The organism is Bradyrhizobium sp. LVM 105 (assembly GCF_003957705.1).
Classification (GTDB): domain Bacteria; phylum Pseudomonadota; class Alphaproteobacteria; order Rhizobiales; family Xanthobacteraceae; genus Bradyrhizobium; species Bradyrhizobium frederickii.
The window spans coordinates 1-57,193 of record NZ_QZMV01000001.1 but is presented as its reverse complement, the minus strand read 5'-3'; the positions used below and the strand labels follow the sequence as shown (position 1 = coordinate 57,193).

Genomic DNA, 57,193 nt, shown 5'->3' with positions numbered 1-57,193 from the left:
GCCATCCAAATGAGGTCCCGGAATCCTTAGCTTGTCCGAATATAGTCAATATTACCGGAATTGAAACTGCACCGAGGTGCCGTGAGCCCCCGCTTCGCACGATTAGGTCCGCAGGGCCTAAGTTCCTTTTAAGTATTTACTTTCTATTGAAACTGAAGTGACATCTTTCTGTTCGGTTTGGAACGCCAAGCTGGGGCTCGCGAGAGATCCCGCTCGGCTAACCGCGCAGGTTCATCGACGGAAGGTAACGACCGGGGCTGACAAACGTCAGGAGAACACGGATGACGATCGCAGAGTTCATAAGCAACGAAGTCAATGCAAACGAAGTCGTGCTATTCATGAAGGGATCGCCGAGTTCGCCGGCCTGCGGATTCTCGGCGCAGGTTGTTCGTATCCTCGATCATCTGGGCGTGACGTTCAAATCGCATGACATCTACCAGTCCGAGGAATTGCGGCGAGGGATCAAGGCGTATTCGGACTGGCCGACGATTCCGCAGCTCTACGTGCGCGGCGAGTTCGTTGGCGGCTGCGACATCGTCACGGAAATGTTTCAGTCGGGCGAACTCCAACAATTGCTCTCGGCAGAGCACCCAGTTGCTCACTCGTCCTGAGCGGCCCCGTCATGGATCCGAATGGCGGCTATGGCGTTTCGCTCTACCAGATTGCCGACCACGAGAGCATCGAAGCGATCGAGACGCCTCTCTTTTCAATGAAAGGCGTGGCCGACGAACATACAAGGTGTAAGGGGACAGGACGCTCAAAATATCGAGCGTCCTGTCCGTTGACCCATTGCGTCAGGCGATAGCGCGGACCGGGGCAGAACCCGTGCTCACACCGTCGAGGAAGCCGGTCAGCCGCTGCCGGATGATGCGTTCGGCACCCTCCATGATGCGATCGATCAACTCCTTGACGGTCGGAATGTCGTTGATCAGACCGACCACCATGCCGCAGCTCCAGGCCCCGGCATCCATGTCGCCCTCCAACATCACCTTCGGGTAGACGCCGGCAACCTGGTCGAGAATATCTTCGATCTTCAGGCTGACGCCCTTCTCGCGCTCGATCTCGATCAGCTCCTTGACGCCCTTGTTCTTCAGCACGCGCTCGGTGTTGCGCAGCGCGCGCATGACGAGAACGGTGTCGAGCTCGGTCGCCTTGACCAGTGCCTGCTTCACGTTGTCGTGGACCGGCGCCTCCTTGGTGGCGACGAAGCGGGTGCCCATGTTCATGCCCGCCGCGCCCATGGAAAGAGCCGCAACGAGGCTGCGCGCATCCGCCATGCCGCCCGAGGCGACGAACGGAATCTTGAGCTCATCGGCCGCACGAGGCAGCAGAATCATGTTGGGAATGTCGTCCTCGCCAGGATGACCGCCGCACTCGAAGCCATCGACACTGACCGCGTCGCAGCCGATCTTCTCGGCCTTCAGCGAATGCCGCACCGAGGTGCATTTATGGATCACCTTGATGCCGGCGGCCTTCAGCGCCGGCATGTACTCTTCCGGGCTACGGCCGGCAGTCTCGACCGCCTTGACGCCGCCTTCCTTGATCGCGGCGATATACTCGGGATAGGGCGGCGCGGTGAAGCTCGGCAGGAAGGTGAGATTGACGCCGAACGGCTTGTCCGTCATGTCGCGACAGCGCGCGATTTCCTTGGCCAGCAGCTCGGGCGTCTTCTGGGTGAGGCCGGTAATGAGGCCGAGGCCGCCGGCGTTCGACACCGCTGCTGCAAGTTCTGCGAACCCGACATAGTGCATCCCGCCCTGAATAATCGGATGTTCGATGCCGAACAGTTCCGTAATCGCTGTCTTCACGACGATCTCCCGCAGTTCCGTTCAATGGATGATTTCGAAAAGGCCCGCCGCGCCCATGCCGCCGCCGATGCACATGGTCACGACACCGTACTTTGCCTTCCGTCGCCGCCCCTCGATCAGAAGGTGGCCGGTGAGGCGGGCGCCGGTCATGCCATAGGGATGACCGATCGCAATCGAGCCCCCATTGACGTTGAGCTTGTTCGGGTCGATGCCGAGCTTGTCGCGGCAATAGATCACCTGAACCGCATAAGCCTCGTTGAGCTCCCAAAGATCGATGTCATCGATCTTCAGGTTGTGACGCTTCAGCAGGCGGGGGATCGCGACGACCGGGCCGATACCCATCTCATCCGGCTCGACGCCTGCGGCAACGAAGCCACGGAAGATCCCGAGCGGTTTGAGCCCCTTCTTGGCGGCGATCTTGTCGCTCATGATCACGCATGCTGATGCACCGTCCGAAAGCTGGCTCGCATTGCCTGCGCTGATGGTTTTGCCCTCGAACACCGGCTTGATCTTGGCGAGGCCTTCTGCGGTCGTATCAGGACGCGGGCCTTCGTCCTTGGTGAGGGTCACCTGTTCATAGGAAACCTGCTTGGTGTCTTTGTTGACGAGCGCCATTTTCGTCGTGATCGGAACGATCTCCTCGTCGAACCGGCCGCTCTGCAGGGCGGCCCCGACCCGGCGCTGGCTCTCCAGGCTGTATTCGTCCTGCTTGTCGCGGCCGATCTTGTAGCGCTCGGCAACGACCTCGGCCGTATCGAGCATCGACATGTACATTTCGGGCTTCATCGCCATCAATTCATCGTCGACCATATGAAACTTGTTCATGTGCTCGTTCTGAACCAGGCTGATCGACTCGATGCCGCCGCCGATCGCGATGTCCACGCCGTCAAGCATCACGGAACGTGCCGCCACGGCGATCGCCTGCAGGCCTGAGGCGCATTGCCTGTCGATGGTGGTGCCGGCGACGGTCACCGGCATGCCGGCGCGGATCGCCCCCTTGCGGGCTACGTTCATCACCATGGTGCCTTGCTGCATGGCGCAGCCCATCACCACGTCTTCGACTTCACCCGGGGCAATGCCGGCGCGCTTCACCGCCTCGGCCATGACGTGACCGGCCATGGTCGGCCCCTCCGTATTGTTGAGGGATCCGCGGTAGGCTTTGCCGACCGCCGTACGAGCGGTGGAAACGATTACTGCTTCTGTCGTCATACTCGCCTCTTTCCTTATGCGGCCGCGCCCAGTCGTGCATAGCGCAGGACATGGAACGCGGGGTCGCCGAACTGGATGTTGATGGAAGAGATGCGCTTGAAATAGTGGCCGACATTGAGCTCGTCGGTCATGCCCATGCCGCCATGCAGCTGCACAGCCTGGTCGGCGACGAATTTGGCAGCATAACCGATCTTCGTCTTGGCGCCGGAGGCGAGCCGCGAGAGGCCGGCTTCACCTCCGCTGATGCTGAGATTGAGGTGCTGCATCAGGGAGAGCGCCTCCTGATGCGCGATGAACATGTCGACCATCCGATGCTGCAGCACCTGGAATGAACCGATGGTGGTGCCGAACTGCTTGCGCGTCTTCGAGTATTCCAGCGTGGCGGAATTCAGCTCGCCAATGGCACCGACCGCTTCCGCGCAGAGCGCTCCGATGGCGCGATCGCGGCAGGCCTCCAGCGCTGCCACGCCCTCGCCTTCCTTGCCGAGCAGCTGTCCGCGGACATTGCGCAGACTGATCTCGGCGGCGCGACGGCCGTCGATGGTCTTGAAGCTCTGCAGATCGACGCCAGCCGCGCGGCGGTCGACCACGAACAGACTGACCCCGCCGCGATCCCGTCGATTGCCCGAGGTACGCGCGGAAACGACAAGGTAATCCGCCCAGGGCGCCGCGATCACTGCCGTCTTGCCACCGCTCAGGACGTAGTCATCGCTCTCACGTCGCGCGGTGGTCGTCACGTCTGCGAGATCGAACCGGCCCCCCTTCTCCGTCCAGGCCAGCGTCCAGATCTTCTTGCCCTCGACGATGTCGGGGATGAAGCCCTGTTTCTGCGCGGCATCGCCTAGCCGTTCGATCAGGCCGCCGGCCAGCACCACCGTCTCGACGAACGGCTCGACGACGAGATGGCGCCCGAACTCATGCGCGATGATCATGGTCGACAGCGGGCCGCCGCCGAGACCACCCGCATCCTCGGCGAACGGTGCAGCCAGCAGGCCGAGTTCGGCAAACGCCGCCCATTGCCTGCGACTAAAACCTTGTTCGTCGGCGACGATCTTGCGGCGCGCCTCGAAATCATACTGATCGCGCAACAGGCGCTGGATGCTGGATCGCAGCAGTTCCTGCTCTTCCGTAAACTGAATGTCCATCCGACCCTCTCGATACTCTGGCTAGAGACCAAGCACAGCTTTTGCGATGATGTTGCGCTGAATCTCGTTCGACCCGCCATAGATGCTGAGCTTGCGAGAATTCAGATACTTCTCCGACGCGGTGTGCCCGTATTCAGGGCCGGGCATGAAGCGATTGGCGCTGGCCGGTTGCTCTCGCAGCGCGAGCCCGTGACTGCCGATCGCGCGGTGGGTCAGTTCGGTGATCCTTTGGAAGATCTCCGTGCCGCGGATCTTGAACAGCGATGCGGCCGGTCCGGGATCGATGCCGCGCGCCATCTGAGCCACGACACGCAGCTCGGTCGCCTCGAGCGCCAGGACGTCAAGCTCGACGAGGGCGATCTCGCGCTGGAAGTCGAGATGCATCGGATCGTCGGACGGGATCTCGGCTTCAACGATTTGCTTCAGCTTGTTGATGTAGCGTGTTGACCGGCCGATGCCGGCCATGCTGGTGCGTTCGTTGCCGAGCAGAAACTTGGCGTAGGTCCAGCCCTTGTTTTCCTCGCCGATCAGGTTCTCGACGGGGACACGAACGTTCTCCAGAAAAACGTCGTTGACCTCATGGCTTCCGTCGATGGTGATGATCGGTCGCACGGTGACGCCCGGCGACTTCATGTCGATCAGCAGGAAGGAAATGCCGGACTGTGGTTTGGCATTCGGATCGGTCCGCACCAGGCAGAAGATCCAATCCGCGTGCTGAGCGAGCGTCGTCCAGGTTTTGTGGCCATTAACGATATAGTGATCGCCCTCGCGCACGGCCTTGGTGCGGACGGTTGCCAGGTCAGAGCCGGAGCCCGGCTCGGAATAGCCCTGGCACCACCAGTCCTCGCCCGACAGAATACGCGGAAGAAACTTCTTCTTCTGGGCCTCGTTACCGAACGTGTAGATGACGGGCCCCACCATGGTGACGCTGAATGCCAAAGGCGGCAGCGTGCCGGCCCGGCTGGTCTCCTGTTCGAAGATAAAGCGGCGCGTAATCGACCAGCCGGGCCCGCCGTACTCCTTGGGCCAGAGAGGCGCGATCCAGCCCTTCTTGTGCAGGATGCGATGCCAAAGCAGCGATTGCTCCTTGGTCAGGTCGGTCTCCGGATTCGGGACGCGCATTTCCGCGGGGTAGTTTTCCGCGATGAAGGAGCGCACCTCGTCCCGAAATGCGGCATCCTCTGGGGAAAGCGCCAGCTCCATCCTGTCTGCTCCTCACCACTTCTCGCCGAAGGGACGAATCTCCATCTCGAACGTCCAAGCGCTTTTCGGCTGCTGGTAGAGCTGCCAATAGGATGCAGCGACGGAGGACGGCGGCATCAACGCATCCGGATCATCCAGCGCGTTTGGCCCGAGAGCCTCCAGCCGCCGCTGCCGAACCCATTCGGTATCCACGCCGGAATCGATGATCAGATGCGCGACGTGGATGTTCTTCGGGCCAAGCTCGCGGGCCATTGCTTGCGCGACCGCACGAAGTCCAAACTTGGCGCTCGCGAAAGCTGCATAACCGCTGCCGCCTCGGAGCGAGGCGGTCGCCCCGGTAAAGAAGATGTTGCCACCTCCGTGCGGCAGCATCAGGCGGGCCGCCTCGCGACCTGCCAGAAAGCCGGAATAGCAGGCCATTTCCCAGACCTTGCGGAAAACGCGTTCTGTGGTCTCCAGAATCGGGAAATTGACGTTCGCTCCGATGTTGAAGATGCAGACTTCCAGCGGCGCGTGCTTGTCCGCATCGTTGAGGAAGGAGATGATCTCGTCTTCCTTGCGAGCGTCGAGCGAACGGGCGTGAATCTCTCCGCCGGCCGCCTCGATGTCTTTGACGAGCGGAGCCAGCTTTTCGCCGTTACGACGGCCGGCGAAGACCGTGAAGCCTTCTGCGGCAAACTTCTTGGCGATCTCGCCGCCGATGAAATCGCCGGCGCCGATGACAGCCGCGGTTGCATTTCTTTTCTGCACGGGCGTGCTCCCTGTGAGGTTATACGTCGCTTGCGAACGATCTAGCCGTGAACCCGCCGGACCTCGTCCGTCGACGCACTCGCGGCCTTATGGAAGGTACATAGCGTTCTTTTTTAGAACTCGTCAATTGATATTTGACGTTGGTGCTTCGAACTCGCAAGGCGCACCACGTTCCGACTTCAAGCTAAACCGGATTTCGAGGCTGGCAGCCGAGCACGGCAGAAGATGCGCCCTCCCGATCCGAGGACAGTTCGTTCAAAGTGAACTCGCTCACGGCACAAAGTCGAAGGACATCAGCGCTGTCCTTTATCGGGGCCGCGATTGCATCTAAAGATGTTGCCGCCGAGCGCACCACTTCACCGCAGATGGCGCAGCTATTTCAGTGGTCACGCCCGAGGGCGAGCGTCGTCGAAAAGCCTGGCCTGCTAGATCCGAAACGATCACCGCGGGCGAGTTGTGGCCGGCAGCGACTCCCATTTCATGATCGCCGAACTTCGATGCGGATATCACTTCGCCTTGGAAGTCGCCCCACTGGATTGTTCGACGATGGATTCCTCAACGTCCCGCAACTGATCTTTGCCGAAGAACATTTCCTTGCCGACGAAGAAAGTCGGCGAGCCGAACGCGCCACGGCTCACAGCATCGTTAGTCAGCTCGATGAGCCTCTTCTTCACGTCGTCGTCCTGCGCACGCTTCGCAATGCGATCGATATCGATGCCTGAAGAGATGAACGCGCTGCGGAAAACCTCGGGATCGTCCATCTTCTTCGGTTCTTCCCACATATGGTGATAGGCGGCCCTGAAATAGGGCTCGAACACGCCCTCGGACTGCGCCGCAACCGCGCAGCGCATCAGCATGAGGGTGTTGACCGGGAAGAAGGGGTTGATGCGGAACTTCGTCACGTTATGGCGACGAATAAACCGCTGCGTCTCGAGCGTCTGGTATTCCGGCTTGTTCTTGATTCCACGCAGGGAATCGAACGGCGACATGTTTCCGGTGGCCTTGTAGATGCCGCCAAGGAGGATCGGGACGTAGTCGAATTTGGCGCCGGTGCGCTGCTCGATGCCCGGGATCGCGACCTCGGCCAAATAGGCGTTCGGGCTACCGAAATCGAACAGGAACTCTACTTTCGGTGTCATATCGGCGCTCTCCGGACAGTTCGATGACGATGACGTTCGCAAGATCATCTTGTCTTTTTTACAGTTCTATTTTCGAACTGTCAAACCGATCCCGAGCAATTTGGGCGATTTTTCCGGGAGCTATTGTTTGGGGATCAGTACCTAACTAGAATGATATGACTTTATTTCCCCCTCTGGAGATTCGTGGAAGAATGGTTGGTATTGGAGACCGCGGATGAAATGGAAAGAACTCGAGGAAGAGCCATGTTCGATGGCCAGGACTATCGCGGTAATCGGCGACCGATGGACGCTGCTTATACTGCGCGAATGCTTTCTGCGGACTCGCCGCTTCGAGGGATTCCAAACCGCGCTGGGTATCACTCGCCATCTGCTTGCCGAGCGATTGAAGAAGCTTGTTCGGCAAGGCATTCTTCGGCGAGTCCCCTATCAGGAATCACCCAAGCGCCACGAATATATCCTGACGCAGAAGGGCCTCGACCTCTATCCGATCATGATGGCAATCGTCCATTGGGGCGACACTCACATGGTCGACGAACGCGGTCGGCCACTCCTGCATCAGCATCGCAACTGCGGTAAGAACTTCGACCCCGTCATGGTCTGCTCCGAGTGTGGCGAGCCAATTTTGGCCAAAGAAGTCCATACGCATCCGGGCCCTGGCGCCAGGGGCCCCCTCGCGCAAAAGGAAATGGAAGCGCCGGCCCGAAAACCCAAAGCGCGGCGTAAGGTTGCCTGATCACTCCTGCCCTGCGAAACCGGCCAAGTCACTACGCGTGCAGTGACTGAATAGCCGACCGCTTCGCCGCGATCAGCTTCCATGTCGGGCACCACCTGGGCGTTCGACGTACAAGAGTTCAAACTCGGATCACGCCGGGGGTCGGGGCGGAGCAGTAGAGAGATTCGACCTGGTCCGACCGGCACTTCAAGACGGCGCGTTGATTGACGTATGCCTTGTCGGTGATTTCTCCAGCGGCGATTGACGGCGGCTCCTTGAGCAGCACGAACGAATGAGCACTTTCGCTGCTGCCAACGGTCCGGTTGTATTCTTGCAGCCGGTCCTTAAGGAACTGCACGACGACGGGATCACTGCTCAGGTCGGACGACGGCTGCGGGGAGATCCGCGCAGCCTCCGTCGGGTTCAGCCAGCAAAGCAGACCGCAGTGCTCTCGGTTTTCACCTGCAATCACCACATCCGACAGCACGCCGCGGGTAGCCGCCAGGATTGCGGCACGCATGTTCCCGATCGACACCCAGGTCCCGTTGGCGAGCTTGAAGTTCTCGGAAATCCTGCCCGTAAAGCGAAGTCCGGATTCGGGTTTCTCGGGGTCCATGAACGAGACTGTGTCGCCGATGCGATAGAAGCCTTCCTCATCGAAGGCTTGCTCCGTCAAGTCCGGCCGGCCGAGATAGCCAGGCGTGACGTTGGGACCTTTGACCCGCACCTCGTATGTATCGGAAACGGGAAGCAGCTTGAGCTGCAAACCCGGCGCAGGAAGGCCGATTTCTCCCGGTCGATCGGTGGCCCAATGCGTCGTACTGATCGTTGGCGCCGTTTCCGTCGTACCGTAGCCGGACATGACAGGAATACGCCGGCCGGTGATCGATGACGTCAACCGGTAAAGACGCTCGAGCGTGTTCTGCGAGATGGCTGCGCCGGCGTAACTTATGCGATCCAGCCGCTTCAGGATACGCGCGCCAATCTCGGAATCCTTCTCGATGGCGTCGCAAAGAGAATTGTAACCGGCTGGCACGTTGAACATGGCGGTCGGTGAAACCTCTTGGAGATTGAGGAGCGTCTTGTGGAAGAGCTGCGGCAATGGCCGGCCGTCGTCGATGTAGAGCGTCCCTCCATTCTTGAGTATGCCGTGCAGGATGACGTTGCTTCCCATTGTGTGGTGCCATGGCATCCACTCGACCTGAACAGGCGCTTCGGAGGGAGCGACCAGCAAGCTTCCCATTTGCAGAGAGCTCGCCATCATGCGGTGAGTATTCAGGACGCCCTTGGGAAGGCCCGTCGAGCCCGACGTGAACAGGACTTTCGCAACGGAATCGCAGGATACAGCGCGGGACGCGCCTTCAAAGCCTTGGTAGCTGCTCCTCTTCTCCGTCAGGTCGGAATAGCGCACCGTTTCGGGAGCGCCGTCTACGCTGATCCAGGTTGCCGCTTTCAGTTCCGGAATGGAGCGGGCGGCTGAGAACTCGCGTCCGCTTTGCACGAACACGAACTTCGGGCGAAGCACCCCTGCGACATCTTTCAGCCGTGCCAGACCGCCGGGCATCAACGTGTAGTTCGGCGAGACTGGCGCGAAAACGACGCCGATCGACATCGCGCCGAAAGACATCACCGCGTTCTCTATGGAATTCCCGGAGAGGATGGCGAGGTTATCTGAAGGCTTCGCATCCATCTCGATCAGGCTTTGGCCAACAGCCTGAACCAAGGACCAGGCCTGGCTATATGTGATCTCGTCCCATCCGCCGCTTGAATTGCGTTGAGCCAGGAAAATGCGGTCGGGAGCGGCTTTCGCCCATTTCGGCAGGAAGTCCGTGATGCGCCAATCGCACTCCCCCAGTTCGATCGGCGAGCTCAAGATGAGCGTACCGTCGCTCCGACGCTGCAGGGAGACCTCTTTGGGCGCGAATACAGGTGCGTTCGTTGACATTGAAGATGATCCCATGACTTCGGACTCGCGCGGACGGCTTACCTCAGGAGGTCAACGGCGCATGCGATGACGCGCCGTTTTCTATTTTCTACGCGATCAACTACTCGGATTTCGCGTCAAGCACGTCGCCGAACAACTGAAAGGTCGTTCCGGTCCAGCGCTGCAGCCGCATTTGGGTCGACATCATGTTCGAGCTTTCGCTGGTGTTGACCTCGATGCCCGGTAGCGCGACGGGGACCACGACGTTCTTGAGATTCTTTGCTTGCGCCAGGATATTCTTGCGGGAGAGATCGTTGCCGCATTGCTTCAAAATCTGCTCGAGCAGAACTCCCTGTTGATATCCGAGCGTATAACTTCCGTTCGTGATGTCGGCGCCGGACAGATACTTCTCGAAGAAGCTCTTATAGGCTTGCATGCCAGGATCGTTCTTCCATGTCTCGTCTGCGACGTCCTTGCTGATCGTGCCTGCGATCACGCCGATCGATTTGTCGAGCCCGGCCGGCGCGAGCGTGCCACCAACGGATGCGGAGGGATAATTGATAATGACGGTCGCCTTCCATCCAATCACCGAGGCCTGCCTGATCGCCTGCGCTGCAAACTTCGGTGTTCCGGCGATCACGAGAGCCTCGGCGCCCGAGCTCTTGAGATTCGTGATCTGTGAATCGATCGTCGGCTCGGTAACCTCGTAAGAGGCGGTCACGACCTTTCGGTCGAAGTCGCGCCCCAGATACGCCTTGAAGGCATTGACGTAGTCCTTACCGAGGTCGTCGTTCTGGTAGAGAATTGCGTATTTCGCATTGGGAAGCGTCTTGGTCAGATACTTGGCGTAGATCTTCCCTTCGGTATCGTAGCTGACGAGACCGGTCGTCATCAGGGGATAATTCGCGACATCCGTGAACTTGGATGAGCCGCTGACGATTGCGAGGCTAGGCACCCCTTTCGCCCTGAGATACTTGGCCGTAGCCGAGAGGCCGGGCGTACCCAGTTGGCCGAACATGAAGGACACTTCGTCGCTCTCGACCAGCTTGCGCACGTGCTCCACCGCCTTGGGCGGACTGTAGGAGTCATCGTAGGCGATGTAGTTGATCTTCCGACCGTTCACGCCGCCTCGGTCGTTCAGGGACTGGATGTAGGCGATAAGCCCCTTGCCCACGAGCCCGATCGATGATGCCGGTCCGCTGAAGGGGAAAACCCCTCCAACCTTGATCTCAGTTTCGGAGATGCCGGGCTCTTCCGCCGCGGACGCGGGGCCGCTCAAGAGCACAGCTAGAGCTATCGCGATTTTCCATTTCGCTGTCATCGATCGTCCTCCCCACGCGCGCCTGTCGGGGCACGCCAGTATGTTGGTTGACCTTCTGCTTTTCGCGCTCGCCCGCCGGTCTCCGACCGGAGTGAGGGCTTGAGGTCTGGGTCGAACCTTATCGTTCTTTTTTAGAACTCGTCAAGCGTCTCCGTGATCTGATGCCTGCGGCACATTCAGCCGATATCATTCTGAGCGGTGACTTTGCTTGCGAGAGCTCCACACATCAATCCGACCAATTACTTCCGAAATAGAACTTATATGCCAGAAGACGGACTGGGCCCCCGCCACTGGGACGCACGTCGTCAAGTACTGCCAACGCCCTGTACCCGCCGTCACGACCGGCTTGCGGCATCGTCCCTTGAGCGCAAATGCATCAATGTTGCTCGGAGAAATATCGATTTCTCGGCGTCATGGCGGGTGTGAACGAGTTCTTCTTCGCCGGATTGTCGATCATGATCTTGAGCATTCGACAGTGGACTGCCAGCGGCTGGCGCCCTGACAACGTGCAAGCCCCGGACGTTTGAGGCTGACCTGTCTGGCGGCGAGTGGGCTCCCGAACCGGCGAGGAGACCTTTCCGAGGAGAGGCGCAGACCGACATCGCGCAGCTTGGGAGAAGTCCGAACGAGATCGGCGAAAGCTCTCCGGGAGAGCTTCCTTTCCCGGCACTGAAAACAAACCCTATTGACCATTATTCATCAATAGTTACTTGATATTTCGAAGCTACCCTGGCAATTTGTACAGGCGTAGCTATTTGCAGGGGTAGAGCACGGCTCCCTATCACGGGTGAAGACGTCCCCCTCATCGCTGGAGAAGAAGTTCAGAAGGACCGATACTGCAGACGCATGATCGGGATTTCTCTCCCTAGCTCTGGCAATAGACCATCGTATCTCCACAAAACCGGATCCTTACATGCGCCGAATAGTCGTCACAGGAATAGGGCTGGTCTCTCCGCTCGGCTGCGGCGCGGAGGTGGCGTGGTCCCGGCTGCTTGCCGGCAAGTCCGGGCTGACCATGCTGCCTGAGTGGGCTTCCTCGCTGCCGGGGAGAGTTGCCGGGCTCGTGCCGGCTAAAGCCGATGACGTCGATGGTGGCTTCGATCCGGATCTGACCATCCCGCCCAAAGAGCAGCGGAAAATGGATCGGTTCATTCAGTTCGCGTTGGTGGCAGCTGCGGAGGCCGTCAAGCAGGCTGGCTGGACCCCTACCGACGAAGGCTCCCAGGAGCGGACAGCGACGATCATCGCTTCTGGAATCGGCGGATTTCCAGCCATCGTCGAAGCGGTACGGACGACCGACCAACGTGGCGTCCGCCGCCTGTCACCCTTTACCGTGCCGTCCTTCCTGGCAAATCTCGCCGCCGGACACGTTTCGATACAGTACGGCTTCAAAGGGCCGATCGGCGCTCCCGTCACGGCGTGCGCCGCCAGTGTACAGGCAATCGGCGATGCGGCTCGATTGATCCGCGCGGGTGAGGCCGACGTGGCGGTCTGCGGAGGTGCAGAAGCTTGCATCGACCTGGTCAGTCTTGGAGGGTTCGCTGCGGCTCGCGCAATCTCCACGCACTTCAACGACAGGCCCTCGCAGGCGTCTCGCCCGTTCGATCGGGACCGCGATGGATTCGTCATGGGCGAAGGCGCCGGAATTCTGGTGATCGAGGAGCTCGAGCACGCTCGCGCGCGCGGGGCTCTGCCGATCGCCGAACTCGTCGGCTATGGCACTTCCGCCGACGCGTATCATATCACGTCAGGCCCTGAAGACGGCTCAGGCGCACGGCGAGCGATGGAAGCGGCCTTGCGGCAGGCTAACCTCGATCCGCGCAACGTACAGCATCTCAATGCTCACTCGACCTCGACGCCGGTCGGCGACAACTCCGAGCTGGCCGCCATCAAATCCGTTTTCGGAACCCACGGCGGCATCGCCGTGAGTGCGACAAAGTCGGCGACCGGTCATTTGCTGGGCGCGGCAGGGGGCGCCGAGGCCATCTTCGCGATCCTCGCCGTCCGAGACCAGATAGCCCCTCCCACGCTCAATCTGGAAAATCCGGACGAGGCAGCGGAAGGCGTCGATCTCGTCGGACCAAAGGCCCGAAATATGGCGATGGACCATGTGATCTCGAATGGTTTTGGATTTGGCGGCGTGAACGCCAGCGTCATCTTCAAGCGCTGGTAGGGGGTCGCATCGTCGACGTGCACTTCCCCGGCATCAAGAAGCGCCTGGTAGAGGAAGCCCTGCGCATCTTCTTCGAGGTGCGCGAGGTGCCCGGCCTGAAGAAGAAGCCGTCGACCTCGGAGCTGCTGGACTGGCTCAAGCTGCTGCTCAACGAGAACATGAGCGTCGAGCAGCTGCGCGAGCGCGATCCGCGCAAGCTGATCCCGCCGCTGCACGGCGCGCTGCAAACGCAATCGACCTGGAGTGAAACTTTGAAACCTCTCGACAACCCGATCGGCACGAGGTGGTCACCCATGTCTCAGGTAGGTTTCGTTACCTATGTGTCCGGGCTGGACACGCGGGAATGTGGTAGCGGGGGAGGGACTCGAACCCCCGACCCCAGGATTATGATTCCCGTGCTCTAACCAGCTGAGCTACCCCGCCACAGGGATCGCGGCGGCGAACAAGGCCGATCTCGCGAACGCGCGGCATATAAAGAAGGGGGCGGCGGGAAGTCAAGCAAAGCGGCCGGCTTTTTCGGCCCTCGGCAAGGCTTGTCGACAAGCCGCCTTTCGCAGATACGGCCTCTTTTCCAATGAGTTCTTCCCCGCCCTGAGAACGCGGATGCCCGGGCCTTCGCCTCGCCGAAGCGGCTTCGGCCGCGCAGGCGGGACGAGCCCGGGCATGACGGCATTTGGGGATGCGGAGCGAGCCCTATTTCGGCCGCACGTTCGGGTCGCCGCCCGGGCTGCCCGGAGGCGGGATGACCGGGGTGTTGCCGCCGGTGTCGGGAGCCGGGGCGTGCATCTCGGGGTCGACGCCGGCGGGCGGGCAGAGCACGCCGTCGGACTTGGCCAATCTGTCGCCGAGCGGTTCCCGGGACTGGCCGGTGGTGGTGCCGTCCGAGGAGCGGCCGAGCCGGTCCTGCGGGGTGCAGTTGGCGGCATGTTGCGGGGAAGGCGGCGCGGTCGCTTGCGGCGGCGTCGCCGGGGCGGGCGGGGCCTGCGCGATCGCACTGCCGGCGGCGGCGATCAGGAGGCTGGCCAGAATGATGTTTGATGTCGTGCGCATGGGAGGGAAACGCCCGCGCGATGCACCCTGTTCCCTGCCCGCCCGATCACGATTTGACGTAGCGGATCAGCGAAAAGTGCCCCATCGGCGGCATCGGGCGCCGCTCGGCCAGTGTGATGCCGCCGTGCCTGGCCGCCCAGCCCTCGAGGCGGGCCCACGGGAATTCCGGGCGCCAGCCGAGGCGGCGTGCGATCGGCGCGAAGGCGAGCTCGAACAGCTTGCGCGGACCGCTCTCGGCGCCGATGTGATTGACCAGGATCAGCTCGCCGCCAGACTTGAGCACGCGCACGAACTCGTCGAGCGTGCCTTCGGGATCGGGCACGGCGGTGATGACGTATTGCGCCACCACCGCGTCGAAGAAGTTTTCGGGGAAGGCGAGGTTCTTCGCATCCATCACCGAGAGCACTTCGACGTTGGAGAGCCGAAGCGCGCGCACGCGCGCCTGCGCCTTGCGCAGCATCGGCTCGGAAATGTCGACGCCGCAGATCTTCGTGGTGCGTGAATAATCGGACAGCGAGAGCCCGGTGCCGACACCGACGTCGAGGATGCGGCCGCCGATGCGGTCGGCCTCGGCGATGGTCGACTGCCGGCCGGCGTCGAACACCTTGCCGAACACGAGATCATAGACCGGCGCCCAGCGGCCATAGGCCTTCTCGACCCCGGCCCGCGAGATGTCTGCTGCCATGCCCCTGCCCTGCCTGTTGCTCTTACTTACACCGGACGATCATTAGTGAGATCGAAGTCAGCCCCGAACTCGGTCTAGCGCCTCTCCCGCTCTTGTCCGCCGAAGCCTTGGCGAAGGCGGATGCGGGAGAGGTCGGCGCGTAGCGCCGGGTGAGGGCTTTAGCCGCTCGCGAGATATCGGTAGTGGAGAGAGCCCTCTCCCCAACCCTCTCCCACAGGCGGGAGAGGGGGCGCACCTCCGGTGTCGCGAGAGCGCGATTCGATCTCATGATGCTCAGCCGCGAATCGCCTCTGCGAGCGGCCTTGCCGTGTCGCTTGCGACCTTCGCGGCGGCGCTCTGGATGAAGCCGCCGCCGAGCACGCGCGCCTGCCCGCTGGCTGCGTCGTAGAACACGCAAGCCTGGCCGGGCGAAACGCCCTCCTCGCCGGCGACGAGCTCGACCTCGTAATGGCCGTTGCCGCCGCGCAGCCAGGCCGGCTGGGGGCTGCGGGTCGAGCGCACGCGCACGAACAGTTCGAGGCCGCCGCCGATGGCGCGGTCGATGTCGCCGTCGCCGATCCAGTTGACGTCGCGCAAGGCGATGCGGTGCATCTTGAGCGCATCGCGCGGGCCGACGACGACGCGGCGGGTCGCAGCCTCCAGCCGCACCACATACAGCGGCGCGGATGCCGCGATGCCGAGGCCGCGGCGCTGGCCGACAGTGAAATTGGCGATGCCGTTGTGGCGGCCGAGCACGCGTCCGTCGAGATCGACGATCTCGCCGGGGTCCATCGCGTTCGGCCGCAGGCGCGTGATGATGTCGGTGTAGCGCCCGGTCGGCACGAAGCAGATGTCCTGGCTGTCGTGCTTGTCGGCGACGGAAAGGCCAAAGCGGCGCGCGAGCTCGCGCGTCTCCGGCTTGGTCATGTCGCCGAGCGGGAAGCGCAGGAAGTCGAGCTGCTCCTGCGTGGTCGCGAACAGGAAGTAACTCTGGTCGCGGTCGGCGTCGGCCGCGCAGACCAGCGCGCGCGAGCCGTCCTCGCGGCGGCGCGAGGCGACATAATGGCCGGTGGCGAGCGCCTGTGCTCCGAGCTCGCGCGCGGTCTTCAGGAGGTCGCGGAACTTGACGCTGCGGTTGCACTCGATGCACGGCACCGGGGTCTCGCCGAGCGCGTAGCTATCGGCGAAATTGTCGATGACGGATTCGCGGAAGCGGTCCTCGTAATCGAGCACGTAATGGGGAATGCCGAGCTTGGCGGCGACGTCGCGGGCGTCGTGGATGTCCTGGCCGGCGCAGCAGGCGCCCTTGCGATGGGTCGCCGCGCCATGGTCGTAGAGCTGCAGCGTGATGCCGACGACGTCGTAGCCTTCCGCCTTCAGGAGCGCAGCCGTCGTCGAGGAATCGACGCCGCCCGACATGGCGACGACGACCCTGGTGTCCTCAGGACGGCCTTCGAGATCCAGACTGTTGAGCATGGGCCTTTAAGGGTTGTGACGGCGGCGCGCGGCGATCCGCGATTCTTGCTTCTCGCGGGACATCGGCGATCCCCGGGAACTCGAGTTCCCGAAAGGCACGATTGCCCGGTCGAAAGCGGCTGAGAGTAACCTCTTTAATATAGGCGCCATTCCGGTGAAGCAATCACGCGGGCGGCCGGCTTAGGGCAATTCTTGCCGGGGAGGCAGAAATGGCGGGGTTGCGCCGGGCCGGCAGCCGCACCTTCAAATTCCTAAGCTATTGATTTTATTGTATAAAGATGCACGTGGCAACGCTGGCCCGCTCCTTGCTCCCCTTGATGCCGAAGTTTGTTGCCAAGGGGTCGCCTGTGGTCGGTCGTACGTCAGATGTCGCGGCAAGCGTGCAAGTTTCGAGCGCGCAGCAAAAGCCTGCCCGGCCGCAGAGCGCCAAAGAGGCGTCCGCAAGCGACTCCTTCGGGTCGCTGGTCGACAGCAACACCCAGGCGATCAACACCAATGCGGCCGCGCAGGCCCAGGACAGCGCGCCGCGCCGGAGCGAGTCGTCCTCCGTGGACAAGGGCCCGCGCGACGCCTCATCGACGGATCAAACCTCGCAAAGCAAGGCGAGCGACGAGACCGACGCGTCGGCACCCACCAAGGCCGACAAGGCGAGCCATGCCGCCACCGATGCCGGCAAGGACACCGGCGAGGTCAAGGACAAGTCCGAGACATCCGACGCCAAATCGGCCGATACATCCGAGCAAACCAAGGGCGACAAGACCGAGGCCGCCGATGGGCTCGCGGCCGCCGTCGATGCCGCGCCGGCCGACGCGGCGCAGGCGGCCATGCCGGATCCCAACGCGATCGTGGTTGCCGCACCGGTGGTCCCAACCGATCCGAACTCCGCGGCGAACCAGGCCGCCACTTCCTCGCCGCTGACGATCGCCGCCGCCGGCCTTGCCGCCAGCGCTTCAACCGCGGCGCAGATCGCGGGCACCAAGACCGACACCGCCACGCCGGGCGACAAGAGCGCCAAGATCGCCGGCGCCAAGGTTGATGCCGACACCTCGGCGACGCTGGCCGATGCCGCGACCGGCGCAACCGACGAGGTTACGGCCGAGGCCAAGCTGAACGGCGGACTGATCCCCGTCCATCAGGGCACGCCGAAGACCTCGTTCCAGGCCGCCGCCACCGCGCAAGGACAGTCCGACGTCTCCAATATCGGCCAGGACACCGCCAAGGCGAATGCCGCCCCGACGCAAGCACCAGGCCCGACGGCCGCCAACGCCGCCGCGCATGCGCAAGGCTCCAAGCCGCAGGCAGATGGCGCAGCGACCGAGGCGAAGCCCGGCGCCGCGGACCGGACGCCCGACGCGATCCCGGCCGCACCGGCCGCCCAGGCCCATGCCAATGCGCAGGCCGCTTTCAACACCGCCGATGCGAGCGCGCAAGCCGCCTCCGCCGTGCAGGCGCCGCTGACCAACGCGACCTCGACCGCGTCCGCATCGACCGCGACGCTGACCGCGACCGCGGCCAGCGCGACGGCGGTGCCGATCAACGGCGTGCCGGTCGAGATCGCGGCCGCGATCCGCTCCGGCAGGTCCCGATTCGATATCAGCCTCGATCCGGCCGAGCTCGGCCGCATCGACGTGCGCATCAATGTCGACCGCGCCGGCAACGTGACCTCGCATCTCACCGTGGAGAAGCCGGAGACGCTGCAGATGCTGCGCCAGGACGCGCCGCAATTGCAGCGCGCGCTCGACGATGCCGGCCTCAAGACCGGCAGCAACGGGCTGTCCTTCAGCCTGCGCGACCAGAATTCGTCGGGCCAGAACTCCGGCCAGAACAACGACAATGGCGGCAATGCCCGCCGGCTGATCATCAGCGAGGACGAGACCGTCGCCGCCGCACCCGTCGGCCGCAGCTATGGCCGCATGTATGGGCCGAGCAGCGGCGTCGACATCAGAGTGTAAGGAGTATTCGACATGACCACCACGAATGGCGCCACGGCCCCTAGCGTCGTCTCCGGGACGACCGAGCTGCCGAAATCCTCTTCGTCGAACACGCTGAGCTCGACCACGGGATCGACGCTCGCCGGCAACTTCCAGACCTTCCTGACGCTGCTGACCACGCAGCTGCAGAACCAGAACCCGCTGGATCCGCTCGACACCAACCAGTTCACCCAGCAGCTGGTGCAGTTCGCCGGCGTCGAGCAGCAGCTCAAGACCAACGATGCGCTGGCCCAGCTCGTCACCCTGCAGCAGACCACGCAGGCGACCCAGGCGCTGGGCTTCGTCGGCAAGACCGCCCTGGTCGACGGCACGACCGCGACCATGAAGAACTCGTCGGCCACCTGGCATCTCAACGTGCCCTCGGATTCCACCGTCGACATCACCGTCGCCAATGCCAGCGGCCAGACCGTGTTCACCGGCAAATATACCGCCGCCGCCGGCACCGACATCCCCTTCACCTGGAACGGCCAGGGCAATGACGGCACGCAATGGCCCGACGGCAAGTACACGATCTCGGCCACGGGCAAGGACGTGGCGAACAATAATGTCGGCATTTCCGCGCAGGTGCAGGGCACCGTGTCGTCCGTCGACCTGACCCAGTCGCCGCCGCTGCTCACCATCGACGGCGCCAGCTACACGCTCAGCCAGGTCAAGAGCATCATCGCGACAAGCAATTGAGGAACGGCTGCCCACCAAACATTCGGTGTCATCCCGGCGAACGCGGGGATCCATAACCCCCGGACGTGGTTTTCGCGTGAGGTCGTAACCCCGAGTCGTCGTCAAACGATTCCCTGGGTTATGGATCCCGGGCTCGCGCTCCGCGCGCCCCGGGACGACAGTTGAGAGCTTTGCAGCGTCGCGTGCAGGCCTCATTCGTTAGTAAAGTATTTACGAAGACCCCCTCGACCGGCCCGGATGCCACCGTCCCGCCGGCCGACACGGCCTCGTCTCAGCATTTTCAACGAGAATTGTATTGAAGCCTTAGGCTTAGCGGATTTTTAAGCCGCCGGGCGTAGGGTTACGGATGTGAGTTCAGTGGTTGAGAGTTTGTGAGTACGCCATGACAGAACCCCATCGCCCGAGGGTAAAATACGTCATCGGGCCGGACGGCAGTCCGTTGACGATCGCGGATCTGCCTGCACCCGGCACCAAACGCTGGGTCATCCGCCGCAAGGCCGAAGTCGTCGCCGCTGTCCGTGGTGGACTTCTCTCGCTCGAGGAGGCCTGCAGCCGTTATACCCTGACGGTCGACGAATTCCTCTCCTGGCAGTTTTCCATCGACCAGCATGGTCTGGCGGGTCTTCGCACCACCCGCATCCAGCAATATCGCCAGTAGGCGATCCCGGAAATCTGCGGCTTTTGACGAAAATCGGCCTCGCCCTGCGGGGCCGATTTTTTTCATATCGCACTTTGGCGCGACTTTTGTCCGACCTCTTAACCTTCGTTAACCATATCGAAACCATCCCCTAGGCAATAATTGCCCAGTCGGCCTTTCCAGTGAAAGCGGCCGAATCTGTTGGGGCGGTTGCTTGCAAGGTCTTGCGGACTTTCTGAAGAGTATCGGCGCCGCCCGGTTCGGGGCGATGATCGCGGTCACCGCCGCGCTCATCGGCTTTTTCGCGTTCGTCATCATGCGCGTCACCACGCCGCAGATGACGACGCTGTTCACCGACCTCAGCGTCGAGGATTCCTCCGGCATCATCAAGGACCTGGAACGCCAGGGCATCCAGTTCGAGATCCGCAATGAGGGTTCCATCATCATGGTGCCCAAGGACAAGGTCACGCGCCTGCGGATGAAGCTCGCCGAGGGCGGCCTGCCCAAGGGCGGCGGCGTCGGCTACGAGGTGTTCGACAAGTCCGACGCGCTCGGCACCACCTCTTTCGTCCAGAACATCAATCACCTTCGCGCGCTGGAAGGCGAGCTCGCCCGCACCATCCGCGCCATCGACCGCATCCAGGCCGCCCGCGTCCACCTGGTGCTGCCGGAGCGCCCGCTGTTTGCGCGCGAGGCGCCGGAGCCGTCGGCCTCGATCGTGGTGCGCGTCCGCGGCTCGCTGGAAGCCCAGCAGATCCGCGCCATCCGCCACCTCGTCGCCTCCGCCGTCAACGGCCTGAAGCCGCAGCGGGTCTCGATCGTCGACGAGGCCGGCCAGCTGCTCGCCGACGGCGCGGCGGCCGATCCGGAGCAGGCGGTCGGCGACGAGCGCCGCATCTCCTTCGAGAAGCGGATGCGCAAGCAGGTCGAGGACATCGTCTCCTCCGTGGTCGGCTCGGGCCGCGCCCGCGTGCAGCTCTCCGCCGATTTCGACTTCAACAAGGTCACGCAGACCTCGGACAAGTACGATCCCGAAGGCCGGGTGCTGCGCTCCAGCCAGACCCGCGAAGAACAGAGCATGACCGCCGACAACAACGGCCAAGTCACCGTCAACAACGAGCTGCCCGGCAACCAGCAGAACAGCGGCGCCACGGCCAAGGACCAGAGCAAGAAGACCGAAGAGACCAACAATTACGAGATCTCCCGCACCACCAAGACCGAGGTGACGGAAGCCGGCCGGGTCAACCGCATCTCGGTCGCGGTGCTGGTCGACGGCATCTATTCCAAGAACGACAAGGGCGAGCTGGCCTATCAGGACCGCACCAAGGAGCAGCTCGACCGCATCGCCGCGCTGGTGCGCTCGGCCATCGGCTTCGACCAGAAGCGCGGCGACCAGGTCGAGGTCGTCAATCTGCGCTTTGCCGATGCGCCCTCCACCGCTCCGATCGGCGAGCCTGGCGGCCTTCTCGGCATGCTGCAGTTCACCAAGGACGACGTCATGTACTTCGTCGAGCTCGGCGTGATGATGCTGCTCGGCCTGGTCGTGCTGTTCCTGGTGATCCGCCCGCTGGTCAAGCGCATCCTCGCCTCCGACGAGGTTGCCGCCGCCATCTCCGGCGTCCTCAGCGGTCCGGCGGCTTCCGAGGAATCCGCGCCGTCCGCCCAGCCGCTCCTGCCGAGCGGCGCCGCCAGCGCGATCGACGTCGCCACCATCCAGGGCCAGGTCCACGCCCAGTCCGTTCATCGCGTCGGCGAGCTCGCCGAGCGCAACCCCAACGAAACCGTCGCCATCGTCCGCCAATGGCTGAGCGAATCCGCAAAATAGTACGAGAAGTGATCTGACATGGCCGCCGCATTGCAAAACGCCAACAGCAACGACATCACCAGCGTGATCTCCACGCTCGGTCAGCGCGCCAACACCCGGGCAAAGGACGGCAAGCCGGCCGAACAATTGTCCGGGCCGAAGCGCGCCGCGATCCTGATGCTTGCGCTCGGCGAGCAATATGGCGGCAAGATCTGGAGCCTGCTCGACGACGACGAGGTGCGCCAGCTCTCGCTTGAGATGTCGACGCTCGGCACCGTCGAGGTCGACACCGTCGAGGACATGCTGCTCGAATTCGTCTCGCGCATGTCGGCCTCGGGCGCGCTGATGGGCAATTTCGACGCCACCGAGCGCCTGCTGCAGCAATATCTGCCGCCGGAGCGCGTCAACGGCATCATGGACGAGATCCGCGGCCCCGCCGGGCGCAACATGTGGGAGAAGCTCTCCAACGTGCAGGAAGAAGTCCTCGCCAACTACCTCAAGAACGAATATCCGCAGACCATCGCGGTGGTGCTGTCGAAGCTGAAGCCGGAGCATGCCGCGCGTGTGCTCGGCATCTTTCCCGAGGACCTCGCGCTCGACGTCGTCAACCGCATGCTGAAGATGGAGGCGGTTCAGAAGGAGGTGATCGAGAGCGTGGAGAAGACGCTGCGCACCGAATTCATGTCTAACCTGTCCCAGACCCGCCGCCGCGACGCCCACGAGGTGATGGCCGAAATCTTCAACAATTTCGACCGCCAGACCGAAACCCGCTTCATCACCTCGCTGGAGGAGGACAACCGGGAATCGGCCGAGCGCATCAAGGCGCTGATGTTCACCTTCGACGACCTCGTCAAGCTCGATTCCGGATCGGCCCAGACCTTGATGCGCAACGTCGACAAGGACAAGCTCGGCGTCGCGCTCAAGAGCGCCAACGAGGACGTCCGCAACTTCTTCTTCGGCAACATGTCCTCGCGCGCGGCCAAGATGCTCCAGGACGACATGGCGGCGATGGGCCCGGTCCGCCTGCGCGACGTCGACGAGGCCCAGGCGTTGCTGGTCAACCTCGCCAAGGACCTCGCCGCCAAGGGCGAGATCATGCTGACCAAGAACCGCGCCGACGACGAGCTGGTGTATTGATGGCCGCTCCGGCGAAATTCCTGTTCGATACCGACTTCGCGGCGCCCGAGCGGGCGACGCGCGAGAAGGCCGCGACCGCGGCCGAGATCGCCCAGAAGGTCGCGGAAGCCGAAGCGCGCGCCTATCAGGAAGGCTTTGCCGCCGGCCAGCGCGACGCCAAGGCCGAGAGCGACCGCCGCGTCGCGCTCGCCATGGAGGAGATCAACATCGGCATCCGCGGCATCGCGGCCGGCATCGGCAACATCGAATCGAAGATGGAGACCGAGGCGGTCGACGTCGCGGTGGCGGTCGCGCGCAAGCTCTGCGCCGACCTCGTCGCCGCGGAGCCGCTCGGCGAGATCGTGGCGCTGGTCAAGGACTGCTTCTCGCATCTGGTCGCGACGCCGCATCTCGTCGTCCGCATCAACGATGCGCTCTACGACGCCGCCCGCGAAAAGATCGAGCGGCTCGCCAAGCAGAGCGGCTTCGAGGGCCGGCTGGTGATCCTGGCCGAGCCGGAGATTGCCACCGGCGACTGCCGGATCGAATGGGCCGATGGCGGCGTCGTGCTGGAGCGCGGCGCCATCGCGGCCAAGATCGACGAAATGGTCGGACGCTATGTCGCGTCCCGCAGGGGGAGTTAACCCATGAGCGACACCGACGGACAGGTCCCGCTGCCCGATCTCAACGGCCCGATGCCGCCCACCGGCACGGACGTCGGCTACAACGAGGACGAATATGCGGCGCGCGCCGCCGCCGACCTCGAGGCCGTGTTCGACGTGCCGGTACAGGTCTCGGCCGTGCTCGGCCGCTCCAAGATGGACGTCAGCGAGCTCCTGAAGCTCGGGCCCGGCACCGTGCTCGAGCTCGACCGCCGCGTCGGCGAAGCCATCGACATCTACGTCAACAACAAGCTGGTCGCCCGCGGGGAAGTCGTCCTGGTTGAGGACAAGCTCGGCGTGACCATGACCGAAATCATCAAGACCGAACGCAGCTAATAAGGAATGACGCGCGGCAGCGCGACCAGACGGACAGGAGACTGACATGCGGCTTCTCATCGTTGGCACATTGAAGGGCCAGCTCACCACCGCCACCAAGATCGCGATGGAGAACGGCGCCACCGTGACCCACGCCGAGGATCACGAGCAGGCGATGCGGGTGCTGCGCGGCGGCAAGGGCGCCGACCTCCTGCTGGTCGACGTCGCCCTCGACATCCGCGACCTCGTGCTGCGGCTCGAGGCCGAGCACATCCACGCCCCGATCGTCGCCTGCGGCATCACCAACGACGCCCGCGCCGCGGTCGCCGCGATCCATGCCGGCGCCAAGGAATACATCCCGCTGCCGCCCGACCCCGAGCTGATCGCCGCGGTGCTGGCCGCCGTCGCCAACGATTCCCGCGAGCTGGTCTATCGCGACGAGGCGATGGCGAAGGTGATCAAGCTGGCGCAGCAGATCGCGGGCTCCGACGCCTCGGTAATGATCACCGGCGAGTCCGGCACCGGCAAGGAGGTGCTGGCCCGCTACGTCCACACCCGCTCGACGCGCGCCAAGCGTCCCTTCATCTCGATCAACTGCGCCGCTATCCCCGAGCATCTCCTGGAATCCGAGCTGTTCGGCCACGAGAAGGGCGCCTTCACCGGCGCGATTGCCCGCCGCATCGGCAAGTTCGAGGAGGCAACCGGCGGAACGCTGCTGCTCGACGAAATCTCGGAGATGGACGTCCGCCTGCAATCCAAGCTGCTGCGCGCCATCCAGGAACGCGTGATCGACCGCGTCGGCGGCACCAAGCCTGTCCCCGTCGACATCCGCATCATCGCGACCTCGAACCGCAACCTCGCGGAAGCGGTGCGCGAGGGCACGTTCCGCGAAGACCTGCTGTTCCGCCTCAACGTCGTGAACCTGAAGATCCCGCCGCTGCGCGAGCGCCCCGCCGACATCCTGGAGCTCGCCCAGCATTTCGTGAAGAAATACGCCGAGGCCAACGGCGTGCCTCTGCGCCCGATCTCGGCGGAAGCGCGCCGCGTGCTCTCGGCCAACCGCTGGCAGGGCAACGTCCGCGAGCTCGAAAATACCATGCACCGCGCGGTGCTGATGGCGCAGGGCGACGAGATCGGTGCCGACGCCATCATCACGCCGGACGGCGACCGCCTCGACCTCGCCAAGACGCCCCCCGCCGTCGCCCACGCCACGATGGCCGCCGAGCAGGTGACGCGCGCGCTGGTGGGGCGCACCGTGGCGGATGTCGAGCGCGACCTGATCCTGGAGACGCTGAAGCACTGCCTCGGCAACCGGACCCATGCCGCCAACATCCTCGGCATCTCGATCCGCACGCTGCGCAACAAGCTCAACGAATATTCCGACGGCGGCATCCCGATCCCGCCGGCGGGCACCCCCGGCGAATATCCGCGGATGCCGGCGATGGGGGCGTAAGCGGCTTTCTGCGAATATCGAGGATGCGGATGCCCGGGCCTGGTCCCGGGCATTTTGTTTGGAAGAGTGCACATTCGCCTCCGTCATTGCGAGGAGCGTAGCGACGAAGCAATCCAGCCTGCCTCCGCGATCAAAGCCTGGATTGCTTCGCTTCGCTCGCAATGACGGCGTCGAAAGCACTCGCCGCATACCGGGATCGCGCCGCACGACTAGGACGTCCGCGCGCAAAGTCCTATAACCGCTCGCGACAACCACGCGAGGGTAAACATGTCTGAAGCTCAAATCACGGACTGGCTGGCATCGCAGAAGCAGGCGATGATCGATCTGCTCCGCGATGTCGTGAACATCGATTCCGGTTCCTATGACAAGGAGGGCGTCGATGCGGTCGGTGCGCGGTTCGAGCGGCATTTTGCCGAGCACGGCATTCCGAGCCGCCGCGAGGCCAACGCCACCTTCGGCGACGCGATCCATGCCGAGGTGGCAAAGCCCGGCAGCAACGAAAAGCCGGTGCTGTTGATGGGGCATCGCGACACCGTGTTCGGCAAGGGCGAGGCCGGGCGCCGTCCCTTCACCATCACGGATGGCCGCGCCTACGGGCCCGGTGTCGCCGACATGAAGTCCGGTCTCGTCATGAACGTGTTCGTCGCAACCGCCTTTCACAAATTCGGCGGCAACCCGCATCCGATCAAGCTGCTGATCACCTCGGACGAGGAGATCGGCTCGCCCTCGTCCCGGCCCGTGATCGAGCGCGAAGGCCGCTCCGCCCGCGCCGTGTTCAATTCCGAGCCCGGCCGCCCCACCGGCAACGTCGTCACGGGGCGCAAGGGCGGCATCTTCATGCATCTGGGCATCACCGGCAAGGCCGCGCATTCCGGCGCCAACTTCGCCGCGGGCATCAGCGCGATCGGCGAGCTCGCGCACAAGATCGTGCAGATCCACGCGCTGACCGATCTCGACAAGGGCATCACGCTGAATGTCGGCCTGGTCTCGGGCGGGCAGTCCGTCAACACCACGGCGCCCTACGCCGAGGGGCAGATCGACCTGCGCTATGTCGATCCGGCCGATCGTGCACGGATCATGGCCGCGATCGAGAAGATCGTCGCGACCTCCTACGTGCCGGGCACGAGCGCAACGCTGACGATCAAGGGCGAGTTCGTGCCGGTGGTGCAGAGCGCGGATTCAAAGACGCTGTTCGAGAACTATCAGGCGGCCGCACGGCAGGTCGGCCTCACCACGCTGCAGGGCGAGTTCTCCGGCGGCTGCGCCGATTCCGGCTTCACCGCCGCGGTCGGCACGCCGACCATCTGCGGCCTCGGCCCGGTCGGCGGGCTCGCGCATACGCCGGAGGAATATCTCGAGGTCGATAGCATCGTGCCACGCGCGCAGGCGCTGGCGCTGGCGATTTTGCGGGGATGAATGACGGTGCCGTAGGGTGGGCAAAGGCGCACTTGCGCCGTGCCCACCATTGCCCTCGTCGGACAGAAGTCGTGGGCACGCTTCGCTTTGCCCACCCTACGAAATATCACGAATAACTCGGTGCATCCGGCTTGCGGAAGATGTGAATGGGATCGCCGGGGATGATCACGGGCTGGCCCGAGAACATCGCGTAGGCGTAGAGCGCGAGATAGGCGATCGCGAGCGCACCGACGGCGTAGAAGGCGAAGGTCGCGATGCGCTTCATCGATCCGCTCCATGGCCGGCCCGAAACGGGAGGCTCTGGGCGCTTCTAGAGCGATGAGGCGGAAAAGGCCAGCCCGCGCGCCCGCCCGCGGCGATCAAACGCCGCGCCGGCCGTGCGCGGGAAGGCTGACATCGGCGAGCCTTGCGGCGTCTTCGTCCTGGTCGACCGCCACGTAGCGGCCGTGCCAATAGGCCAGCGCCGCGGTACGCATCGAGCTCTTGATGTCCCTGACACGGCCGATGACGATGCCGTGCGAGTGGCGCTCCACGATCTCCTCGACCTCGCAATCGAAGGCCGACAGCGCGCCGGCCAGGAGCGGCACGCCCGAGACCGCCGTCACCCATGTGGCGCCCTTGAAACGATCGGCGCCCTTCAGCCCGCCCTTGCCGGAAAAACGCTCGGCCACGTCGAGCTGGTCGGCGTTGAGGATGTTCACGCCGAAGGCGCCGTGGCGCCGGATCAAGGGGAAGGACGAGGCGTCGCGGTTGATGCTGACCAGCAGCGTCGGAGGCTCGACCGACAACGAGGTCACCGAGGTCACCGTCATGCCGGTGATGTCCTTGCCCCTGCCGGCGGTGATGACGCTGACGCCCCCGGTGAGATGGCGCATGGCGCCGCGGAAATCGGCGGACGAGACGGGGGTTTCAGTCATGAGATCGCGAGGCACTACATTCATGGCATTGCTCCCCGAAGCGGGGTTCCCTTTATTTAGGTACGATCATCCGCCGACAACAGGTGGTGCAGGATCGAGCCTTCGAGGTCTGCGAGTTCGACCGAGCCGCGCCGGCGCGGCCTGGCTGCGTTAACCACGACGTCATGGGCGATGCGGCCCTCCTCGATCACGAGCACGCGATCCGCCAGCGCGACCGCTTCGGAGACGTCATGGGTGACCAGGATCGCGGTAAAGCCCTGATCGCGCCAGACGCGCTCCAAGAGGCGCTGCATCGAGATGCGGGTCAGCGCATCCAGTGCGCCGAGCGGCTCGTCGAAGGCTAGCACGCGCGGGCGCGAGACCAATGCGCGAGCCAGCGCGACGCGCTGCTTCTGGCCGCCCGACAGTACCGAAGGCCAATGCTCGCGCTTGTCGGCGAGGCCAACCTCCGTCAACGCTTTCTCTGCGCGTACATGTGCGTCTTGCGAGGCGCGATCGCGACCGAGGCCGACCTCGACATTTGCGAGCACGCGGGCCCAGGGCAAGAGCCGTGGCTCCTGGAACATCACACGGATGTCCTCGGGCTGGATGTCCTGACCGAAGCCGATGCTGCCGGCATCGATCCTATCGAGACCGGCGATCAGGCGCAGCAGCGTGCTCTTGCCGCAACCGCTCTTGCCGACGATGGCGACGAACTGGCCGGCCGGGATGTGCAGGTCGATGCCGCGCAGCACCTCGTTGCGGCCGAAGGATTTGCGCAAGCCGCGGATGTTGAGCGGCAGACCGCCGGTCTGTGCCGGCCGCTCCTCGCGCACCACGCGGGCATGAGGCGCGTAGTTGGCGGGGCTGGCGAGCTCGGTTTCGGGAAGGGAGGTGCGAAGCGCTGTCTGCATGTGATTCCCAGTATTTCTGCTCAACGTTTCTGGAAGGCGGGGTGCCAGGAGAGCGTCGACCGCTCCAGCACGCGGGAGGCGCTGTCGGCGAGCTTGCCGAGCAGGGCGTAGATCAGGATCGAGAGCACGACGACGTCGATCAGCATGAACTCGCGCGCCTGCATCGCCATGTAGCCTAGCCCTGAGGACGCGGCGATGGTCTCGGCGACGATCAGCGTCAGCCACATGATGCCGAGCGCGAAGCGGATACCGACGAAGATCGAGGGCAACGCGCCCGGGAAGATCACGCGGCGGAACAGCTCGCCGCCGGTCATGCCGTAGATCCGGCCCATCTCGATCAGCTGCGGATCGACGGTGCGGATGCCGTGCAGCGTGTTGAGGTAGATCGGGAAGAACACGCCGAGCGCCACCAGGAACAGTTTTGCACTTTCGTCGATGCCGAACCACAGGATGACCAGCGGGATCAGCGCCAGATGTGGCACGTTGCGCACCATCTGCAGCGTGGTGTCGGTCAGCTTGGCCGAGAGCTGCGACAGGCCGTTGGCGAGGCCGAAGGCGAAGCCGATGCTGCCGCCGATCAGGAAGCCGGTCGAGGCGCGCCAGAACGACACCCAGATGTTGCGGACGAGCTCGCCGGAGAGCAGCAGATTCCAGCCGGCGAGCACGACGTCGCTCGGCGCCGGCAGCACCCGCGTCGGCACGAAGCCGGTGATGCTCGCGAGCTGCCAGATCGCGATGATGGCAAGCGGCACGATCCACTGGACCAGGCCGTCGACGCGCGGCAGGCGAACGCCGCGCGGGAGCGAGATGCTGTCGATCAGGCTCATGACTGGGACACTCGGTGCTGCGGACGGAAATCGCTGCCGACCGTCTCGCCGAACGGACCGCCGTTGAAATGCAGCCGGGTCACGTTGCTCGGCTGCGCCAGCGAGAGCAGCGGGAACACCAGCTCGGCGAAGCGATAGGCTTCCTCCAGATGCGGATAGCCCGACATGATGAAGCTATCGATGCCGAGATCCTGATACTCCCTGATGCGGGCCGCCACCGTCTGGGCGTCGCCGACCAGTGCGGTGCCGGCACCGCCGCGCACCAAGCCGACGCCGGCCCACAGGTTCGGGGCGATCTCGAGCTTGTCGCGCTTGCCGCCATGGAGCTGCGCCATGCGCTGCTGTCCGACGGAATCCATGCGGGCAAAGTTCTTCTGCGCCAGCGCAATGGTGTCGTCGCTGACATGCCTGATCAGCTCGTTGGCGGCGCGCCAGGCCTCCTCATTGGTTTCGCGGACAATGACATGAAGGCGGATGCCGAAGGAGAGCTTCCGGCCGCGCGCAGCGGCCACGTCCCTCACCTTCGCGATCTTCTCCGCGACGAGCGCGGGCGGCTCGCCCCAGGTGAGATATTTGTCGACGGTGTCGACGGCGACGTCGATGCCGGCGTCCGAGGAGCCGCCGAAATACAGCGGCGGCCGCGGCGACTGCACCGGCGGAAACAACAGCTTGCCGCCTTCGACATGGATGTGCTTGCCCTCGACGTTGACGGTCTTGCCGGCGAGCAGGTCACTGTAGACGTTGAGGAACTCGCGGGTGACCTCGTAGCGCTCGTCATGACCGAGGAAGATGCCATCCCCCTTGTTCTCGACGGGATCGCCGCCGGTGACGACGTTGACGAGCAGCCGGCCATTGCTGATGCGATCGAGCGTCGCCGTCATGCGCGCGGCCACGCTTGGCGATTGCAGGCCGGGGCGGACGGCGACGAGATAGCGCAGCCGCTCGGTGAACGGCGCAACTGACGAGGCGACGATCCAGGAATCTTCGCACGACCGCCCGGTCGGCAGCAGCACGCCGAAATAGCCGAGCTGATCGGCGGCCTGCGCGATCTGGCGCAGATAGTTGAAGTTGACCTCGCGGCCGCCGATGCCGGTGCCGAGATAGCGGCCGTCGCCGTGGGTCGGCAGAAACCAGAGGATGTTGGCGTTGGATTGCTTGCTCATGATTGTGCTCACGTACCGGGCTTCCGAGCGACGTCGGAAATCTTGATGGATTTGGGGATCAGGCCCAGCGCGAAGAACGCATCGGCCACCTGCTGCTGGTCGGCAATGACGGCATCGGTGATCGGCCTGATGCCGTAGGACTGCCGCTTCAACGCCACCTCGACCACCGGGACGGACAGGCCGATCGACGGCGCCAGCTGCTCGGCGACCGCGTGGATATCGCCCCGGGCCCAGTCGTCGATCGCGCTCAGTTCAGCGAGCACGGCTTCGACGATGCTGGGATTGGCATTGAGGAATTTCCTCGAGGAGAAATAGAACTGGTAGTTGGCAACGATGCCAGTGCCATCAGTGAGCGTGCGCGCGCCGGTGGCCGCTTCCGCGGCGGCCTGGAACGGATCCCAGATGACCCAGGCATCGACGGCGCCGCGCTCGAAGGCGGCGCGGGCATCGGCCGGCGCCAGGAACACCGGCTCGATCTCCGAATACTTCACGCCGGCCTGCTCCAGCGCCTTGACCAGGAGATAATGGACGTTGGAGCCCTTGTTCAGCGCGATCTTCTTGCCCTTGAGGTCGGCGACGGATTTCAGCGGGCTGTGCTTCGGCACCAGGATCGCCTCGCCCTTCGGGGCCGGCGGCTCATAGGCGACATATTGGATCGGCGCGCCGGCGGCCTGCGCGAAGATCGGTGGGGCTTCGCCGGTGTTGCCGAAATCGATCGCGCCGACATTGAGCGCTTCGAGCAGCGGCGGACCGGAGGGGAATTCCGTCCACACCACCTTGAAGCCGGCGGCAGCCAGCTTCGGCTCGAGCGTGCCCTTGCTCTTGAGCAACACCAGCTTGCCGTATTTCTGGTAACCGATGCGGACGACCTTGTCCTCGCCATAGGAGGTGCCGACCGCGGCGGCGACGATGCCGATCGACAGCATGACGGCTGCGATCAGGCGCTGGATGATACGCCTCATGTTCAAACCCTTATGCGTGGAAAGAGTGGTCGGCATGATCAGGCTGCCGGGTTGCGCCAGACGATGTCGCGGATGACGATCGGCTTCGGAATCAAACCGAGCTTGTAGAAGCGGTCGGCGACACCCTGCTGGGTCGCGACGATGTCGTCGGTGACGGGACCGACCACGAAGTTGGCGCGATTGGCCGCCACGGTCTGGATGTCCAGCGGCACGCCGGTGATCGCGGCGAGCGATCTGGCGACCTCGTCGCGATGCTGCTCGGCCCATGTGCCCGCCGCGGTCGTCACCTCGACGATCTGCTGCAGGATCGTTCCGTGATTCTTCGCGAAGTCGCGGTTGGCGATGTAGAAGGAATTGGTCTTGGTGACCTCGCGCGCATTGATCAGGATGCGTCCGTTCTGCTTGGTCTCGCCGATCGCGAAGTACGGATCCCAGATCGCCCAGGCCTCGATGCTGCCATTGGCAAAGGCCGGGCCGGCATCCGGTGGCGTCAGATAGACCGGCGTGATGTCGGCATAGGTGAGGCCGGCCTTCTCCAGCGTCTGCACCACGACGTTGTGGGCGCTGGATCCCTTGGTGAAGCCGACGCGCTTGCCCTTGAGGTCGGCGATGTCGCGGATCGGCGAATGCTTCGGCACCAGGATGCCCTGCCCGTTGGTGACGGGCTGGGCCGCGGCATAAACGATCGCCGCTCCCGCTGCCTGCGCGAACACCGGCGGGGAATCTCCGACCGCACCGAAATCCACGCTGCCGACATTCATCGCTTCCATCATCGGCGGACCCGACGAGAACTCGATCCATTTCACGTCGATGCCTTGCGGGGCGAAATGTTTTTCCAGGGCGGCCCTTTGGCGCGCGATCACCAGCACGCCAGTCTTCTGGTAGCCGATACGAATTTCCTTCAGCGCGCCTTGGGCCGTTGCAGACGAGGCAATCGCTGCAGCGGCTGCAGTTCCGATCGATAGTTTGAGAAAGTCACGACGCTGCATTCCACACTCCAGACCGCGTGCGGCCGTTGTTCGTTCACGTGTGGAGGATGATGGTGCGGGTTGTCGGAGGTGTCGAGACGTCCAGGAAAATAGCGATGCGCGCACTGCGCGTGCGGCAGTACGCATGATTAATCTTTCAAGCGGCCGCGACGATGCAGAGCGATTATTTTCGCACGCGAATGTGAGCGCCGCACGGATCCGGCCCTCCGCTGCAAAGTGCCGAACTCAAAATTTCGAAAACAACCCCATGCACAGTAGCCGGCGCTAACGGGATCAATGACTTACGCGGCAGCCAACTTGCGCGGCAGGCAAAAGGTTTGCTCCGTCGGGCAAAACAGGCGCATGATGGCATGATCGCGGAGTGAACGGCGTCGTGGTGCGCGCAAGCGCCTGCCGGCCTAATGCAGCCATCTCACCGGCAAGTTCTGCAAGCCCCGGAACGCCCAGCCGCCGATGCGCACCGGCTCGTCGTCGGCGAGCTCGAGCTTCTTTGCCCGCGCGAACAATGTCGGCAGCGCGACATCGGCGATCATGGCGCGGGACGCGAAGGCGCCGGCGCAGAAATGCGGGCCGGCGCCGAACGCGACGCTCTTGGTCACGTCGCGGCGCACGTCGAACTCATCGGCGCGGTCGAAATGCTTCTCGTCGCGGTTGGCGGAGCCGAACATCAGGAACACGCGCTCGTCGGTTTCGAAGGCGACGTCGCGGATGCTCCAGGGTTTTGCGATACGGCGCGGCGACATGCCGATCGGCGAGATCCAGCGGGCGTATTCCTCGAAAGCCTGCAGCCAGGTCACTTCACCGCGCAGAACCAGAGCGAGCTGCTCGGGATGGGTCAAGAGCGCCCATACCGTGCCGGCAATCGCCTTGCGCGGTTCGTTCTGCCCGCCCGAGATCGCGAGCTTGACGTTGGCGCGCACGCTCTCCATCGACATGCCCGAGGAAAGGAGAACCCCGAGAATGCTCTGGTCGGGATGCTTGCGCATCACCGGCAGGATGTCGTCGATGGCAGCGTCGATACCGGACGTCGCGGCATGGCAGCGCGCCTCGACCGCGGGATCGCCGGCGTAATTGGCGATGCCCTCGATCATGCCTTGCGACCAGGCGTCCATATCCTCATAGCCGATATTGGTGAGGCCAGTGATCGACTTCAGGCATTCGCCGGAGAACGGCAACGCGAAATCGCGCATCAAGTCGACCCGCCCGGGCTCGATCGAAGCGAGGATGCGGTCGGCATGGGCCTGGAACTGCGCAGTCCAGTGCGCCTTCACCGTCTTCGGCGACACCGTCGGGAACATCGCGCGGCGCTCGACCTGATGCGCCTCGCCGTCCTTGCGCATCATGTTGTGGCCCATCAGCCGGTTCATCAGGCCGGCGGGCTGGTGCGAGGAGAACACGTCGATCTGCTTCTCGGAGATCGAGATGTCGTCGCGGCTGGTCAGCAGCGTCGAGCCGAGCTGCGGCACGAAGGCGATCGGCGCCTCCTTGCGCATCTTTGCCAGCATTGGATAGGGATCGGCCCAGAATGCGGCAGGATCGATGTCGATGCGTGGCGCCGTGCTCAAGCGTCGCTCCCTTGCTGTATCCCCGACGCTTTGCGCTCACGCGGCCGTTCGGGTCCGGATCAGCTTTTAGCGCGTTCAGGCGCCGCCGTCTGTCCCCAGCGATTGGGACAGGGCGGCGTCACTGGGGCATCTGCTAGGCAGCCTGTCCAAATGCGACCTTGGCGATCGCATCGCTCAGCACATCGAAGCCGGCCCCCGGCCGCGTGCCCTGCTCGGCGAGATGGCGACGGAAGGCCCGTGCGCCCGGCACGGCATGAAATGCGCCGACGAAATGCCGCGTGATCGCATGCAGCCGCGTGCCACGCGCGAGCTGCTGCTCGATATAGGGCATCATGGCCTCGAGCGCGGCCTGCATGGTCCCATGCGGGGCCGCTTCGCCAAAGATCTCCCGATCGACGGAGAGCAGCCGCCATGGTTCCTGATAGGCGGCGCGGCCGAGCATCGCGCCATCGACGTGTTGGAGATGCGCTTTCGCTTCGTCTACGCCGGGGATGCCGCCGTTGATGATGACGGGCACGTCGGGCATCGCACGCTTGAGCCGATAGACGCGGTCATAATCGAGCGGCGGGATGTCGCGATTCTCCTTCGGCGACAGACCGTTGAGCCAGGCCTTGCGGGCATGCACGATGAGCGCATCGCAGCCTGAGGCGACCACCGCGCGCGCAAGCGCATCGAGCGCCATTTCAGGATCCTGGTCGTCGATGCCGATGCGGCATTTCACCGTGATGGGAATTGCGACCGCACGCTTCATCGCCTCGACGCATCTCGCCACCAGCTCCGGCTCCGCCATCAGGCAGGCGCCGAAGCGGCCGTCCTTCACGCGGTCCGACGGGCAGCCGACGTTAAGATTGATCTCGTCATAGCCGAACGCCTCGCCGATCCGCGCAGCCAGCGCCAGTTCGCGCGGATCCGACCCGCCAAGCTGAAGCGCGACCGGATGCTCGACTGCGTCGAACCCAAGCAGCCGCTCGCGGTCGCCATGAATGATGGCCCCGGTCGTCAGCATCTCGGTATAGAGCAGCGCCCGCCGCGTCAGATGGCGATGGAACACCCGGCAGTGCCGGTCAGTCCAATCCATCATCGGCGCCACGGAAAAGCGATAGTGTTGCGATTCCAATGATTTACCTTACACTCTCAATGGGATGAAGCACGAACGTGTGCACTCCAAACTAGCCGAAATTGCATACGTTTGTACCCGTTTTGACCTCTCGGTGCACACATAGTGCACACGAAAGCCGGAGTGCACACGCGTGGCGACCTTCACTCAATTGGCATCGGGAAACTGGCGCGTCCAAGTCCGTCGCAAGACACGTTATGTGGCTGAGACCTTCCGACGGCGCAAGGACGGCGAAGAATGGGCGCTCGAAATGGAACGCAACATTGACCGCAATGGATCGTCCAAGCCGCGCGTGACCCGAAACGTTCGCACGTTTGGCGATCTGGTTGACCTGCACGACGAAGACATGCGCGAAGTCGGCAAGCCCCCGCGCCGATCAAAAGCTGCTGTGATGACCTCGCTGAAAACTGAGCTCGGCAGTGTAAAGCTGACCGCCCTCAATCGAGAGCGGTTGATCGAGTTCGGAAGAAAGCGCGCCAAGCAAGGCGCCGGCCCCGCGACGTTGGCGATCGATATGTCCTTCATCCGCACAATTACAACGCACGCCGCCCGCCGTGCACGGTATTGAAGTCTCAGCCGAAGAAGCACGCCTCGCACGTGTCGCGTTAACTCACCTCAATCTGGTCGGAAAGAGCAAAGAGCGCGACCGACGGCCCACGCAAGATGAACTAGACGAACTCATCGAATACTTCGAGACAAATCGTCGGCAATTCATACCGATGGGGCGGATCGTCAGATTTGCCGTCGCAACGACATTACGACAGGAAGAGATCTGCAAACCCGACTGGCCGCTCGTCGACATGAAAAAACGACTGGTGGTCATTCAGGACAGAAAGGACCCTAGGAACAAGGATGGAAATGACCAGAAAGTGCCTTTGCTCAACTTAACAGGCTATGATGCGTGGGAGGTCGTGCTTCAGCAGCGAATCGTGACTCGAGGCTATGGGCGGGTCTTTCCGCATAACCATAGATCCGTAAGTGCGGCATTCACCCGGGCATGCGATGAACTCAAGATTGAAGACCTGCACTTCCACGATCTGCGTCACGAGGGAACGAGCCGTCTGTTCGAAGCAGGACTTCCAATCGAAAAGGTAGCACTGGTCACCGGCCACAAAGATTGGCGGCAGCTGCAGCGGTATACCAACCTTAAAGTTGAAGATCTTCTCAAGCTGCAGTACGCCCAGCAGCCATCGATGGAAGAATTTATCAAGATGTTGGCGTAAGGCATCTCGCAAATTGATACGGACGGCATTCGCCGATACTCAGATTGGAAGTCTCCGAATTTCTGCTGCGCTCTCAACAGAATTCCGACAATTCGCAGCCTTTTTGCTTGTTGAGATCCCTACAGAATTCGCTCTTGTCGGAATGATGTTCGAGCCGGCTGTCGCCTCGCGGCACGGCGCTCGGACTGTCCCCTTTGGGAGAAAGCGGGCCAAGCAAGGCGCTGGTCCAGCGACGTTGGCGATCGATTTGTCCTTTAGGCGGTCGCGCTCAGCGCGCAGCTCATCAACCTTGTTCAGCATCCGCGCCAACAACTCTTCCGCAGACTTCGTGCTGATGCCCGCGCGTTGGAGATCGAGGATTTCCTTTCGCTGCCGCGCGATCTGCCGGCGGCGTTGCTCGATGTCCGCTCGAACGAACTCGATATCCATGGCCTCGTCCTCCTTGTCGATAGGAACAAAAAAAGAACAAAAATGCAGGGCGCAAAAATATTTTTCGGCGCGCGACGACGCCCGTTTGGCGGGTGCCAGATCGATGCCACGCCTTTTCCGTGCGATGAGGGAAGTGTGTGCTGGAAATTAAAAAAGCCCTTGCGGGCCAACCTCTTGGAGGTGGTGGGCGCACCAGGGCTCGAACCTGGGACCCGCTGATTAAGAGTCAGCCACGGGTTGAGAACAATCAATGACTTGCCGGTCGCACACTGGGGCTTGTCTGGCCGAAAATGGGCATTCGTAGCACGACCATAATCGTTCGTTGGACTCTTGTGATCGGGGCAGTCGGGTCGGCCCGAGTGGTCCGCGGATGCAGCACAGATTCCGTAGTCCTGAGCGATCGGCGTGGCCCCGATCTTAGGGTCTGTATTGCGCGACGAATCGCTACACGGCAGTGACCATCCGCCACAACGTCTCGACCAGCACGGCGTAGCCCTTGTCGAGAGCTTCAGGTGCCGTGAATTCGCGCGGATTGTGGCTGAGCCCGCCCTGGCTCGGCACGAATATGAGCGTCAACCGGCACGACGGCGCCGGTGTAATGGCCTGCATGACCGAGGACATCGTGTTCGACGCGGCCGCGGGTCCCGACATCTACGGCCGACGGCTGCCCGGCACGAACGAGGTTCGGGGCGCTTTCGAGGCAACCTGGACCCGGGATGCCCGATGTGAGCTGGGAGTGCACGCGGCACACTGTATTCGGCGACCGCGCCGTCTCCGAATGGATTTTTCGCGCCACCGCGCCGGACGGGGCGCGCATCGAGGTCGAAGGCTGCGATCTCTTCGGCTTCCGCGGCGAGCGGATCTGCACCAAGAGCGCCTTCCGCAAGGACAGGCCGGCGCAGCCGGCAGCGCAGCGGAGCGACGCGCGATGAACGTGCACGCTGCGCCGCCAGCGGCCGCCTATGATCCGCTGGTTTCCAGTGGTCCCGGCCGCAACCGGCAATATACCCCGACCTACTGGATCGCCACGGTTGGCACACCTCCGCCGGACGACGGTCCGATCACCAACGACACCGTCGCCGACGTCGCGATCATCGGCTCGGGCTATACAGGGCTCGCCTGCGCGATCTTCCTTGCGCGCGAACGGCATCAAGGCCGTCGTGCTCGAGGCCGATCGCGTCGCCTGGGGCCGCCAAGCTTGCGTTCGGCTATCTGCGCATGGCACGCGATCTCGGCGTGCGCGTGCACACCGCAAGCCCGGTGCAGCAAGTCGAACGGCATGACGGCGCGTATCTTCTGCGCACGCCGGGCGGGACGGTGCCCGGGCGCAATTAAGCGGCGCTGCTAATTGCGCGCGCTCTAAGTATCACTTGCCCCCGCAAGAAGCCGACGGGGCGGTCGAACCGCCGTGGCTTCACCAATGAGCAGAAGCGGGCAAGTCAAAACGATCCAAAAACCGAACCCAGTATCAAGACAGCAACAAGTGCGATGATGCAGCTGACGATCACGGTCATCACCATGTCGAGATAGCTTTCACGGTGAGTCAGACCACTAATCTGCAATAACAGCAACACCGTGCCGTTGTGCGGAAGCGCGTCCAGGGTACCGGCGCTCATTGTTGTTATGCGATGCATCAACTCGGGATCGATGTGATGCTCAGTGGCTAGACGCATAAAGTCGGCGCCAAACGCATTGAGCACAATTGCCATACCGCCGGAGGCAGTACCGGTCAGCCCCGCCAGCACATTCATGGAGAGAGCCAATGAGACCAGCGGTCCTCCCTGAACCGAAAATACCGCATCGCGAACCAGCCCAAATGCCGGCACTGCGGCAACGACCGCGCCGAAACCGACAAGACTGGCGATCATCAGCATCGGCAAGGCGGCAGAATTCGCACCCGCGTCGAGACTTTCGCGCACGGATGGCAAGCGTCGAAAGTTGATGAGAATGACGGTCAAGTTTGCCAACGCGAGAGCCACCAAAACCGACCAGACGCCGGAAACGCCCCCGATCGTGATACCCCCCCAGCGGGGCTCGGACAGGAACGAAAAGTCGAGCCGCGGGAATACGACGAGCGCCATCAGGAAATTGGTTACGATAACGACGATGATGGGCAGCATGGCCAGGACGAAGGGCGGCCCGCTCTCGGCCTGCTTGCCATGCGGTAACTCGGCCGGGTCGAAGTCGCCCGCCGGCGCTGCCTGCTCGCGGACCATCTCGTTGACGACAGGAGCGGTTCCCACCTCGCCATCGTAACCTTCGCCAGCCTTGCGCGCAGCCGCCTCGGCACGGCCGAGCCACCACATGCCGAAGACAAAGATGATGGCCGACGCGATGAGACTCAGCCCGGGGGCCGCAAAGGTGGTGGTGCCGAAGTACGGCATCGGAATCGCGTTATTGACCGAGGGGGTTCCCGGCATCACTGACATGGTGAAGGTGAATGCGCCGAGACCGACGGCCGCCGGTATCAACCGGCGTGGCAGATTCGCAGCTCTGAACATCTCGTGAGCCAGCGGGGCCAGCACGAAAAACGCAACGAACACGCTCACCCCGCCATAGGTCACGATCGCCGAGGCTGCCACCACTGCGAGCATAGTGCGGCCGGCCCCCAACCTCTTGGTCAAATACTGCGCGATGGCGCTGACCGAGCCACTGTCGCCCATGAGCTTGCCGAACAACCCGCCAAGCAGAAACAGGGGAAACCATTGCGCCACAAATCGCGCCGCTCCCGGCATGAAGGTCTGCGTCCAGTGTGCGAGCAGCGGCTCTCGCGAGAACGCGGCCACGATAAGCGCCGCCGGCGGAGCGACCATCAGAATGCTCCAACCCCGGTACGCGAGCCACATCAGCAGAGCGAGACCGAGCAATATTCCAATGAGGCCCATGGTTCGCTTCCTTCTGCAAAGCCGAGGTTGATGACTAAGCTATCGCTGTCTCACATACAGGCCCCACGGCAGTCTTCAGTCGAATCCCGAACGACCGTGGTGAGGATCAAGCGACGGCGGCAGGCTTTTCGATATCGCGGGCCCCCTCAGGCACTCCCTCCAGGCGTTGCCGAGGCAACAGGAACAACCACGTCACGAGCACGAAAGGAGCCGTCAGAGCCGGAATCGCGAACGGTGTCAGCGCAACATTCACCGCTGATTGGACGATCACCGTGAACACCGTGGCGAGGACCGTGTAGGCTACGACGCGCCAGCTCGGCTGATAGAAGACGGTACCAAGTGCGATCGCCGTCAGTACCGGGCTAAATCCGAGGAGACCGCCGGTGATCAGGTCACTCTCGGCGCCGAAGAGATGGGCGGTCAGCACAGCCGATATCGCACCTCCGAGAGCGAAGGCTGCGGCTGCGAGCGAGCTTACGGCAAGCCCCGCAAGCAGGAGCAGCGCCGCGATGCCGCTGGCCTTCAGGAAGACCTGCGAGATGCTCAGGAACACTCCCTGCACAAGGTCAATCAGCTGGAGCGGGCTTCCCTTGTAGGGCTGGAATGCGGTCACAACGTTGCCGGTCGGCAGTGCTGCTCCCGCGAGGCCGGAAAATCCATACGTGGCCAACAGGAGAAGCCACGTCGTGAGCACGAACGGAAATGTGAGAGCGCCGCCCCATGGCTTGACGACGTTGGTAGTCCCCAGCATTACAACGACGGATACGGCCGCTCCCAGGATCACATACACCCAAAGCAGCGGACCGGGAGCCAGGAACGTGGCCAGCGCGAGGCCGACAAGGATGGCGTTGAAGCCATAGAGCCCGGAATGGAGCGACTCGGTATCGACGTGAAGCCATTGCGCCGTTAGGTTTGCTACGACGACCGCGAGGATGCCCGCGATTGCCACTTGGGGTACGCCAGCCACGTATGAACCCCAGGCTATCGCAGCGAGGAAGAGAATCCCGCTTAGCGGGTTGTTCTGAAACATGACTTGCCCAACGCTGCGCAAATTGATGTTCAAGAACCGGAATGCGCCTGACGATGAGGAGAGGCTTTCCCACTTTGCCAGGACCTGTTCCATTGCTGCCTCCTCTGAGATGTCGGCACGCGCTCTCGGTTAACGCCATAGATAGCGCGGAGGTAACTCGGCCCCGATGATCTCCTGACGAACGATTTCCCAAAACTCGCGAACCTTGGCCTTCACCGGCGCGGTTTCGCGACCCAGAGCCTTGAAAATCAGGCCGGCATCATTGGGCAGACGACAGGCTCCGAAAGCCAGGCCTTCGGCAAAATTCACATCGGCCCCAACGCGCTCGTGGATGCGTTCGGCCTTGTCCTTGGGAGCGCACAGGATGACGTTGGCGAACACGTCGAAGGAGTTCATCACACCAGTCCGCCGCATCACATATCGCCGCGGCTCGATGACCAGCTTCTCCGCGAACAACGAACGACCATCGGGCCGCACGGCTGACGTTGATATCGATAGCACGGTCGCTCCGAAGCACTCGTCCGGATGATGGTGCTTGCGGCCTGGCTGAACGATTTCCGAAAAGAGCAGCGTTGCCGACGGGGGGACGGAGATGTGTGTGTCGCTGAGAAACCGCGAGTGCCGGTGCGGGATCACGGGATCGGGAAGAAATTCCAGATATGCGTCATCGGCAAGCGTAATCGTCTGGCTTTGCACCGCGTAGTTGGCGTCCATCGCGTGAATCTTGGTGGCCGACTGCGAGGTGAGGTGAGCCTGCGCGCCCGGACCAAGGGTGACGTCGAGAGCGAGCCTGTCTCCCTGCAGCAAACAGCCCGTGGTGGTGATCAGGAACACACAGGCAAGGCCCGGCATTTCCTCATCGCAATGCAGTGCGCGCTGCACCATGTAGGGCGCGCGATGCTCCAGGGTCGCCAGGATCGTTTGGCCAGAGCGGCGCTCGAAGCCCAGGCGCAGGAAGCCCGTCTTGCCAACGGTTGCGCTCCTCATCTGCAGCGGTTCATCCTGGAAGGAGGCGAATTCCGGCATCGATGCGCCGAGCGTTTCGGCGCGAGCCCAGGGAGGGAAGGCCGCCGGTATCATGACGCCCGCGCGCGCGGATTGATGTCGAACAGAAACTCCCGTTCGATCAGGGCGACCAACTCCGGAATACCCTCCCCGGTCTTGCAGTTCGTGAAGAGGAACGGCTTGCTACCGCGCATTATCCTTGAATCCTGTTTCATCACGTCAAGGCTAGCCCCGACGTGGGGTGCAAGATCGGTCTTGTTGATGACGAGGATGTCGGAATGCGTGATCCCGGGTCCATTCTTGCGGGGGATCTTATCGCCCGCAGCGACATCGATCACATAGATGAAGTAGTCCACCAGCGCCGGCGAGAAGGTTAGCGTCAGGTTGTCGCCTCCGCTTTCGATCAGCACGACATCGCTGTCCGGAAAGCGCCGTTCCATGTCCTCGACCGCGGCGAGATTCATGCTGGGGTCTTCACGCACCGCGGTGTGAGGGCAAGCGCCCGTCTCCACTCCGAGGATACGCTCCTGGAGCAGAACACCCTTGAGGGTCCGCTGAACGTGCTTGGCGTCTTCGGTCGTCACAACGTCATTTGTAATGATGAGCACCCTGATGCCCAGATCGAGTAAACGCGGTGTGATGGCTTCAACGATCGCGGTCTTGCCTGACCCGACCGGGCCGCCGATGCCGATGCGGGTGATACTCTTTGACATTCAAGAAGCTCCATTCACGTCAACTCATGAACAGGCGCACATGCGCCCGTGTGTGGACGGCGGCCAGGATTTCTGTCAACGGAGCAAAGCCTGCCATGTCCGATAACCGTGCCGCGGCGGCCGTCGCGTACATCCCTTCTGATTGGCCGGCGAGCTCGTAGAGAATCTTCTGTGTCTCGATGTGGCTGACCTTCATCAGCCGCAAGGCTGCACCGAGGATCGTTGCCGCAACGCCGTACTGGTGCACGACAAATGCTTGGCGGGCAGGCAGGCCCTGTGCGGCGAAATTGATTGCCAGCGCTATTGGATAGCAACCAGGGGAAACGGACGTTTCAATGCAGTGACGCCAGGCACGAAGCAGCGGTGCGCCGACCACTTCCACACCCATCTCGGTGAACTTTTTTCCCATGCGGACCGACATTGCCCGGGCCTCATCTGAAAGCTTGCGCGCGTAGACCTGCGAATCGACTCGAGTGAGAGCATCGACGTCGCCCGCAGCTGCCGCGCGATGTGCGGCGATCAACGCGATGCCGTCTCCGCGCGCCGCCTGTTCTACTGCAGTGCGCGTGAACTCTCTAAGCGTGGCCGCGTCAATGACGACGCTTTTCTGAATGGCGGATTCCAGGCCGGACGAAAACGAGAACCCGCCGATGGGGAACATCGAGTCGCCAAACTGCAATGCCCGCGCGAGAAGGGCAGTCGTTCCGGGTGCGTCGTCGCCGTCATTCTCGATGATCATGCGCAGAACCGGTCATGGCCGGCGATGTCTGTTCCTGAGAGCTGGTTCCCGAGTGGGCGTGGACATGCAACGGCGGATGTCCGTATGCGCGCCCGATCTCGTCGATACCAGCGTAGCTCTCGTGTGTATGCCAGTGCACCGGACCTTCGGCGCCACCGAAGAGACGACGCGATTCATGTGGAGCGAGATAGGGAACAATCTCGCGACCGGGCACGAACTCGTAGCTGATCCCATCAAAACGGTGCGTCTTCATGACGGACGCCATCACCTTGCGATCGACCGTGAGCGGGACATAGACGACGCTGTTCTTAACCAGCGCGGGCCAATGCTGATTGCCCATTGCGTGGCCCAGTTCAACACAGGTGCGCATTGCCACTTCGGGAGCGAGGCTCGTTAGATAATCCAGATGCACGATCATCACATCACGCAGCTCTATTCGTACAACGAGCGCTGAGAGAGCCTCAGCATCCCAGAGCAGCACATCGCCATCGCGGATATGCGTGCCGCGGTCGACAGAGACTGCAACCTCGGCACCCTTTGCGGTGGTCTTCCGGAAGCGGCTCTTCTGCCCTTCCCATTGGTCGATCTCCATCAGGTCGATATTGGCGGTGGACAGGCGCGCGGCCCATGCGGGCTCGCCGATGTTGCCCAGAATGGTCTTGATGAGGATCACCGTACACTCCTCAGCTAAAGAAGTACTTTTGGTTGAGAGAGACCGTCTTCAAGGGCTGCACTGTCGCGTGCTTGCCGTCGACGGTCACGGCGAACGTTTCCGGACTGACCTCAATTTTTGGCGTCCCCGCATTTCGAATCATGTCGCGCTTGCCAATCTTGCGCACATTTCGCACCGGCATGACCTGCCGGCGAAGCCCCAGCCGCTCCTTCACACCAGCAGCATGCGCTGCGCCGGAAACGAACGTGATGCAGTTGGCAGCCAACGCATTGCCGTAGGCGCCGAACATCGGGCGATAGTATGTGGGCTGCGGCGTCGGCAATGACGCGTTTGGATCACCCATCACGGCCCAACTGATGAAACCGTTCTTGATGACGATCTTGGGCTTGGCACCGAAGAACGCAGGCTCCCACAGGACTAGGTCGGCGATCTTGCCGACCTCGACCGAACCCAGCACGTCGGCAATACCGTGGGCGATCGCCGGATTGATCGTGATCTTCGCAACGTAGCGCAGCACGCGGAAATTGTCGTTGCCCGGTGCATCCTCCGTCAGCTTGCCACGCCCGGTCTTCATTGCGTCGGCGGTCTGGATGCAACGCAGCCAGCATTCCCCAATGCGCCCCATGGCCTGCGAATCGCTTGAGAACATCGAGATGACGCCGAGATCCTGAAGGACGTTTTCCGCTGCGATGGTTTCAGCGCGGATTCGACTCTCGGTGAATGCAACATCCGACGGGATGTCGGGGCTGAGGTGATGACACACCATGATCATGTCATAGAGCTCCGCCTGCGAATTGATGCCGTCGGGGAGCGTGGGATTGGTCGAAGACGGCAGGACGTTGGGAAGGCCGGCGATCTTGATGATATCCGGCGCATGGCCGCCGCCGGAGCCCTCGGTATGGAACGAATGGACCGTCCGCCCCTCGAATGCCTCGATCGAATCGTCGACGAAGCCGGATTCGTTAAGCGTATCGGTGTGGATGCATACTTGAGTGTCGGTCTCGTCTGCGACGGTGAGCGCGGACCGAAGCACTGCCGGCGTAGTGCCCCAGTCTTCGTGACATTTCACGCCGACGGCACCGGCCTCGATCTGTTCAATCAGAGCCGCCTTGCCGTGTCCGTGCCCCTTACCGAGAATGCCGACGTTGATCGGCCAGTTTTCGAACGCGCGTAACATCATGCTGATGTTTCCGGGACCCGAGGTGACCGTCGTTGCGTTGGAGCCGTCCGATGGACCGGTCCCGCCGCCGATCAACGTCGTGGTGCCATTTGAGAGCGCCGCCTCCGCCTGCTGCGGGGAAATGAAATGAATGTGTGTATCGATCCCGGCGGCCGTCAGGATCAGATGCGAGCCCGAAATGGCGTCGGTTGCCAAGCCGATGTCAAGGCCTGGCGTAATGCGATCCATGATCTGTGGATTGCCGGCCTTGCCGATCGCACAGATGCGGCCATCCTTGATGCCTACATCTGCCTTCACTATGCCCAGCACTGCGTCGACGACGGTCACGTTTGTGATTACCAGGTCAGGCGCACCTGCCGCCCGCGTCACCTGATTGTCCATGCCCATGCCTTCACGCATGCTCTTGCCGCCGCCGAAGACGATCTCGTCGCCGTAGCCGCCGCGCAAATCGCGCTCGACCTCGACGAACAGCCCAGTATCGCCCAAGCGGATGCGGTCACCTGTGGTCGGTCCGAAGAGGCCCACATATTCTTGTCGAGAGATAGTCGCCATGGTCGTCCTCGCTCGGAAATTGAGTTTCGGCCCTCTCAGCCTATCCTTTACGAGGAGCGAAAACCTCGCTTCGCCGCCAGCTCCACCGCCTTGGATTTGATTGTGGCCGCGTCCTTGCCTGCCGTGGGGCCATCGACGAGATTGTTGAAACCGTAGACCGCGCGCTTACCGCCGTAGGGGACGAGTTGAACCTCGCGCTCGTCGCCTGGCTCGAACCGCGTTGCCGTCGATGATGGGATATTGAGGTGCAGTCCAAAGGCTGCTGTTCGATCAAATTCCAGCGCGCGATTGGCTTCAAAGAAATGGAAGTGCGATCCAACTTGTATCGGTCGGTCCCCCGCATTGCGTACCTTGAGCGTTGTCACCGGGCGGTCGGCGTCGAATGTGACCAGGGCTGAACTGCACACATAGCCGCCGACCGGCACCGCCACTGTGGCCGGGTCGACATTGGCGGCAACAGCGGGGCCCGCTTTTGGTCCAGCCATGTTAACCTCCTGTTGGGTACTCACTGGATTGGCGTATGCACCGTGACCAAGCGGCTGCCGTCGGTGAAAACCGCCTCGATCTGCACCATAGGAATGAGATCGGCGACACCATCCATCACATCATCCTTGGTTAAGGCTGTTCGCGCCTCCTGCGTCACCTCTTCGATTGTCTTGCCGGCACGCGCGCCATCAAGGGCGACCGCTGATATGATCGCGATGGATTCTGGATAGTTTAGCTTTAAGCCATTGGCTCTTCGCTTTGATGCGACGTCAGCCATCATGTAGACGAGTAGCTTATCGAGCTCCCTCGGAGTGAGCTGCATATGATCCTCCCGAACCTCGCGCTTTAACGGAAGAGCAGGTGCACAAGTGGACTGCGCGAGCACATACATTTGCCAGCCGTTCTGAGTTGGCGGGCACCCTGAGTTGGGGGGCACCGCTCCCTACATTAGGGGCGCCGCCCTTGGATGCGTCAATTAGGGTTCCCCTCGGTTTCATGTCGGAAATCACCTGATGGACTGGCTCTCGTGCGGACGTAGCTTTGCCGATGACACTGGCGGCCTTTCAAGCGGTATCCACGATGTCGGGGCGCTTATCCGTCCCGTCACGCTGGAGACGAAGCGGTCCACGCCGCGAGGAGGATAGTCATGAGACGTGCCATACCGACGACGCTCGCTCCAGCTTTCGTTTTCGCTCCGACCGTTGCACTTGCGCATGCCGGACACGGCGACACAAGCGCGCTACTGTCCGGCTTCACTCATCCGCTCACCGGGATTGATCATGTCCTGGCGATGGTTGCCGTCGGCGTGCTCGCGGCTCAGTTCGGCGGGCGAGCGCTGTGGCTAGTCCCGTTGAGCTTCATAAGCATCATGGCGATTGGCGGCGTTCTCGGCATGGCTGGAATCCTAATTCCGTTTGCGGAAGTCGGAGTTGCGCTGTCCGTTGTCGTCCTTGGACTGACAATCGCCTTTCCATTCCGGTTGCAGTCGCTGGTGGCCGTGGCGCTCGCGGGCTTGTTCGCGCTATTCCACGGCCAAGTGCACGGCGCCGAAATACCTGCCGCGGCGTCGGGGCTTTATTACACGGCGGGTTTCATTGGCGCGACGGCGTTGCTGCATTTGACGGGCATTGGCCTCGGACTATTTGCCCTGGAGACAAAGACGCTTGGCAACCGCGTGGTGCAAGCCGGCGGCGGCGGCACGGCGCTGTTCGGTGCCGCAATCCTGATTGGCGTGCTCTAGGTGCGTCGTGGCGCGCGCCCAATGCCAGGAAGGCATCATCCGCTACCTAGCCAGCCTCGACGGAGCGCGGCGACGTGCGGCGGCAAAGCAGATCTTCGCTGCGACTGATGTCGGCACAGCGCCCGCGGACTACTACTTGGAGAGATGCTGCTTCAGCCGCTTGATCCCTTCCGGGGACCAGTCTCGAACATCCGTCACCTCGATCCATGCGTCGATGTAGTGCGCCGGAGCGTAGACATGGCCGTAGCCGATCGGCGCATCGGTTGCCATGAACATGTCCAGCATCAATTGAAGAAGAGTTACAACCGGATACCATCGCAATTGCGGCGACACGTCCGGGCCGCGCGGCGGTCGCATCCAGTCCGGCTCGCGATAAAGGCTGCGATAGTCGAAAAAGGTCGCTGGGTCGCTTGCATATTGGAGGTAGATGGTCCGCATCGGCCCCCAAGCGGCATTAGGACCTGCCGGCTCAGCGGCCTCTCCGTGCTGGTTCATGAACCGCACGAACGATCCGTCGCGGAACCGCGGAAGCCAAGCGGGCGACCCGGGATTGCGACGGTCGGTAAGCCAGCGCCAGAGCCTGCTCGAGTAGGGCGGCCCGCTCCAGAGCGCGCCGGCGAAGGGCTCGCCCAGTACTTCGATCAAGTCCGTCGACTGTTCGGAGTTGGTGGCACCAAGACTGATCCCGTGCAGATAAAGTCGTGGGCGGCCGTCCTTGGGAAGCGTGATCCAGTATCCGTAGACCTCCTTGAAGAGTGCGCGTGCGACATCGGAGCCATAGCCGGGGTCCACAAGCAGATACAGCCAGCTCGCGAGGTAGGAATATTGCAGGGCAACGCTCGCGACGGCACCGTCGTGCAGATATTCGACGCTGTCCAGCGCAGCCGGGTCGACCCATCCGGTTCCGGTCGGCGTCACCACGATAAGCACGGATCGCTCGAAGCCGCCGACGCGCTTTAATTCTTCCAGCGCAAGCTTGGCGCGCAGTTCCGGCCTGTCTGCCGATCGCAGTCCGACATAGACGCGAACAGGCTCGAGCGCTCCCCTGCCCGACAAACTGCTTATGTCTTCGCGGGTCGGTCCCGAGGAAATGAACTCCCGCCCCGCCCGTCCGAGTTTGTCCCAGGCGAGCAGCGAAGCGCTGCTTCCCGTCTTTAGAGGGTTCGTCGGCGACTCAGTCTTCGGCTCAATCAACGCATCGTATTCCCGGAAGGACGCCTCTGCGACGCGCAGGGTCGCCCGGAAGAGACCTCCATTGACGACCGACCAGAACAGAACAACTGCCGCGATGACGCCGATGACTTTTGATACCCGTCCTGGCAGGAACCGGTTAGCTCTCGTCGCCACGAAGCGGAGCGTCAGTCGAAAGAACCATGCGAGTGCGATCACGATTACGAAAACCGCCAGCGCAATCACGCTGACCTCGAGTGGATACACGCTGTCTACCGGCTCGAGTTCCATCAACTCGCGGATCGAATTCTGCCATCGCGGCGCCTGCCAGAGCGAGATAACCGCAACAATTGCGCAACCGCTCGCGGCGGCAGGCTTGGCGATGCGCCGGAAGCGGCGGTTGAGCCGCGGGAGCTCCATGTAGGCCCAAAGCCGGCTGCCGAACACGCCGATGCCGTATCCGGCCGTCATGCAACATCCCGAAAGCACGCCCTGAGTCAAGAAATTCCGGGGCAACAGCGTCGGCGTCAGAGAGGCGGCGACGAACAGCGTTCCGAGGAACAGGCCGCAGGTAGAGAATGAATGCCATAGCCCTCTCCTCATACGGCTGCACCTCTCGATTCCGGGTGAACGTCAGCTTTCGTCGGCAGCTTGTCGCGAGCGACCTGTCGGTGCAAGTCGTGGCGATAAGGCGCATGGCCACGCTGCACCAATCACCGGCATCAAGGTCGACGAGGACCGCAGGCAGGCAGCTTGCACGAATCCAACATCGAGCCGCCGCATCGTCCCTTCCCCATTCTCCCATTAATCGTCAGCGGATCGAATTTCCGATAGGGGCTCGGTTGGCGCGTTCGTGCCCCTGGGTACTGCTCATCGCAGGAATTGCCTGAAGCGACGTAGAGAGACGTAGAACAGAATCGCTCCGATCACCAGCAGCGCGGCGAGCTGCGGCCAAACCACATCAAGCCCAGCACCGCGGAACAGCACGGCTTGGGCGAGAATGACGAAGTGGGTGTTAGGCGCGGCGAGCATGATACTTTGGATGATGTCGGGCATGCTCTCGCGCGGTGTCGTGGCTCCCGACAACATTTGCAGCGGCATCAGGACGAGCATCATCAGCAGGCCGAACTGCGGCATGGTTCCGCCGACCGTCGCCAGAAAGATGCCCATGTTGGTCGTGGCGAAGAGATAGAGGGCGGTGCCCAGCAGGAATAGCAGGATCGAACCTCTGATCGGCACCGACAGCAACCCCTGCACGACGAACACCAGCGAAACGCTGGATGCCAGCAGCACGACAAGGCCCATCGACCAGATCTTGCTCGCCATGATCTCGAGCGGCGTCACCGGCATTACGAGCAGGTGCTCGATGGTTCCGTGTTCGCGCTCGCGGATCAGTGCGGCTCCAGTCAGAATGATCGACAGCATGGTGATGGAGGAGATCACGTTATTGACGGAGCCGAACCAGCCCTTGTTGAGCTCCGGATTGAAACGCGCCCGGAGCGCGAGCTCGATAGGGGGCGGGGCAGCAGAACGATAGCGGGCGAGAAATTCGCTGACCTCGTCGCCCACGATCGACTGGATATAGCCGCTTCCGGTGAAAGCCTGCGACATGCGAGTCGCATCCACGTTGAGCTGGATCGCCGGCAATCTCTGCGCCAGAAGGTCGCGCTGGAAGTTGGGCGGAATGTTGAGCGCGAAGGTATCGAGCCCCGCATCCATGCGCGCGTTCACCTCCGATTGGAGGATCGGCCGGGGTATCGTGAAAAAGGGCGGGTTGAACGCCGTGACAATGCGCGTCGATGCCGGCGAATTGTCCTCGTCGACGATCGCGAGCGCAGCCTGGTTCAAGGTCTCCGGCTGCGACCTGGATGCCGTATAGATCGAGACCGTGAAAGCATAGGCGATCAGGATCTGCATCATCGGATCGCGGAGCAGACCCCGCAGTTCCTTGACACCGAGCTGTATGATGTTGGAGACACGCATGTCTAGCTCGCTTGTTTCCGCAACAGCGCCGCGCCAAGGCCGATTAGCACCGGGATTGTCACGAATAGCGCAACGAAGGGACCTGTCAGATCGCCAAAATCGAGTCCTTTGGAGAAAGTGCCGCGGGTGATGGTGACGAAATGCGCGGTGGGATAGATCCGCCCGATTAAGGCGCCGGCTCCCTGAAGGGATGATACCGGATCGACCAACCCCGAATACGTCGTGGCAGGGATCATGGTCAGCAGCGCGGTCGCGAAGATCGCGGCGATCTGACTGCTTATGAACGCCGAGATGACGAGTCCCATCGCGGTGGTAATAATGACGTAAAGAAGCGCAGCAGTCGTAAAGGCGAAGAAGTTGCCGGTGAACGGGACGCGGAAGACGAACACGGCAAAGGCGGTCAAAAGGAAGAAATTCAGCATGGCGAGCGCGACATACGGAACCTGCTTGCCGGCCAGAAACTCCAGCCGTGTCACGGGCGTCACGTAGAAATTGATGATCGATCCAAGCTCCTTCTCGCGCACGACGCTCAGCGCTGCCAGGATTGCCGGTATGATCAGCAGCAGGATGGGGATCACGGCGGGAGCCATGGCCACGATGCTCTTGATATCAGGATTGTAGCGGAAACGGACCTCAATCTGGAAATCGCCTGTCGTCGCGGCATTGCCGTAAAGCTGCCGGGCACGCTGCGCCAGCCACGTTGCGTGCATTGCCTGCACGTAACTCCTCACGGTTTCCGCGCGCGAGGGCATCGCGCCGTCGATCCACGCGCCGATCTGGACGTTGCGACCGTGTACTACATCGCGCGCGAACCCCGGCGGAATCTCGAGCGCGAGGCTTAGTTCACCGCTGCTCATCCGGCGATCGAGATCGTCATAATCGGTAATCGGAGGCATTTCCATGAAATAGCGCGATCCCGAGACCTGCAGGACGTAGTCGCGACTTATCGTCGTGTCGTCGTGGTCGATGACGGCGAACGAGAGATTCTCGACGTCCATGTTGAGGCCGTAGCCCAGCACGAACATCATGATGAGGCTGCCGAGAACGGCCAGCGTCGCACGGATCGGATCGCGTCGCAGCTCGAGCGTCTCCCGATGCGTATAGGCGAACATGCGCCGCAGATCGAAGAATCGCATGAGCCGGCCGTGTGCCGCACTGTCATTGCTCGTCGGTGCAGCCTCAATCGCAGCCGTCGGCACGGCGCTCGGGAGCTCGGTATCCGTCGCGCCGATGGCGTCTTGCAGAAGGGCGACGAAGGTTTCTTCGAGGCTCCCGCCGCCGCGCAGCTCGACGAGTCTGGCCGGCGCATCGCTGACGAGTACCTTTCCAGCGTGCATCAGCGAGATACGATCGCAACGCTCGGCCTCGTTCATGAAATGCGTCGATACGAAGATCGTGACATTGTCCTTGCGGGAGAGGTCGGACAGGCTCTGCCAGAAGCCGTCGCGCGCCACGGGATCGACGCCAGATGTGGGCTCGTCGAGAATCAAGACTTCGGGTGCATGGATCATCGCCACCGCCAGCGACAGGCGCTGGCGGACGCCAAGCGGCAACGCATCGGGCAACGCGTCGATGACATCGACGAGGGCGAACCGCCGCACCATCTCCTGAACGCGATCTTCGACCAAGTCCGGGGCGAGCCGAAACAGCCGCGCATGCAGCTCGAGGTTCTGCCGGATCGTCAACTCGGAATAGAGCGAGAAGGCCTGCGACATGTAGCCGACGCGGCGCCGCACATTCATGTCGTTGGGATCGACCTCGTGGCCGAACAATCTTGCGGTGCCTTCGCTGGCAGGCAACAGCCCGGTCAGAACCTTCATCGTCGTGGTCTTGCCGCAACCGTTCGAGCCGAGAAAGCCAAAGATCTCGCCGCGGGGAATGCGGAAACTCACATTGTTGACGGCGGTAAAATCGCCGAACCTCACGGTGAGGTGCTCGGCCTCGATGGCAATGTCGTCCGCGGATCCGCTTGGGCGAGGTGGGATCACCACTTCCCTGTGATCCCGGCGCTGCGCCTCCGGGAGCAGGGCGATAAAGGCGGCATCGAGGTTGGCCGCACCCGTCTGCCGCAGCAGGTCGGCGGGCGCACCCGTCGCAAGCACCCGACCTTCGTCCATGGCGACCAGCCAGTCGAAGCGAGCGGCCTCCTCCATATAGGCGGTAGCGACGATGACGCTCATGCCGGGGTGGCTGCCGCGGATCCCGTCGATTAGTTCCCAGAACTGACGGCGCGAGAGCGGGTCGACACCGGTGGTCGGTTCGTCCAGGATGAGGAGGCCCGGATCGTGGATCAACGCGCAGCAAAGGCTGAGCTTCTGCTTCATGCCGCCCGACAGCTTGCCCGCGGGTCGATCTGCGAAGGGCGCAAGCCCGGTACCTTGCAGAAGCGCGTCGATCCGCTGCTCGCGCTCGCGCCTGTCCTGGCCGAACAGACGAGCAAAGAAATCGGCATTCTCGAAAACCGATAAGGTCGGATAGAGATTCTTGCCGAGCCCTTGCGGCATGTAGGCGATCTGCGGGCACGTCCGCCTCCGGTGTGCGGCATCGGCCATGTCGCCGCCGAGCACATGGACGTACCCTTCCTTGATCGCGCGGGCGCCTGCGATCAGCGAGAGCAGGCTGGACTTGCCCACGCCATCGGGTCCAATCAGGCCGACCATGCAGGAGCGGGGCAAGTCGAGCGTGATGCCGTCGAGCGCGCGCGTCTTGCCGTAGGACAAACCAACCGCCGCCAGATGTATCACCGGTGCAGAGGGATCGGATCGAGCTTCGTTCGACACGTCGCTCATTTGACCAGATTCTCCGTCAGCTGCGCCGGCCACTCGGCATTCGGGTCAATTCGGATGAAGGCCCGGCCGGGCAGGCCGGTCTTGACCTGTTCGATTCTTCTCCGCAGCAGCTCTGGTGAAATATGTGCCTTGATGCGGAACATCAGCTTCTGCCGCTCCTCTTCGGTCTCAACCGTCCTGGGTGTGAACTGTGCAACGCTGGCGACAAAGGTTGCCTTGGCGGGAATGACCCATTGCGGCGCGGCGTCGAGCACGAGGCGGACCTCTGAACCGATAGCGACGCGACCAGCTTGCGCCGTCGGCAGGAAGAACGTCATGTAGACCTCGCCGAGGTCGACGAGGTTGAGCACGCGTCCGCCGGCGGTGAGCACTTCTCCCGGCTGGGCCACGCGGAATTGCACGCGCCCATCTCGCGGTGCCATCAGGCTGCTATCGTTAATGTCCGCCTTGATGCTCTCGATGGCGGCCCGTGCTGAGTCGATCGATGCCTCGGCGTCGACCACTTGCGCGCGGCCGGAGCTGATGGCGGCCTCCGCCGCCGCACGCTGAGCTTCTGCCGCCGCAACCGCTGCCTTCGCTCCCTCGGCGGCCGCCCGGTCGTCGTCGAGGACCTGCTGGGGCACGGCATTGGTCCTGATCAGTTGCTCGGATCGCTGCAGCTTTCGATCCGCCGTATCCAGTTCCGCGTTGCGCTGCGCGATCACCGCGGTGGCGGATTTCCTCTCGGCTTCGCGCTGAGCGACGAGGCTTTTGGCGGTATCGACGCTGATGATCGCACGGCGCAACTGCGCTTCGGCTTGACGGAGCTGAGCATGCAGCTGCGTCGTATCCATGCGCGCCAGCACCCGTCCTACCGTGACGAAATCGCCCTCCCTGACCAGGATCTCCTGAATGCGTCCGGGGGGCTTGGTGGCAATATCGATTTCGACGGCCTCGATACGGCCGTTGCAGCTCGCAATGCCCGGCGGGAGGCTATTTTTCCCGAACCGCTGCCAGGCATAGTAACCACCTATCGCCGCGGCCACGACGAGGAGGACAGTCATCCAGCGCTTGCGATTGCTTTTCATGGCTAGTTCGTTCCAGCAGGTCCAGGATATCGTTTGCTCCTTGCTCAAGGTTCAGAACAGGTCCGCAAGACTCGCTGCTTCACGAAGGCCTCGCTCACTCCCGGGTTATCCGATTGCCACGCGCGGGCTCATCGTGCCCTTTGCGCTGGCTGTGGAACATGAGCGCGATCAGGCCGCCCCCCGGCCACCAGCGCCAGCATCGCGAAGAAGCCAACGATTCCTGCGCACGGGTCCCTCCATCGGATTCGCGAGGACTTGCACAGCCTTCATGACGAACTGCTGCTGCACCGATGAACGGCCTGGGTTGCGACGTGCGCCGCCTAGCGCCATCCGCAGTGGCGGCGGCCGCGATGCCACCAGCAAACCCAGCGGCGCCTCCGCGGCGGCGGTCGACCCCAACCGGGCGCAGGACCCCAGCCGGGTCCCCAACCGGGAGCGGCCGGCGGTCGACCCCACTGCGCCTGCGCCACGAGGTTTGACTGCCACCCGCAACGGCGACGACCACGATCCCACCAGCAAACCCAGCGGCGCCTGATCGGCGCCGGTTGACCCCAACCCCAGCCTGGGCCGGGGCCCCAACCCCAACCGGGAGTGGGCGGTCGTCCCCACCACTGCGCCTGCATCACGAGGTCCGACGGCCTCGCGGCTTGCCCAAGATCAGAGGCAACCGGCATCGCATCTGCAACCTCGATGAGACGCGCACCTATCGCGCCTATGGCTGCAGCGGCAGCAGCATTTCGCGCGAGACCAAGAAAGGCGCGGCGGGTGGGAGCGTTCATTGTTTCCTCCTCTTTGCTCTTCCGCACGGGCTAAAGTGCGAAGACGGGCGGGCAAGGCCGTGTGAAATCAGGTCGACACCAAGCAGGAAACCAGGTGCCCGCAGGCTGATGGTCGGAAGCGGCACGACGTCAATGCGATTGGCACCGTGGGATGATAGCTTCGAACCCGCACCACCGACATCCGACGAAACCCTGAGCAACAGGGCGGGAATGTTCCCACTGCATGAACGACGAGGATGACGGCAGCCTACCCCATCGCCGTCCTCGCGACCGAGCGTCAGATTGGTGACCCCGCCGCGAGGTTGACTCCGATCGCCCGCTCGACCGACAGCGGCTGCAGCACAACGCTTCGCCGAGAGCCACCGTACGTTGGCGCGCCGAAGCCGGGACCGAATGCAACATTGGCGTGCGCTCCAACATAGCTTCCTCGCAAGACGCCGGAGCCGATCCGCGAGTTCTTGGCGAAGACTGCCCATGACAGGGTGCCGGCTCCGGTCACGCCGATGTCGAGACCAACGCACCGCATCCCTCCCTCCTAGATGTACTGCCGATGCGGTCTTCTCGCGTAAAACACACAACGCAATGACTGCGTTGATCCAAGGACCAATCCGACGCGTGGCGTGCTGAAACACAAGAGCCTGCCGACTCTGAACGTTTCGGCATGCGCGGGGACCGCTGCGACGCACAGCAAGACGGATGCGCCGATGGGTTACATGAAGCCGCATCATTCGCATTCAGGCCTCCAGATCAGTCTTGGCGTCGGTGGATATCCTCACAACGACCGAAGAGCACGACACCTTGATGCGAGCGCCTTGGGACGAGGCGAAGGCGCTGCAGCGACCGCTCGCGGACGGCGTGCTGAAGATCGTGGCTACCGGCGAGAAGGAAGACCCAGCCGCAATCTCCTAGTGTTGTGCACAAGAGGGCTGAACACGTGGACAATCGCCAGTGCCGACGATTTCAAATCCCAGCCTTGTGTTAACCGACCGGAACTAGGGCGAGAGACGAAGATTCGTCTCGGTGGAGCGATCGTTGACCCGCCCGTCTCTCGCTCGGTCATAGATGAGACGGCAGGGAGCCCCCAGGTCGACAAGATCGCTGACACCGGATTGGACCCCGGCGAGGAGTGGATGCCGCGGTGGCCCATAAAGAGCGCGTTCCGTTATCCATATTTCTGCCGACCAGACCAGGCCGCGGCTAGTCGGAACGTCGTCGCGGCGCGACAGAAGCTCCTTGAGATGCCGCTTCATCAAAGCATAATCCGCGAAATATTCTGGGCGCCGACTCGTTTCGAGCGCTAGATCGATGTCTCCTACTGCCTCCTCCTCGCATCAAGCCAGACCCGTTCAACGTATCGGACCGCATCTGGATCTTGGTTGAGCATTTCGACATGGCGCAGGAAATCGTCCAGTATCATCTGCGCCTGAGCCAAAGGCGTCCGGCGCACGACCCTTCCGCGAGCAACAGTCTTCACCCTTTTCCGAGACCGAAAATCCATCTTTGAGTTCGATCAGCCCGCGATCCAGATGCGACGCACGGCCCCAGCATCGAACTTGAACCCGGCATCGCGCAAATGCTTGGCTGCGTTTCGGTTAACATGCTCGCCAGCTGGGGCAGGTCCAGTTGGTTTCCTGGAAGATGCGCGAACGACCGCCGCTAGGAATGCTTCGAGTGAAAAACCGTGGCTGACGGCAATGTTTGCAAGCTCCGAGCGATCACGCTTGTCTCGTTCAGACGCCGCATCCCTTTCGCGGTGGGCACGCCGTTCGGCGGCATCCTCGAGGCTCCAAGCTATCACTCGGCGGATCGAAGACCGAAATGGGGAAGCATCGGCCTCATCGACATCCTCTTATCGAATGGGGTGAAGATGCAAAGTCGCGCAGCAATCTTGCCGCGCAACATCCACCACAAAAAAGTCGCACGAGACCACTTTGTTCTCAGCCGACATCTGGCGAAGCTATTGGAAACCAAAGACTTTATTTTGGTGGGCGCACCAGGGCTCGAACCTGGGACCCGCTGATTGAGCTGGTCCCGCAAATCTGAACAGCGCGATAAGTGGAGTTTCTGCCTGACGGCGGGCAAGATTGACCCGCGAATCAGGAGAGACGATGAGCAGACGAGCACGGCGGAACCACACTCCGGCTTTCAAGGCGAAGGTGGCACTTGCCGCC

At 62.7% G+C, this 57,193-nt stretch carries 53 protein-coding genes, 1 tRNA gene and 4 pseudogenes (1 of these 58 cut by a window edge); 21 read left to right on the top strand and 37 right to left on the bottom strand.

Annotated features, from left to right (window positions below; translation table 11 throughout):
* On the bottom strand, positions 1-5 hold the beginning of the coding sequence (locus D6B98_RS00280) for a winged helix-turn-helix transcriptional regulator (RefSeq protein ID WP_126254960.1). It extends 454 nt beyond the left edge of the window; the window shows 5 of its 459 coding nt (coding positions 1-5); its start codon is at positions 3-5; its stop codon lies beyond the left edge, outside the window.
* 276 nt (positions 6-281) lie between these two features.
* Here D6B98_RS00280 and grxD point away from each other — a divergent pair, with 276 nt between their 5' ends.
* Positions 282-611, top strand: a complete 330-nt coding sequence (gene grxD / locus D6B98_RS00275) for a Grx4 family monothiol glutaredoxin (protein ID WP_126254959.1) — start codon at positions 282-284, stop codon at positions 609-611.
* A gap of 183 nt (positions 612-794) precedes the next feature.
* Here grxD and D6B98_RS00270 read toward each other — a convergent pair whose 3' ends face one another.
* The 6 genes from D6B98_RS00270 to D6B98_RS00245 form a co-directional block, all read right to left on the bottom strand.
* Positions 795-1,808 (bottom strand): NAD(P)H-dependent flavin oxidoreductase, encoded by a 1,014-nt coding sequence (locus D6B98_RS00270; protein WP_126254958.1) that lies wholly within the window; start codon positions 1,806-1,808, stop codon positions 795-797.
* Between the two features lie 21 nt (positions 1,809-1,829).
* Positions 1,830-3,017, bottom strand: a complete 1,188-nt coding sequence (locus D6B98_RS00265) for an acetyl-CoA C-acyltransferase (RefSeq protein WP_092188304.1) — start codon at positions 3,015-3,017, stop codon at positions 1,830-1,832.
* Positions 3,018-3,031: 14 nt separating this feature from the next.
* On the bottom strand, positions 3,032-4,162 hold the full coding sequence (locus tag D6B98_RS00260; protein ID WP_126254957.1) for an acyl-CoA dehydrogenase family protein: 1,131 nt from the start codon (positions 4,160-4,162) through the stop codon (positions 3,032-3,034).
* A 21-nt stretch (positions 4,163-4,183) separates the two neighbouring features.
* The gene (locus tag D6B98_RS00255; RefSeq protein WP_126254956.1) at positions 4,184-5,365 is read right to left on the bottom strand and encodes an acyl-CoA dehydrogenase family protein; all 1,182 of its coding nucleotides are present in this window, start codon (positions 5,363-5,365) and stop codon (positions 4,184-4,186) included.
* Positions 5,366-5,377: 12 nt separating this feature from the next.
* Positions 5,378-6,115: an SDR family oxidoreductase gene (locus tag D6B98_RS00250; RefSeq protein WP_126254955.1), complete on the bottom strand. Its 738-nt coding sequence runs from the start codon at positions 6,113-6,115 to the stop codon at positions 5,378-5,380.
* A gap of 506 nt (positions 6,116-6,621) precedes the next feature.
* Positions 6,622-7,254 (bottom strand): 2-hydroxychromene-2-carboxylate isomerase, encoded by a 633-nt coding sequence (locus D6B98_RS00245; RefSeq protein ID WP_126254954.1) that lies wholly within the window; start codon positions 7,252-7,254, stop codon positions 6,622-6,624.
* A gap of 214 nt (positions 7,255-7,468) precedes the next feature.
* On the opposite strand from D6B98_RS00245, the gene D6B98_RS00240 reads away from it, so the two are divergent.
* The gene (locus D6B98_RS00240) at positions 7,469-7,987 is read left to right on the top strand and encodes a winged helix-turn-helix transcriptional regulator (RefSeq protein ID WP_126254953.1); all 519 of its coding nucleotides are present in this window, start codon (positions 7,469-7,471) and stop codon (positions 7,985-7,987) included.
* Between the two features lie 118 nt (positions 7,988-8,105).
* Here the strand turns inward: D6B98_RS00240 and D6B98_RS00235 are convergent, their stop codons facing one another.
* Positions 8,106-9,911 carry an AMP-binding protein gene (locus D6B98_RS00235; RefSeq protein WP_245481198.1) on the bottom strand — a complete coding sequence of 602 codons (1,806 nt, stop codon included), beginning with the start codon at positions 9,909-9,911 and terminating at the stop codon, positions 8,106-8,108.
* A gap of 100 nt (positions 9,912-10,011) precedes the next feature.
* Complete coding sequence (locus D6B98_RS00230) at positions 10,012-11,211, bottom strand: ABC transporter substrate-binding protein (protein WP_126254951.1); 1,200 nt, start codon at positions 11,209-11,211, stop codon at positions 10,012-10,014.
* Between the two features lie 913 nt (positions 11,212-12,124).
* On the opposite strand from D6B98_RS00230, the gene fabF reads away from it, so the two are divergent.
* Entirely contained in the window at positions 12,125-13,384 is a 1,260-nt protein-coding gene (fabF, locus tag D6B98_RS00225; protein ID WP_126254950.1) for a beta-ketoacyl-ACP synthase II, read from the top strand.
* A gap of 8 nt (positions 13,385-13,392) precedes the next feature.
* Positions 13,393-13,608 (top strand): annotated as a pseudogene (locus tag D6B98_RS00220) (AAA family ATPase); the annotation flags it as partial.
* A gap of 122 nt (positions 13,609-13,730) precedes the next feature.
* Here D6B98_RS00220 and D6B98_RS00215 read toward each other — a convergent pair.
* The 4 genes from D6B98_RS00215 to mnmA form a co-directional block, all read right to left on the bottom strand.
* Positions 13,731-13,807: transfer RNA gene (locus tag D6B98_RS00215), tRNA-Met, on the bottom strand.
* Between the two features lie 270 nt (positions 13,808-14,077).
* Positions 14,078-14,434, bottom strand: a complete 357-nt coding sequence (locus D6B98_RS00210; RefSeq protein WP_126254949.1) for a hypothetical protein — start codon at positions 14,432-14,434, stop codon at positions 14,078-14,080.
* Between the two features lie 46 nt (positions 14,435-14,480).
* Positions 14,481-15,119: a class I SAM-dependent methyltransferase gene (locus D6B98_RS00205; RefSeq protein WP_126254948.1), complete on the bottom strand. Its 639-nt coding sequence runs from the start codon at positions 15,117-15,119 to the stop codon at positions 14,481-14,483.
* Between the two features lie 273 nt (positions 15,120-15,392).
* The gene (gene mnmA / locus D6B98_RS00200) at positions 15,393-16,574 is read right to left on the bottom strand and encodes a tRNA 2-thiouridine(34) synthase MnmA (protein ID WP_126254947.1); all 1,182 of its coding nucleotides are present in this window, start codon (positions 16,572-16,574) and stop codon (positions 15,393-15,395) included.
* Between the two features lie 347 nt (positions 16,575-16,921).
* On the opposite strand from mnmA, the gene D6B98_RS00195 reads away from it, so the two are divergent.
* The 9 genes from D6B98_RS00195 to D6B98_RS00155 all read left to right on the top strand — a co-directional run bounded on the left by D6B98_RS00195 (position 16,922) and on the right by D6B98_RS00155 (position 26,646).
* A complete protein-coding gene (locus D6B98_RS00195) occupies positions 16,922-18,526 on the top strand; it encodes a flagellar hook-length control protein FliK (protein WP_126255843.1) in 1,605 nt (534 codons plus the stop codon).
* Positions 18,527-18,538: 12 nt separating this feature from the next.
* On the top strand, positions 18,539-19,243 hold the full coding sequence (locus D6B98_RS00190) for a flagellar hook assembly protein FlgD (protein WP_126254946.1): 705 nt from the start codon (positions 18,539-18,541) through the stop codon (positions 19,241-19,243).
* 382 nt (positions 19,244-19,625) lie between these two features.
* Positions 19,626-19,901: a CtrA inhibitor SciP gene (gene sciP, locus D6B98_RS00185; protein ID WP_002714638.1), complete on the top strand. Its 276-nt coding sequence runs from the start codon at positions 19,626-19,628 to the stop codon at positions 19,899-19,901.
* Positions 19,902-20,094: 193 nt separating this feature from the next.
* The gene (gene fliF, locus D6B98_RS00180) at positions 20,095-21,705 is read left to right on the top strand and encodes a flagellar basal-body MS-ring/collar protein FliF (protein ID WP_126254945.1); all 1,611 of its coding nucleotides are present in this window, start codon (positions 20,095-20,097) and stop codon (positions 21,703-21,705) included.
* Between the two features lie 18 nt (positions 21,706-21,723).
* On the top strand, positions 21,724-22,821 hold the full coding sequence (gene fliG, locus D6B98_RS00175; RefSeq protein ID WP_126254944.1) for a flagellar motor switch protein FliG: 1,098 nt from the start codon (positions 21,724-21,726) through the stop codon (positions 22,819-22,821).
* Complete coding sequence (locus D6B98_RS00170; protein ID WP_126254943.1) at positions 22,821-23,444, top strand: FliH/SctL family protein; 624 nt, start codon at positions 22,821-22,823, stop codon at positions 23,442-23,444. The genes fliG and D6B98_RS00170 overlap by 1 nt, the downstream gene beginning before the upstream one ends.
* Positions 23,445-23,447: 3 nt before the next feature.
* Positions 23,448-23,798, top strand: coding sequence for a flagellar motor switch protein FliN (gene fliN, locus D6B98_RS00165; protein WP_018318401.1), 351 nt, complete (start codon positions 23,448-23,450; stop codon positions 23,796-23,798).
* A 46-nt stretch (positions 23,799-23,844) separates the two neighbouring features.
* Entirely contained in the window at positions 23,845-25,230 is a 1,386-nt protein-coding gene (gene flbD / locus D6B98_RS00160) for a sigma-54-dependent transcriptional regulator FlbD (RefSeq protein WP_126254942.1), read from the top strand.
* 267 nt (positions 25,231-25,497) lie between these two features.
* Positions 25,498-26,646 carry a M20 family metallopeptidase gene (locus D6B98_RS00155; RefSeq protein ID WP_126254941.1) on the top strand — a complete coding sequence of 383 codons (1,149 nt, stop codon included), beginning with the start codon at positions 25,498-25,500 and terminating at the stop codon, positions 26,644-26,646.
* 106 nt (positions 26,647-26,752) lie between these two features.
* Here the strand turns inward: D6B98_RS00155 and D6B98_RS39635 are convergent, their stop codons facing one another.
* The 9 genes from D6B98_RS39635 to dusA form a co-directional block, all read right to left on the bottom strand.
* Entirely contained in the window at positions 26,753-26,911 is a 159-nt protein-coding gene (locus tag D6B98_RS39635) for a hypothetical protein (RefSeq protein ID WP_164718287.1), read from the bottom strand.
* A gap of 94 nt (positions 26,912-27,005) precedes the next feature.
* Positions 27,006-27,587, bottom strand: a complete 582-nt coding sequence (locus D6B98_RS00150) for a flavin reductase family protein (RefSeq protein WP_126254940.1) — start codon at positions 27,585-27,587, stop codon at positions 27,006-27,008.
* A gap of 32 nt (positions 27,588-27,619) precedes the next feature.
* Positions 27,620-28,456 (bottom strand): ATP-binding cassette domain-containing protein, encoded by an 837-nt coding sequence (locus D6B98_RS00145; RefSeq protein ID WP_126254939.1) that lies wholly within the window; start codon positions 28,454-28,456, stop codon positions 27,620-27,622.
* Positions 28,457-28,476: 20 nt separating this feature from the next.
* A complete protein-coding gene (ssuC, locus tag D6B98_RS00140; RefSeq protein ID WP_126254938.1) occupies positions 28,477-29,283 on the bottom strand; it encodes an aliphatic sulfonate ABC transporter permease SsuC in 807 nt (268 codons plus the stop codon).
* Positions 29,280-30,446 (bottom strand): FMNH2-dependent alkanesulfonate monooxygenase, encoded by a 1,167-nt coding sequence (ssuD, locus tag D6B98_RS00135; protein WP_126254937.1) that lies wholly within the window; start codon positions 30,444-30,446, stop codon positions 29,280-29,282. Before ssuD ends, ssuC begins: the two co-directional genes overlap by 4 nt.
* A gap of 8 nt (positions 30,447-30,454) precedes the next feature.
* Entirely contained in the window at positions 30,455-31,408 is a 954-nt protein-coding gene (locus D6B98_RS00130; protein ID WP_126254936.1) for a sulfonate ABC transporter substrate-binding protein, read from the bottom strand.
* A 38-nt stretch (positions 31,409-31,446) separates the two neighbouring features.
* Positions 31,447-32,397 (bottom strand): sulfonate ABC transporter substrate-binding protein, encoded by a 951-nt coding sequence (locus D6B98_RS00125; RefSeq protein WP_126254935.1) that lies wholly within the window; start codon positions 32,395-32,397, stop codon positions 31,447-31,449.
* A 398-nt stretch (positions 32,398-32,795) separates the two neighbouring features.
* A complete protein-coding gene (locus D6B98_RS00120; RefSeq protein WP_126254934.1) occupies positions 32,796-33,962 on the bottom strand; it encodes a cytochrome P450 in 1,167 nt (388 codons plus the stop codon).
* A gap of 133 nt (positions 33,963-34,095) precedes the next feature.
* Complete coding sequence (gene dusA, locus D6B98_RS00115) at positions 34,096-35,043, bottom strand: tRNA dihydrouridine(20/20a) synthase DusA (protein WP_245481196.1); 948 nt, start codon at positions 35,041-35,043, stop codon at positions 34,096-34,098.
* Positions 35,044-35,212: 169 nt separating this feature from the next.
* Between dusA and D6B98_RS40730 the strand changes: the two genes are divergently transcribed.
* The 3 genes from D6B98_RS40730 to D6B98_RS39630 all read left to right on the top strand — a co-directional run bounded on the left by D6B98_RS40730 (position 35,213) and on the right by D6B98_RS39630 (position 36,950).
* Positions 35,213-35,647: a hypothetical protein gene (locus tag D6B98_RS40730; RefSeq protein WP_245481194.1), complete on the top strand. Its 435-nt coding sequence runs from the start codon at positions 35,213-35,215 to the stop codon at positions 35,645-35,647.
* On the top strand, positions 35,634-36,302 hold the full coding sequence (locus D6B98_RS40725; RefSeq protein ID WP_245481193.1) for a site-specific integrase: 669 nt from the start codon (positions 35,634-35,636) through the stop codon (positions 36,300-36,302). The genes D6B98_RS40730 and D6B98_RS40725 overlap by 14 nt, the downstream gene beginning before the upstream one ends.
* A gap of 345 nt (positions 36,303-36,647) precedes the next feature.
* The gene (locus D6B98_RS39630) at positions 36,648-36,950 is read left to right on the top strand and encodes a hypothetical protein (protein ID WP_164718286.1); all 303 of its coding nucleotides are present in this window, start codon (positions 36,648-36,650) and stop codon (positions 36,948-36,950) included.
* 225 nt (positions 36,951-37,175) lie between these two features.
* On the opposite strand, the gene D6B98_RS00100 is transcribed toward D6B98_RS39630, so the two are convergent.
* Positions 37,176-37,340, bottom strand: coding sequence for a hypothetical protein (locus D6B98_RS00100; RefSeq protein ID WP_245481254.1), 165 nt, complete (start codon positions 37,338-37,340; stop codon positions 37,176-37,178).
* 107 nt (positions 37,341-37,447) lie between these two features.
* Between D6B98_RS00100 and D6B98_RS41845 the strand changes: the two genes are divergently transcribed.
* Positions 37,448-37,663 carry a nuclear transport factor 2 family protein gene (locus D6B98_RS41845; protein WP_430644613.1) on the top strand — a complete coding sequence of 72 codons (216 nt, stop codon included), beginning with the start codon at positions 37,448-37,450 and terminating at the stop codon, positions 37,661-37,663.
* Positions 37,660-37,921: pseudogene (locus D6B98_RS00090) on the top strand (FAD-dependent oxidoreductase); the annotation flags it as partial. The gene D6B98_RS41845 and the pseudogene D6B98_RS00090, both read left to right, overlap by 4 nt.
* A 249-nt stretch (positions 37,922-38,170) precedes the next feature.
* Here D6B98_RS00090 and D6B98_RS00085 read toward each other — a convergent pair.
* The 9 genes from D6B98_RS00085 to D6B98_RS00045 all read right to left on the bottom strand — a co-directional run bounded on the left by D6B98_RS00085 (position 38,171) and on the right by D6B98_RS00045 (position 46,316).
* Positions 38,171-39,616, bottom strand: a complete 1,446-nt coding sequence (locus tag D6B98_RS00085; RefSeq protein WP_126254931.1) for a GntP family permease — start codon at positions 39,614-39,616, stop codon at positions 38,171-38,173.
* Positions 39,617-39,722: 106 nt separating this feature from the next.
* Complete coding sequence (yut, locus tag D6B98_RS00080; RefSeq protein WP_126254930.1) at positions 39,723-40,739, bottom strand: urea transporter; 1,017 nt, start codon at positions 40,737-40,739, stop codon at positions 39,723-39,725.
* Between the two features lie 36 nt (positions 40,740-40,775).
* Positions 40,776-41,726 (bottom strand): urease accessory protein UreD, encoded by a 951-nt coding sequence (locus D6B98_RS00075; RefSeq protein ID WP_126254929.1) that lies wholly within the window; start codon positions 41,724-41,726, stop codon positions 40,776-40,778.
* Positions 41,723-42,364, bottom strand: a complete 642-nt coding sequence (gene ureG, locus D6B98_RS00070) for an urease accessory protein UreG (RefSeq protein ID WP_126254928.1) — start codon at positions 42,362-42,364, stop codon at positions 41,723-41,725. Before ureG ends, D6B98_RS00075 begins: the two co-directional genes overlap by 4 nt.
* A 19-nt stretch (positions 42,365-42,383) precedes the next feature.
* A complete protein-coding gene (locus D6B98_RS00065) occupies positions 42,384-43,103 on the bottom strand; it encodes an urease accessory protein UreF (protein WP_126254927.1) in 720 nt (239 codons plus the stop codon).
* On the bottom strand, positions 43,087-43,776 hold the full coding sequence (locus D6B98_RS00060; protein WP_205680428.1) for an urease accessory protein UreE: 690 nt from the start codon (positions 43,774-43,776) through the stop codon (positions 43,087-43,089). The genes D6B98_RS00065 and D6B98_RS00060 overlap by 17 nt, the downstream gene beginning before the upstream one ends.
* Before the next feature lie 10 nt (positions 43,777-43,786).
* The gene (locus D6B98_RS00055; protein ID WP_126254926.1) at positions 43,787-45,508 is read right to left on the bottom strand and encodes an urease subunit alpha; all 1,722 of its coding nucleotides are present in this window, start codon (positions 45,506-45,508) and stop codon (positions 43,787-43,789) included.
* 47 nt (positions 45,509-45,555) lie between these two features.
* Complete coding sequence (locus tag D6B98_RS00050) at positions 45,556-45,993, bottom strand: urease subunit beta (RefSeq protein ID WP_126254925.1); 438 nt, start codon at positions 45,991-45,993, stop codon at positions 45,556-45,558.
* A gap of 20 nt (positions 45,994-46,013) precedes the next feature.
* Positions 46,014-46,316, bottom strand: coding sequence for an urease subunit gamma (locus D6B98_RS00045; RefSeq protein ID WP_126254924.1), 303 nt, complete (start codon positions 46,314-46,316; stop codon positions 46,014-46,016).
* 324 nt (positions 46,317-46,640) lie between these two features.
* On the opposite strand from D6B98_RS00045, the gene D6B98_RS00040 reads away from it, so the two are divergent.
* Entirely contained in the window at positions 46,641-47,234 is a 594-nt protein-coding gene (locus tag D6B98_RS00040; RefSeq protein ID WP_126254923.1) for a HupE/UreJ family protein, read from the top strand.
* 132 nt (positions 47,235-47,366) lie between these two features.
* On the opposite strand, the gene D6B98_RS00035 is transcribed toward D6B98_RS00040, so the two are convergent.
* The 5 genes and pseudogenes from D6B98_RS00035 to D6B98_RS40720 form a co-directional block, all read right to left on the bottom strand.
* The gene (locus D6B98_RS00035; protein ID WP_126254922.1) at positions 47,367-49,007 is read right to left on the bottom strand and encodes an alpha/beta hydrolase; all 1,641 of its coding nucleotides are present in this window, start codon (positions 49,005-49,007) and stop codon (positions 47,367-47,369) included.
* A 267-nt stretch (positions 49,008-49,274) separates the two neighbouring features.
* Entirely contained in the window at positions 49,275-50,387 is a 1,113-nt protein-coding gene (locus D6B98_RS00030; protein ID WP_126254921.1) for an ABC transporter permease, read from the bottom strand.
* 2 nt (positions 50,388-50,389) lie between these two features.
* Positions 50,390-53,176 (bottom strand): ribosome-associated ATPase/putative transporter RbbA, encoded by a 2,787-nt coding sequence (gene rbbA / locus D6B98_RS00025; RefSeq protein ID WP_126254920.1) that lies wholly within the window; start codon positions 53,174-53,176, stop codon positions 50,390-50,392.
* A complete protein-coding gene (locus D6B98_RS00020; RefSeq protein WP_126254919.1) occupies positions 53,173-54,243 on the bottom strand; it encodes an HlyD family secretion protein in 1,071 nt (356 codons plus the stop codon). The genes rbbA and D6B98_RS00020 overlap by 4 nt, the downstream gene beginning before the upstream one ends.
* 1,056 nt (positions 54,244-55,299) lie before the next feature.
* Positions 55,300-55,656 (bottom strand): annotated as a pseudogene (locus D6B98_RS40720) (DUF992 domain-containing protein).
* Positions 55,657-55,790: 134 nt separating this feature from the next.
* Here D6B98_RS40720 and D6B98_RS00010 point away from each other — a divergent pair.
* A pseudogene (locus tag D6B98_RS00010) lies at positions 55,791-55,931 on the top strand (SOS response-associated peptidase); the annotation flags it as partial.
* Positions 55,932-56,703: 772 nt separating this feature from the next.
* Entirely contained in the window at positions 56,704-57,042 is a 339-nt protein-coding gene (locus D6B98_RS00005; protein ID WP_126254918.1) for a hypothetical protein, read from the top strand.
* Positions 57,043-57,193: the final 151 nt, after the last annotated feature.

Excerpts from the sequence above, each read along its gene's own strand:
- grxD (WP_126254959.1), top strand. The coding sequence starts at position 282 with ATGACGATCGCAGAGTTCATAAGCAACGAAGTCAATGCAAACGAAGTC.
- D6B98_RS00265 (WP_092188304.1), bottom strand. The coding sequence starts at position 3,017 with ATGACGACAGAAGCAGTAATCGTTTCCACCGCTCGTACGGCGGTCGGC.
- D6B98_RS00260 (WP_126254957.1), bottom strand. The coding sequence starts at position 4,162 with ATGGACATTCAGTTTACGGAAGAGCAGGAACTGCTGCGATCCAGCATC.
- D6B98_RS00255 (WP_126254956.1), bottom strand. The coding sequence starts at position 5,365 with ATGGAGCTGGCGCTTTCCCCAGAGGATGCCGCATTTCGGGACGAGGTG.
- D6B98_RS00245 (WP_126254954.1), bottom strand. The coding sequence starts at position 7,254 with ATGACACCGAAAGTAGAGTTCCTGTTCGATTTCGGTAGCCCGAACGCC.
- D6B98_RS00240 (WP_126254953.1), top strand. The coding sequence starts at position 7,469 with ATGAAATGGAAAGAACTCGAGGAAGAGCCATGTTCGATGGCCAGGACT.
- D6B98_RS00235 (WP_245481198.1), bottom strand. The coding sequence starts at position 9,911 with ATGTCAACGAACGCACCTGTATTCGCGCCCAAAGAGGTCTCCCTGCAG.
- D6B98_RS00230 (WP_126254951.1), bottom strand. The coding sequence starts at position 11,211 with ATGACAGCGAAATGGAAAATCGCGATAGCTCTAGCTGTGCTCTTGAGC.
- fabF (WP_126254950.1), top strand. The coding sequence starts at position 12,125 with ATGCGCCGAATAGTCGTCACAGGAATAGGGCTGGTCTCTCCGCTCGGC.
- D6B98_RS00210 (WP_126254949.1), bottom strand. The coding sequence starts at position 14,434 with ATGCGCACGACATCAAACATCATTCTGGCCAGCCTCCTGATCGCCGCC.
- D6B98_RS00205 (WP_126254948.1), bottom strand. The coding sequence starts at position 15,119 with ATGGCAGCAGACATCTCGCGGGCCGGGGTCGAGAAGGCCTATGGCCGC.
- mnmA (WP_126254947.1), bottom strand. The coding sequence starts at position 16,574 with ATGCTCAACAGTCTGGATCTCGAAGGCCGTCCTGAGGACACCAGGGTC.
- D6B98_RS00190 (WP_126254946.1), top strand. The coding sequence starts at position 18,539 with ATGACCACCACGAATGGCGCCACGGCCCCTAGCGTCGTCTCCGGGACG.
- sciP (WP_002714638.1), top strand. The coding sequence starts at position 19,626 with ATGACAGAACCCCATCGCCCGAGGGTAAAATACGTCATCGGGCCGGAC.
- fliG (WP_126254944.1), top strand. The coding sequence starts at position 21,724 with ATGGCCGCCGCATTGCAAAACGCCAACAGCAACGACATCACCAGCGTG.
- D6B98_RS00170 (WP_126254943.1), top strand. The coding sequence starts at position 22,821 with ATGGCCGCTCCGGCGAAATTCCTGTTCGATACCGACTTCGCGGCGCCC.
- fliN (WP_018318401.1), top strand. The coding sequence starts at position 23,448 with ATGAGCGACACCGACGGACAGGTCCCGCTGCCCGATCTCAACGGCCCG.
- flbD (WP_126254942.1), top strand. The coding sequence starts at position 23,845 with ATGCGGCTTCTCATCGTTGGCACATTGAAGGGCCAGCTCACCACCGCC.
- D6B98_RS00155 (WP_126254941.1), top strand. The coding sequence starts at position 25,498 with ATGTCTGAAGCTCAAATCACGGACTGGCTGGCATCGCAGAAGCAGGCG.
- D6B98_RS39635 (WP_164718287.1), bottom strand. The coding sequence starts at position 26,911 with ATGAAGCGCATCGCGACCTTCGCCTTCTACGCCGTCGGTGCGCTCGCG.
- D6B98_RS00150 (WP_126254940.1), bottom strand. The coding sequence starts at position 27,587 with ATGAATGTAGTGCCTCGCGATCTCATGACTGAAACCCCCGTCTCGTCC.
- D6B98_RS00145 (WP_126254939.1), bottom strand. The coding sequence starts at position 28,456 with ATGCAGACAGCGCTTCGCACCTCCCTTCCCGAAACCGAGCTCGCCAGC.
- ssuC (WP_126254938.1), bottom strand. The coding sequence starts at position 29,283 with ATGAGCCTGATCGACAGCATCTCGCTCCCGCGCGGCGTTCGCCTGCCG.
- ssuD (WP_126254937.1), bottom strand. The coding sequence starts at position 30,446 with ATGAGCAAGCAATCCAACGCCAACATCCTCTGGTTTCTGCCGACCCAC.
- D6B98_RS00130 (WP_126254936.1), bottom strand. The coding sequence starts at position 31,408 with ATGAGGCGTATCATCCAGCGCCTGATCGCAGCCGTCATGCTGTCGATC.
- D6B98_RS00125 (WP_126254935.1), bottom strand. The coding sequence starts at position 32,397 with ATGCAGCGTCGTGACTTTCTCAAACTATCGATCGGAACTGCAGCCGCT.
- dusA (WP_245481196.1), bottom strand. The coding sequence starts at position 35,043 with ATGATGGATTGGACTGACCGGCACTGCCGGGTGTTCCATCGCCATCTG.
- D6B98_RS00100 (WP_245481254.1), bottom strand. The coding sequence starts at position 37,340 with ATGCAGGCCATTACACCGGCGCCGTCGTGCCGGTTGACGCTCATATTC.
- D6B98_RS41845 (WP_430644613.1), top strand. The coding sequence starts at position 37,448 with ATGCCCGATGTGAGCTGGGAGTGCACGCGGCACACTGTATTCGGCGAC.
- D6B98_RS00085 (WP_126254931.1), bottom strand. The coding sequence starts at position 39,616 with ATGGGCCTCATTGGAATATTGCTCGGTCTCGCTCTGCTGATGTGGCTC.
- yut (WP_126254930.1), bottom strand. The coding sequence starts at position 40,739 with ATGGAACAGGTCCTGGCAAAGTGGGAAAGCCTCTCCTCATCGTCAGGC.
- D6B98_RS00075 (WP_126254929.1), bottom strand. The coding sequence starts at position 41,726 with ATGATACCGGCGGCCTTCCCTCCCTGGGCTCGCGCCGAAACGCTCGGC.
- ureG (WP_126254928.1), bottom strand. The coding sequence starts at position 42,364 with ATGTCAAAGAGTATCACCCGCATCGGCATCGGCGGCCCGGTCGGGTCA.
- D6B98_RS00065 (WP_126254927.1), bottom strand. The coding sequence starts at position 43,103 with ATGATCATCGAGAATGACGGCGACGACGCACCCGGAACGACTGCCCTT.
- D6B98_RS00055 (WP_126254926.1), bottom strand. The coding sequence starts at position 45,508 with ATGGCGACTATCTCTCGACAAGAATATGTGGGCCTCTTCGGACCGACC.
- D6B98_RS00050 (WP_126254925.1), bottom strand. The coding sequence starts at position 45,993 with ATGGCTGGACCAAAAGCGGGCCCCGCTGTTGCCGCCAATGTCGACCCG.
- D6B98_RS00045 (WP_126254924.1), bottom strand. The coding sequence starts at position 46,316 with ATGCAGCTCACTCCGAGGGAGCTCGATAAGCTACTCGTCTACATGATG.
- D6B98_RS00040 (WP_126254923.1), top strand. The coding sequence starts at position 46,641 with ATGAGACGTGCCATACCGACGACGCTCGCTCCAGCTTTCGTTTTCGCT.
- D6B98_RS00035 (WP_126254922.1), bottom strand. The coding sequence starts at position 49,007 with ATGAGGAGAGGGCTATGGCATTCATTCTCTACCTGCGGCCTGTTCCTC.
- D6B98_RS00030 (WP_126254921.1), bottom strand. The coding sequence starts at position 50,387 with ATGCGTGTCTCCAACATCATACAGCTCGGTGTCAAGGAACTGCGGGGT.
- rbbA (WP_126254920.1), bottom strand. The coding sequence starts at position 53,176 with ATGAGCGACGTGTCGAACGAAGCTCGATCCGATCCCTCTGCACCGGTG.
- D6B98_RS00020 (WP_126254919.1), bottom strand. The coding sequence starts at position 54,243 with ATGAAAAGCAATCGCAAGCGCTGGATGACTGTCCTCCTCGTCGTGGCC.